This window comes from Diplocloster hominis, assembly GCF_032380655.1.
Lineage (GTDB): Bacteria > Bacillota > Clostridia > Lachnospirales > Lachnospiraceae > Diplocloster > Diplocloster hominis.
Genome location: NZ_JAWDIY010000030.1, coordinates 1 through 57,671, shown reverse-complemented (window position 1 = coordinate 57,671; position 57,671 = coordinate 1). Strand labels below are relative to the sequence as shown.

45 protein-coding genes (1 of these 45 running past the window's edge) are annotated in these 57,671 nt (G+C 48.0%); 9 read left to right on the top strand and 36 right to left on the bottom strand.

Features of this window, described 5'->3' with window-relative positions; genetic code table 11:
• The 5 genes from ABC831_RS20995 to ABC831_RS20975 form a co-directional block, all read right to left on the bottom strand.
• Positions 1–657, bottom strand: the 5' portion of a protein-coding gene (locus ABC831_RS20995; RefSeq protein WP_343250026.1) for an ABC transporter permease. Its footprint begins 300 nt before the window's first position; the window shows 657 of its 957 coding nt (coding positions 1–657); the start codon lies at positions 655–657; its stop codon lies beyond the left edge, outside the window.
• Positions 650–1,639 carry an ABC transporter permease gene (locus ABC831_RS20990; protein ID WP_343250025.1) on the bottom strand — a complete coding sequence of 330 codons (990 nt, stop codon included), beginning with the start codon at positions 1,637–1,639 and terminating at the stop codon, positions 650–652. Before ABC831_RS20990 ends, ABC831_RS20995 begins: the two co-directional genes overlap by 8 nt.
• Positions 1,626–3,212: a sugar ABC transporter ATP-binding protein gene (locus tag ABC831_RS20985; protein WP_343250024.1), complete on the bottom strand. Its 1,587-nt coding sequence runs from the start codon at positions 3,210–3,212 to the stop codon at positions 1,626–1,628. Before ABC831_RS20985 ends, ABC831_RS20990 begins: the two co-directional genes overlap by 14 nt.
• A gap of 164 nt (positions 3,213–3,376) precedes the next feature.
• Complete coding sequence (locus ABC831_RS20980) at positions 3,377–4,447, bottom strand: sugar ABC transporter substrate-binding protein (RefSeq protein ID WP_343250023.1); 1,071 nt, start codon at positions 4,445–4,447, stop codon at positions 3,377–3,379.
• Positions 4,448–4,485: 38 nt separating this feature from the next.
• Positions 4,486–5,541 carry a zinc-dependent alcohol dehydrogenase gene (locus ABC831_RS20975; RefSeq protein ID WP_343250022.1) on the bottom strand — a complete coding sequence of 352 codons (1,056 nt, stop codon included), beginning with the start codon at positions 5,539–5,541 and terminating at the stop codon, positions 4,486–4,488.
• A gap of 494 nt (positions 5,542–6,035) precedes the next feature.
• Here ABC831_RS20975 and ABC831_RS20970 point away from each other — a divergent pair, with 494 nt between their 5' ends.
• The 3 genes from ABC831_RS20970 (at position 6,036) to ABC831_RS20960 (ending at position 8,318) form a co-directional block, all read left to right on the top strand.
• Entirely contained in the window at positions 6,036–6,533 is a 498-nt protein-coding gene (locus ABC831_RS20970) for a cupin domain-containing protein (RefSeq protein ID WP_343250021.1), read from the top strand.
• A gap of 149 nt (positions 6,534–6,682) precedes the next feature.
• Positions 6,683–7,369, top strand: coding sequence for a GntR family transcriptional regulator (locus ABC831_RS20965; RefSeq protein WP_343250020.1), 687 nt, complete (start codon positions 6,683–6,685; stop codon positions 7,367–7,369).
• 10 nt (positions 7,370–7,379) lie between these two features.
• On the top strand, positions 7,380–8,318 hold the full coding sequence (locus tag ABC831_RS20960) for an AEC family transporter (protein WP_343250019.1): 939 nt from the start codon (positions 7,380–7,382) through the stop codon (positions 8,316–8,318).
• 297 nt (positions 8,319–8,615) lie between these two features.
• Here the strand turns inward: ABC831_RS20960 and ABC831_RS20955 are convergent, their stop codons facing one another.
• The 13 genes from ABC831_RS20955 to ABC831_RS20895 all read right to left on the bottom strand — a co-directional run bounded on the left by ABC831_RS20955 (position 8,616) and on the right by ABC831_RS20895 (position 26,520).
• A complete protein-coding gene (locus ABC831_RS20955; protein WP_343250018.1) occupies positions 8,616–9,860 on the bottom strand; it encodes a HipA domain-containing protein in 1,245 nt (414 codons plus the stop codon).
• 386 nt (positions 9,861–10,246) lie between these two features.
• On the bottom strand, positions 10,247–11,191 hold the full coding sequence (locus ABC831_RS20950) for a sugar-binding transcriptional regulator (protein WP_343250017.1): 945 nt from the start codon (positions 11,189–11,191) through the stop codon (positions 10,247–10,249).
• 52 nt (positions 11,192–11,243) lie between these two features.
• Positions 11,244–12,539 (bottom strand): PHP domain-containing protein, encoded by a 1,296-nt coding sequence (locus tag ABC831_RS20945; RefSeq protein ID WP_343250016.1) that lies wholly within the window; start codon positions 12,537–12,539, stop codon positions 11,244–11,246.
• Positions 12,540–12,645: 106 nt separating this feature from the next.
• Positions 12,646–14,139 (bottom strand): rhamnulokinase, encoded by a 1,494-nt coding sequence (locus ABC831_RS20940; RefSeq protein WP_343250015.1) that lies wholly within the window; start codon positions 14,137–14,139, stop codon positions 12,646–12,648.
• 52 nt (positions 14,140–14,191) lie between these two features.
• A complete protein-coding gene (locus ABC831_RS20935; RefSeq protein WP_343250014.1) occupies positions 14,192–15,235 on the bottom strand; it encodes an alcohol dehydrogenase catalytic domain-containing protein in 1,044 nt (347 codons plus the stop codon).
• Between the two features lie 161 nt (positions 15,236–15,396).
• Positions 15,397–16,047 carry a deoxyribose-phosphate aldolase gene (gene deoC, locus ABC831_RS20930; RefSeq protein ID WP_343250013.1) on the bottom strand — a complete coding sequence of 217 codons (651 nt, stop codon included), beginning with the start codon at positions 16,045–16,047 and terminating at the stop codon, positions 15,397–15,399.
• Positions 16,048–16,191: 144 nt separating this feature from the next.
• A complete protein-coding gene (locus ABC831_RS20925; protein WP_343250012.1) occupies positions 16,192–17,247 on the bottom strand; it encodes a galactitol-1-phosphate 5-dehydrogenase in 1,056 nt (351 codons plus the stop codon).
• A gap of 370 nt (positions 17,248–17,617) precedes the next feature.
• Complete coding sequence (locus ABC831_RS20920; RefSeq protein WP_343250011.1) at positions 17,618–18,430, bottom strand: SGNH/GDSL hydrolase family protein; 813 nt, start codon at positions 18,428–18,430, stop codon at positions 17,618–17,620.
• Positions 18,431–18,494: 64 nt separating this feature from the next.
• Positions 18,495–21,026 (bottom strand): hypothetical protein, encoded by a 2,532-nt coding sequence (locus tag ABC831_RS20915; protein ID WP_343250010.1) that lies wholly within the window; start codon positions 21,024–21,026, stop codon positions 18,495–18,497.
• A gap of 14 nt (positions 21,027–21,040) precedes the next feature.
• Positions 21,041–22,237, bottom strand: coding sequence for a serine hydrolase domain-containing protein (locus ABC831_RS20910; protein WP_343250009.1), 1,197 nt, complete (start codon positions 22,235–22,237; stop codon positions 21,041–21,043).
• A gap of 53 nt (positions 22,238–22,290) precedes the next feature.
• Positions 22,291–23,121 (bottom strand): carbohydrate ABC transporter permease, encoded by an 831-nt coding sequence (locus tag ABC831_RS20905; protein ID WP_343250008.1) that lies wholly within the window; start codon positions 23,119–23,121, stop codon positions 22,291–22,293.
• Complete coding sequence (locus ABC831_RS20900) at positions 23,121–24,002, bottom strand: carbohydrate ABC transporter permease (RefSeq protein ID WP_343250007.1); 882 nt, start codon at positions 24,000–24,002, stop codon at positions 23,121–23,123. Before ABC831_RS20900 ends, ABC831_RS20905 begins: the two co-directional genes overlap by 1 nt.
• 1,105 nt (positions 24,003–25,107) lie before the next feature.
• Positions 25,108–26,520, bottom strand: a complete 1,413-nt coding sequence (locus tag ABC831_RS20895; RefSeq protein WP_343250006.1) for an ABC transporter substrate-binding protein — start codon at positions 26,518–26,520, stop codon at positions 25,108–25,110.
• 343 nt (positions 26,521–26,863) lie between these two features.
• Here ABC831_RS20895 and ABC831_RS20890 point away from each other — a divergent pair, with 343 nt between their 5' ends.
• From ABC831_RS20890 to ABC831_RS20880, 3 genes are all read left to right on the top strand, one after another.
• Entirely contained in the window at positions 26,864–28,663 is a 1,800-nt protein-coding gene (locus tag ABC831_RS20890) for a sensor histidine kinase (protein ID WP_343250005.1), read from the top strand.
• Positions 28,641–30,152 (top strand): response regulator transcription factor, encoded by a 1,512-nt coding sequence (locus ABC831_RS20885; RefSeq protein ID WP_343250004.1) that lies wholly within the window; start codon positions 28,641–28,643, stop codon positions 30,150–30,152. The genes ABC831_RS20890 and ABC831_RS20885 overlap by 23 nt, the downstream gene beginning before the upstream one ends.
• Positions 30,153–30,392: 240 nt before the next feature.
• Complete coding sequence (locus ABC831_RS20880) at positions 30,393–31,565, top strand: ROK family protein (RefSeq protein ID WP_343250003.1); 1,173 nt, start codon at positions 30,393–30,395, stop codon at positions 31,563–31,565.
• 448 nt (positions 31,566–32,013) lie between these two features.
• Here the strand turns inward: ABC831_RS20880 and malQ are convergent, their stop codons facing one another.
• The 4 genes from malQ to ABC831_RS20860 all read right to left on the bottom strand — a co-directional run bounded on the left by malQ (position 32,014) and on the right by ABC831_RS20860 (position 36,719).
• Positions 32,014–33,498 (bottom strand): 4-alpha-glucanotransferase, encoded by a 1,485-nt coding sequence (gene malQ / locus ABC831_RS20875; RefSeq protein WP_343250002.1) that lies wholly within the window; start codon positions 33,496–33,498, stop codon positions 32,014–32,016.
• Between the two features lie 31 nt (positions 33,499–33,529).
• Complete coding sequence (locus tag ABC831_RS20870; RefSeq protein WP_343250001.1) at positions 33,530–34,363, bottom strand: carbohydrate ABC transporter permease; 834 nt, start codon at positions 34,361–34,363, stop codon at positions 33,530–33,532.
• Complete coding sequence (locus ABC831_RS20865; RefSeq protein ID WP_343250000.1) at positions 34,363–35,208, bottom strand: carbohydrate ABC transporter permease; 846 nt, start codon at positions 35,206–35,208, stop codon at positions 34,363–34,365. The genes ABC831_RS20870 and ABC831_RS20865 overlap by 1 nt, the downstream gene beginning before the upstream one ends.
• A 128-nt stretch (positions 35,209–35,336) precedes the next feature.
• The gene (locus ABC831_RS20860) at positions 35,337–36,719 is read right to left on the bottom strand and encodes an ABC transporter substrate-binding protein (protein ID WP_425524612.1); all 1,383 of its coding nucleotides are present in this window, start codon (positions 36,717–36,719) and stop codon (positions 35,337–35,339) included.
• A gap of 293 nt (positions 36,720–37,012) precedes the next feature.
• Here ABC831_RS20860 and ABC831_RS20855 point away from each other — a divergent pair, with 293 nt between their 5' ends.
• A complete protein-coding gene (locus ABC831_RS20855; RefSeq protein WP_343249998.1) occupies positions 37,013–37,396 on the top strand; it encodes a hypothetical protein in 384 nt (127 codons plus the stop codon).
• A 256-nt stretch (positions 37,397–37,652) separates the two neighbouring features.
• Here the strand turns inward: ABC831_RS20855 and ABC831_RS20850 are convergent, their stop codons facing one another.
• From ABC831_RS20850 to ABC831_RS20835, 4 genes are all read right to left on the bottom strand, one after another.
• Positions 37,653–38,798 (bottom strand): 1-propanol dehydrogenase PduQ, encoded by a 1,146-nt coding sequence (locus tag ABC831_RS20850; protein ID WP_343249997.1) that lies wholly within the window; start codon positions 38,796–38,798, stop codon positions 37,653–37,655.
• Between the two features lie 130 nt (positions 38,799–38,928).
• Positions 38,929–39,864 carry a 3-isopropylmalate dehydrogenase gene (locus tag ABC831_RS20845; RefSeq protein ID WP_343249996.1) on the bottom strand — a complete coding sequence of 312 codons (936 nt, stop codon included), beginning with the start codon at positions 39,862–39,864 and terminating at the stop codon, positions 38,929–38,931.
• Between the two features lie 458 nt (positions 39,865–40,322).
• A complete protein-coding gene (locus ABC831_RS20840; protein WP_343249995.1) occupies positions 40,323–40,769 on the bottom strand; it encodes a hypothetical protein in 447 nt (148 codons plus the stop codon).
• A complete protein-coding gene (locus tag ABC831_RS20835; RefSeq protein WP_343249994.1) occupies positions 40,756–41,547 on the bottom strand; it encodes a ParA family protein in 792 nt (263 codons plus the stop codon). The genes ABC831_RS20840 and ABC831_RS20835 overlap by 14 nt, the downstream gene beginning before the upstream one ends.
• 166 nt (positions 41,548–41,713) lie before the next feature.
• Between ABC831_RS20835 and ABC831_RS20830 the strand changes: the two genes are divergently transcribed.
• Positions 41,714–44,437 (top strand): cation-translocating P-type ATPase, encoded by a 2,724-nt coding sequence (locus ABC831_RS20830; RefSeq protein WP_343249993.1) that lies wholly within the window; start codon positions 41,714–41,716, stop codon positions 44,435–44,437.
• Here ABC831_RS20830 and ABC831_RS20825 read toward each other — a convergent pair.
• Together ABC831_RS20825 and ABC831_RS20820 are read right to left on the bottom strand one after the other, a co-directional pair.
• Positions 44,354–45,259, bottom strand: a complete 906-nt coding sequence (locus ABC831_RS20825) for a DMT family transporter (protein ID WP_343249992.1) — start codon at positions 45,257–45,259, stop codon at positions 44,354–44,356. The two genes, ABC831_RS20830 and ABC831_RS20825, sit on opposite strands and share 84 nt — an antisense overlap.
• Before the next feature lie 88 nt (positions 45,260–45,347).
• Positions 45,348–46,070: a hypothetical protein gene (locus tag ABC831_RS20820; protein ID WP_343249991.1), complete on the bottom strand. Its 723-nt coding sequence runs from the start codon at positions 46,068–46,070 to the stop codon at positions 45,348–45,350.
• A 295-nt stretch (positions 46,071–46,365) separates the two neighbouring features.
• On the opposite strand from ABC831_RS20820, the gene ABC831_RS20815 reads away from it, so the two are divergent.
• Positions 46,366–47,334, top strand: coding sequence for a hypothetical protein (locus ABC831_RS20815; RefSeq protein WP_343249990.1), 969 nt, complete (start codon positions 46,366–46,368; stop codon positions 47,332–47,334).
• A gap of 289 nt (positions 47,335–47,623) precedes the next feature.
• Here the strand turns inward: ABC831_RS20815 and prfA are convergent, their stop codons facing one another.
• The 8 genes from prfA to ABC831_RS20775 all read right to left on the bottom strand — a co-directional run bounded on the left by prfA (position 47,624) and on the right by ABC831_RS20775 (position 57,314).
• A complete protein-coding gene (gene prfA / locus ABC831_RS20810) occupies positions 47,624–48,700 on the bottom strand; it encodes a peptide chain release factor 1 (RefSeq protein ID WP_343249989.1) in 1,077 nt (358 codons plus the stop codon).
• Positions 48,701–49,540: a peptide chain release factor N(5)-glutamine methyltransferase gene (prmC, locus tag ABC831_RS20805; RefSeq protein WP_343249988.1), complete on the bottom strand. Its 840-nt coding sequence runs from the start codon at positions 49,538–49,540 to the stop codon at positions 48,701–48,703.
• The gene (locus ABC831_RS20800; protein WP_343249987.1) at positions 49,482–50,489 is read right to left on the bottom strand and encodes a DUF1385 domain-containing protein; all 1,008 of its coding nucleotides are present in this window, start codon (positions 50,487–50,489) and stop codon (positions 49,482–49,484) included. The genes prmC and ABC831_RS20800 overlap by 59 nt, the downstream gene beginning before the upstream one ends.
• A 129-nt stretch (positions 50,490–50,618) precedes the next feature.
• Complete coding sequence (rpmE, locus tag ABC831_RS20795) at positions 50,619–50,828, bottom strand: 50S ribosomal protein L31 (RefSeq protein WP_158345848.1); 210 nt, start codon at positions 50,826–50,828, stop codon at positions 50,619–50,621.
• 109 nt (positions 50,829–50,937) lie between these two features.
• Complete coding sequence (gene rho, locus ABC831_RS20790) at positions 50,938–52,803, bottom strand: transcription termination factor Rho (protein ID WP_343249986.1); 1,866 nt, start codon at positions 52,801–52,803, stop codon at positions 50,938–50,940.
• A 365-nt stretch (positions 52,804–53,168) separates the two neighbouring features.
• Entirely contained in the window at positions 53,169–54,641 is a 1,473-nt protein-coding gene (gene xylB, locus ABC831_RS20785) for a xylulokinase (protein ID WP_343249985.1), read from the bottom strand.
• 142 nt (positions 54,642–54,783) lie between these two features.
• Positions 54,784–55,824, bottom strand: coding sequence for a LacI family DNA-binding transcriptional regulator (locus ABC831_RS20780; protein ID WP_343249984.1), 1,041 nt, complete (start codon positions 55,822–55,824; stop codon positions 54,784–54,786).
• Positions 55,825–55,844: 20 nt separating this feature from the next.
• Positions 55,845–57,314, bottom strand: coding sequence for an L-fucose/L-arabinose isomerase family protein (locus tag ABC831_RS20775; protein ID WP_343249983.1), 1,470 nt, complete (start codon positions 57,312–57,314; stop codon positions 55,845–55,847).
• Positions 57,315–57,671: the final 357 nt, after the last annotated feature.

Genomic DNA, 57,671 nt, shown 5'->3' with positions numbered 1-57,671 from the left:
CAGCCCATTCATCAAAAATGATGTGATATAGACCCGTTTTACCCGGATTCCGCTCATTCTGGCGGCATCCTGATTCGTTCCGGTCGCATAGACTTCCCTGCCAAAAACCGTCTTAGAGAGAAGTAAAGCCATAAGAATGGCTATGACCGCCATGAGAATCAGGAATGTGTATCTGGAACTGGTAAAAATATTCCGGAACGTGGGGCCAAAGTCATAGATCTGCTTGCCGCCCAGTAATACCATCGCGACTCCCCTTAGGATCCATTGCATAGAAAACGTCACTATGAACGTGGGCACCTCCACATAGGCCACCAGGATACCATTGATGATCCCGATCACCGCCCCCAGAATCAGGGCCGTCAGAATCGCAAGCCAGGGATTATATGTTTTGCTGAGCACGATACCCGCGACACAGGAGATCAGGGCCACCGCAGAACCAATCGAAAGATCAAAGCCCTTTAATACAATTACCAGTGTCATGCAGATCGCCAGCAGGATCGTAAACGGCGCCTGCTGTAATACAATATTAGATACATTTCCCCAGTTACCGGGACCCCAGAACGTTTTCGTCGCTGCAGAGAAGAATATGACCAGAAGGATCAGAACAAGCAGCCGGGAATATTTCATGAAATAATTTCTGAATTTTGCATTAGTCATATTTATATACCCTCCGCAGCGCTGCTTTCTTTTTCTTTCTTCTGCTGATCACGTCCACCACGATAATCAGAAGGATGAAAGCCCCTTTGTATACCTGCTGCCAATAGTTGGAAAATCCCATCAGCTGCAGGCCGTTGATGATCATACTCATGACCAGAGCACCCACAATGGTCCCTGCCAGACCGCCTTTGCCGCCTTCAAAGGACGTTCCGCCGATGATCGTGGCAGCGATGGCGTTCCATTCATATCCATTGGCTGCCACAGGCCCTGCTGAGTTGGTCTTTGCCACCAGCAGCACGCCGCCGAAGCCGGAAAGCATACCGGCCAGCATGTAGATCAGTATCCTGGTTTTCTTCACATTGATTCCGGACTGGGATGCGCACTGTTCCGAATCGCCCACCGCGTAGATGTGCATTCCAAAACGGGTCTTGTATGTAATAAAAAGCATAATCAGTACAATCATAAGCGCTGTCCAGACAACGGTGGGTATCCCCAGGAACTTAGAATCCGCCACATTCCGGAAAGCTTTTGGGAAGCCGGACACCACGTTTCCGCCATTGATCACCTGAGCCGCTCCATAGCCGATACTCATGGTGGCAAAGGTAATCAGCCAGTAATTATATTTATATTTTCCGATCAGAATACCGTTAAACAATCCGAAGCACAGACCGATACCGGTTCCGATCAAAAAGGTCAGGATAATGGCGGGTATACCCGGGTTCTCAAAACGGGTGATAAAAAGCGCTCCCCCAAGCCCCGCAAAAGACATCACTCCGCCGATGGAGATATCGATCTCTTTTGACAGGATCGCCATCGTCATACCGCAGGAGATGATCAGCAGGATCGCGGTATTGCTCAGGATATTCAGGATATTCTGATATTTCGTAAAGCCCTTTGCAAAGAAGATAAAGACCAGGATAATCACCAGGACTCCCCACATCAGACCGGAGACATTTTTTAATTTCTGTTTAACCTGCTGCATGCTTTCCTCCTTTTTCGCAGTCCTGCGGACTGGCTTTTGGTGCAGGTGAAGATTGATGTTCCACCGCTCTCCCACCTTCGATTCCGAGGCTTAAGATATATTCCTGCGTAAATACGTTTTCCTCGTGGCTCACTTCACCTGAAATCTCCCCGTCTTTCATGACATAGACCCGGTCCGCAAGGCCCAGAAGCTCCAGCAGGTCTGAAGAGATCATAATCACGGCGGCTCCGTTCTTCGCCAGTTCATTCATAATACCGTAAATCTCCGACTTGGCCCCCACGTCAATCCCCCGGGTAGGCTCATCGAAAATAAACAGTTTACTGTTGGTCGCCAGCCATTTGGCAATGACAACCTTCTGCTGGTTTCCGCCGGACAGATTGAATACCTTCTTTTCTATGGAAGTGGTAGCTACTTTTAAATCCTTTACGCCCTTCCTGGCCGTCTCTTTGATCACATCCTTTTTCACGATTCCATTCCGGAACTTATCAAACATACAGGCCTGGACGATATTGTCTTTGATCGACATGTTGATGAACAGCCCTTCTGTTTTACGGTTCTCGGAAATCATCGCCATCCCTTTTTGGACGGCCCGGTTACAGTTGTGCTTCGGCAGATTGATTTCGTTCCCTTCCAGAAAGACCTTACCGCCCTCGGCTTGATCGAAACCGAAGATTGCCTTCACAAGTTCCGTCCGCCCGGCTCCCACCAGTCCCGCGAAACCGACGATTTCCCCCTGACAGACATGGATATCCACATTCCGGAACCGCAAACCGGTCAGCTTCTCTGTGCGCAGCATCTCTTTCCCGGGTTCATTGTAAGTACGGTTGTATACATTTTCAATAGTACGGCCCACCATCATGGTGATCAATTCACTCATCCCGATGTCATCGGCATCCCTGGTTCCCACATAACAGCCGTCCCGCATTACCGTAATCCGGTCTCCGATCTCCATCAGCTCCTGCATCCGGTGGGAAATATAGATGATACTGGTACCCTGTGATTTCAGCTGCCTTGTAATCCGGAACAGGTTGTCGATCTCTTTCTGGGTCAGGCTGGATGTGGGTTCATCCATGATCAGAAGTTTATTCTCGGTGGAAATGGCCTTCGCCACCTCCACCATCTGCTGCTGCGCGATACTTAAGTCCTTCACCATGGCAGTCGGTTTGATATCTATGCCAAGCCCTTCCAGCAGTTCCCTGCACTGCCGGTTCATTTCCTTATTGTCCACCATCCGAAGCGGCCCTTTGACCGGTTCTCTTCCCACGAACACATTCTGCGCCACCGTACGGTTTTGCATCATACTTAACTCCTGGTGGATGATATTGACCCCGTTTTGCTGTGCGTCCAGCACATTTGCCGGTTTATACTCCAGTCCATTAAGAAGCATGACACCGCCGTCAATCTTATAGAGACCGGCCATCATTTTAACCAGCGTGGATTTTCCTGCCCCGTTTTCTCCTATGATGATATGTACTTCTCCCTTTCGGATATCCATGGATACATCATTTACCGCTACAACACCCGGAAATTCTTTGCGAATGTTCTTCATTTCCAGTAATATCTCGTTTTCCATTCTTTCCTCCAGCGGCGCATCTGCTGCGCCATAAATTCTATGGAAACAGGCTCACGGAACCCATTTTCGCTGTACCAAAATATATATCGGGCAGATTCACTGGGCATCCCGTTATTTATGAAATTTCTATCATATGAATGATCTATATTTTGGCTAAGTATTTCTTACTGAATTCCGTATTTTGCTTTATATTCACTCAGGTTGTCTTCGTTTACGATAACCGCATCCTGCATTCTCTCTTTTTCCATGGTTACGCCTTTAAAATAATCCATGGCTGCCACAGATGCCTGTTCGCCCATCTTCCAGGATACATCGTCTGCGGTAAACGCGATTTTCCCATCTGCGATGGCCTGTACCAATTCTTCGGAACAGTTCAGCGCACAGATCTTGATTCCATCCCTGCCGGCCTGACGCACCGCTTCCGCAGCCCCCAGAGCCATCTCTCCGTTGGAAGCAAAGATCGCGTCCACTTCGGGATATTTCTGAAGCAGGTTCTGGGTTACCGTCAGAGCTTCCTGGCGCTGATAATTGGCAGGCTGGCTGTCCAGTACCGTGATACCGCTGTTTTTGGCAAATACATCATCGGCGCCGGCTTTGATATCCGTGCTGGTCTGGGAACCGGTCGTTCCTTCCAGAATTAACACGTTCCCTTTGCCATCCAGAAGTTCTATTAAAGCATTTGCAGCGCTGGTGGCAATATCATAATACTCCACCCCGACAAAAGTGACATATTCCAGGCCTTCTCCGGTAATCTTTGTGGCCAGGTTAATAATCGGGACTCCTGCCTCATTGATCTTCTCGATCGCCGGGGTAATTCCCTCAGAATCTGCAGGCGCCAGCAGATAAACATCCGGCGGGTCTAAAAGAGACTGTTCCAGCAGCTGAATCTGTTCTTCATTACTGTCCGCGGTTACCGGACAGAGAGTTTCCATGGTCCAGCCGTACTCTTCACATTTTTCTTTGGCTGCGGCCTCCAGTTCCGTCCAGTAGCTGCTGCTTAATTTCTTAACCAACAGCACGGCACGTTTTCCGCTCAGATCCTGGTTCGTCTCACCTCCTGCTTCAGCGGTCTGCGAAACAGTTTCTTCCGGAGCTGCTGCTTCGTTAGTGGTCTTTGGAGCCGCGCTGGCGGCTGCCGGTTCAGTACTTTCTTCCGACTTACCGCATCCGGCCAGAATCAAGGTCATCACCACAGCTACCGCTGCTGCCGCACTTCGAATGTTTTTTTTCATCATTTCAAATCCTCCTTAATTTTTACCTTATATAGTTACGCCTACGGATGTATCACTACCTTCATAGCTCCATCCATACGGTTTTCAAAGATCTCGATTGCATGCCGGATCTCTTCCAGATCAAAGGTATGCGTGATCAAGTGTTTTGTATCGATCTTCCCCTGCTCCAAAAGCTGCAAAACCTCCTTTGACACATTGGGGTTTGCCCTGGAACCATTTACCCGGATCTGGTCACAGACGATGTCATTCACCGGAACGTAGATGTCTTTTTCTTTTGTCAGAGCGATCAGAGAAACCCTTCCGTTTTTTCTGACGCTTTTTATGGCATTATGTACCGAGGCCTGTGTGCCGGCCGCCTCAATCGCCGCGTCCGCCCCCCGTCCGTTTGTGATGTTACGTACTTCTTCCACGGGATCACATTCTTCATAATTCACCACATAATCCGCGCCGCTTTTCTTAGCGATCTCCAGTCTGTGTCCTCTGCCGACCATGATCGCAGCCGCGCCTTTCGTCCTGGCAATCTGCATGGCCAGGTTTCCGATCGGCCCCGGTCCATAGATCACTACCGTCTCACAGGACGTCACATTAGCAATGCGCAGACTCTGGAGTGCCACGCCGCCGGTATCACACATGGTGGCTTCGTCAAAGCTGACCTTCTCAGGCATTACTTCACAGGACTTTTCCGTAAATACCCCATATTCGGCGTAAGCTCCATTCGAGGTGAAACCATAGTGCCGGTGTCCGCTTTCATTCTTTCCATAATTGAGACATAAAGTATAAAATCCCTGCCTGCAATTTTCGCAGATCCCGCACCCGCTGTGTGCTTCGCCTGCCACCCGGTCCCCAACCTTCAGATTCGCAACCCCCTCACCCAGCTCCACTACTTCTCCGGCCCATTCATGTCCGAAAATGAACGGATACGCCGGCGGCCAGCCTCTTTCCACATATTTTCCGTGGAATAATCCCGGATCAGAGCCGCAGATCGCTACCGAACGCACTCTGCACAGCACCTCTCCATATCCCGGCCGCGGAATATCCATCGTTTCGATTGAATATTCATTGGCGCCCCTGGCAACGACCGCCTTCATTTTACCCATTGTTCCTACCTCCTTCTAAGTCATCTCACTAGATAAGTCTCCTGCCTATCCGGCAGGTCATACTTCTGTGTCTACAATTAATATTTCATTGGTATTCCATTGGTATTCCATGTGTGTATCTTAGCATAATCACCCTTAACTATCAAGACTTTTTTTCTCTTCCACATCATTTTGTCTGTTTTATATTATTTTGCGGAGGCTTTTTTGTGTAGTTTTTATAAATTTGAGGAATGAGGGGGGCGTCTCTTTCCTACTTTACTATTCGCTGGAACGCTGTACTTTGATGTTAAGGTTTTAAGCATCGCTTAAGGCGGACTATGGTTAGATTCTCAGGATGAATTAGCAGGCACGGACCGGGAATCGAATTCCTCTTAGAAATTTTTACTTGCTTTTTAAATGGTGTTATGATATATTACGCTTGTGGTATACATCAGGTATTCACTATGTATACATTAGAAATACATATTAAAACACATTACAAGGAGGTTTTTACAATGTCAGAAGAAATGAATAAGGATGCATTAAATCTTACCCCGGAAGAAATGGAAGAACGAAGAAAGAAATCCCCTTATTTGATTACAAAGGAGGACGGACAGAACTTTCCGATTCCGGATTTGATCGGGGCTGAACGGTTGATTCTGGTGGATGGCCAGACCCCTGTGCCTTCTGAAGAGCTTACCTTCGGCATCTGTTCCTTTGCTCCGCGCACCTCTCTGCACAAGAAACATTCCCATGTGGGCTGCGAGGAGATTATGTATATTCTTTCAGGAAAAGGAATCGGAGGAGTCGGCGATATCGAAACCGAACAGCGCGCCGGAGATACCATTTTCGCCCCTAAAGGCGTCGAGCACTGGTTCTATAATCCCTTTGACGAACCCTTGGTTATGCTGTGGATCTATACGAAAGCTTCCCTTCGCGAAGCGGGTTACGCGCTGGAATCCAGAGGTTACGAGGAGATCGATCACGATAATGAGTATATAGAGATTAAATAAAAGAGTTTCGCTTGCGAAACTCTCCGCCAGCGGCGGGCCGCGTATGCGGCAGCTTCCCTTCCGCCGCTGTGCGATCCTCCCCGGAGGGATTTTTGACATTTGGATACGCAAATTTAAGTTACGTCTGTGGGGTACAGAAAGGAACTGTTATGGAATTTTTAATGAATGAAAATGTACAGCTGTCTAAAAGAGAGCAGGCATACCAATATCTGAAGGAGCAGATTATCTGCCGTCGGCTGCTGCCCGGTTCTGTAATCAGCGAGAAGCAATTGTCGGCGGAATTAAACAGCAGCCGCACGCCTATCCGTGAGGCGATTCAGGCGTTGATCAGCGAAGGGCTGGTGGTATCCATTCCTTCCAAAGGATATCTTGTTTCCGATATCTCTTATGAAAGCATTACACAGCTGTATGAAGTCCGGGAATATCTGGAACGCTTTGCGGCCCGTCAGGCGGCTCTCGCGATGCATCCGGGCCAGCTGGAAGCCATGGGGCAGCTCTGTGATGAGATGGAGCGGGATATTGAAAGACACGATTATAATTCACTGACCCGTTCCGACATTATCTTTCACCGCACATTGATTGAAGCCAGTCACAACCTGATATTACAGAAGCTGTATTCACAGATTTCCGGACAGATCGAACGGATTACGAATCTGATCCTGGTCAATTCGTCCAATGTGGCGCGTTCTCATTTACAACATGCCTCCTTGGTTCAGGCGCTGACAAATCAGGACGCGGACGCCGCTGAGGATATTATGAAACTGCACATAACCGAAAATAAATTAGTACATTTACAGTCGTTCGCGCCTAATATTTTCGGGATCTCCAGAGTCTGACGGTGTGCGTATGGGGATCGGGCGCATTGTTTTCAACCAGGTTCTGGTGATGTCCCTGCTCATCGGCGTTGGCTTTCTTCTGTACAAGATCCGGCTGATTTCCAGGGAAACGAATCTGCAGCTGACGAATCTGGTACAATATGTGGTAAACCCTCTGCTGGTACTCTCATCTTTTCGTATGGAGTACAGCCGGGAATATGTACGTAATTTTATAATCGGGCTTTTGGCAGCTTCCCTATTCCATCTGCTGGCTGTCTTTGTCTCCCATCTGGCCCGTTACCGGTGTGACGCCCAGCTGCTTCCAGTGGAACGCTTTGGTATTATATTTACAAATTCCGGCTTTATGGCTGCCCCAATTATGCTGAGCTTATACGGTAATCTGGGTCTTTTTTATAATAATACCTGTGTCATCGCATTTCAGCTGTTTGTCTGGACTTTTGGCATTTCGCTGATGTCAGACGGCAGAAAACGCAGCTTTCTAATGAAGCTGCGCCTTTTCGTCAATCCTATGATAATCTGTGTATTTTTGGGTTTGGGAATGTATCTGTTAAGGCTTTCTTTTCCTGATCCCATACAGAAATCAGTGGAATTTATCGCCGGAATGAACACTCCTCTGGCCATGCTGGTATCCGGCGCCTACCTGGCACAGGGAAATCTGTTCTCCCTGTTTCGAAAGCCCCGTGTATTGTGGATCAGCTGTATCAGGATGATCCTGTTTCCCCTGCTGGTAATCTTTATGCTGCTTCCCTTGCATCTGGACCAGACACTTTCCTTTTCCCTGGTTATCGCCATGTCCGTACCCATGGCCTCCAGCGTTATCTTTTTCTCCAAGAACAGCGAAATCAGGACGGAACACGCATCCGATCTCTTTACCTTATCGACCATATTGGGCCTGATCACCATCCCTTGTATGGTATCTCTGGCTGCCAGATTATTTTTTTATCCGTAGACACCGCAGGGCGGGTATTACAGGCAATGCTATTTATATAGCAAAACCATTCTTCCGGAACTTCCCCCTTTGTAAAAAACTTAGACTTCTTTCCTTTTCCCACCTCTACCTGTCCATTTTGAAGCAGGTGAATCCCAGTAGTCTAATAACTCATCCCTTTTAATATAGAAGTCCAAACCGGTCGAAGAAAAAGCGCAATTGCTTTCTTTTCCAACCCAGAGGCAAAAATATATCAAAAATCCTCCGGAAGGAATGACACCCGAACTGGTCAGGGACATGACCGCTGCTTTATTCTTCCTACCGATCCATATCCTCTCCGCTGTATGCCACGTCCTCCGTCACATCAGCGATGCGGTCGTCTACTGGGTAAAGGTTCCGGCGGCTGTTCACAACCTCCGCCAGCCGTTCCACACGCCCGCAGAGAGCCTTGCACAGCGCATTACAGCGGGCTTCATCTATAAAGAGGGAGCCTTTTGTCAGTACCCGCAGCTCCTCATCAATTCCGTTCAGCGCGTTCAGATTCAGCCAGTCAAAAGAGGATACCAGCTTGATTTGTTCATCATGACTGTTCTTGAACGGTTTGCTGGTCACTCTGCCTATGGAGCCGACCATCATCGTGGGCTTATCGAACCAGAGGGATGTGCCGCTGTCGTAAATCGGCGCGGCGCCAATCCACTCCAGCGTATTGGCATTGCGGACAGCGCCAAAATTATTCTGGTGCCTGTCCTCATTTATAATAAGGTAATCCACCACCAGCATTCGGTCAAGGCTGTCCCTGATACCCGGAATGCCCTGCTTATCACAGCAGTCCAGATAGTGCTGATAAACAGAAACATGGTTGGGCTTCGGCTGGGTCTGCATGATATACCACGCTGTCACAAGCTCGGTGTCCGGAGTAATGAAGTCCCCGCATACACTGTACGGATAGTCCTCCTGCATGGTCAGGGTATAGGCCACATGGGGAATCTCCAGCCGCTCCATGATGATACTCGCCAGCACCTCGTTATAAGGCTCCTGCTGGGTCGCGCCGCTCCCGGCTTTCAGCAGGCAGCGTTTTCCGTTCACAATCGTCCACTTCTTCTTCAGCCAGCCGTCCGAGGTGTTGTCCGGGGACATCATGCTGATTCCCTCGCCCGACACCGGGTGCCCGAACAGGGCATTGCCCACATCCTCCGAAAATGCGTTCTCAAAGAAATTGACCTCGCTCCACGCAGTTTTCCGGTCAGCCGGACAGATCCAATACTGATCTGACAAGGACAGGCCCAGGCATTTATCCAAAAGCACCTGTGGAGACGCAATCTTCAGTTCTTCCAAAGCACGCACAAGCCCCGCACGGCTGGCCGGGATTGCCCGCCCCGTCCACCACTCATTCAGCGCAGCGCGGTCAATCTTCCCTTTTTTCACTGGGATGCCCACCGGCACATGGGCGGGGGTATATAGTTCTCCAACAGCGGAAACAGACGCAGTCACGCTGTCCAGGCGCATTTCCGCCACCGGAATATCCTTGTGCATCAGGATATAGGTTTGAATCGTTTCCACCATTTTTCTCACTCTCCAATCTACTTCTTATTATTCTACCAAATTGCACCGGCTTAAACAAGCGGTTTTGCGTTTCTTTCCGTCAGCGTTCCATATCTTCCTCCCAAGTTTTCCAGCCCCCCGCATGGCTTGTGGGAGCCTGTTCTTGTCCACATGGATGTCATTTGGATTGATTGTGACTTTCAGTTTGTTCGTGTTCTTTACGCCATAGATAATGCTGGCGTGTCCCTGCGTCAAAGTCAATCAGGGCGGGGATCTGATAGGGAAATATAAAAAGGAAGGGAGCTTCCGGTCAGCGGGCTTTGATCGAGCCGGCTTCCGGGGACAGGCCCCTTCCTCTCTTGCTTTTTCTTTGGAATCAGATACTGGCCGGAATGTGCCAGTCCCCTCTACATTTCTTCCACTAATCTGCGGGCTGATTTTTCGTCCAGGAACAGGCAGTTGATGTATCCTCCGGCTAATGCTCCTTTGAGGCCCTTGATTTTATCTTCGTCCATGACCACGCAGATTCTCTTATCTTTTTGTTTTACTTCTTCCAGGCTGATTCCTATGACCCTGTTGTACAGTTCGTTATCCAGATGGGTACCATCCTGCCTGAAATAGCGGGAACAGATATCTCCCACATATCCTTCTTCTTTCAGGGTTTTGTAGTCCTGCTCTGTAAAATAGCCTGACTGGATCAGGACGGAATCCTCCCGGATCTTTCCTACGCTGAACAGCAGAATATTCGCCTTGTGAATCAGCTCAAATATTTCCCGGATCTTCGAATCACTTTTTAAGGCTTTCGCAATCTCGGAATTGTCTACAAAGGACGGCACGGGCAGGCTGTATCCGACTGCCCGGTAGTTTTTGGCAAATTTGGCCAGGATATTCTCCGCTCCCGTGCTGGTAGCGTTTCTGGACACACCGCCGTTCAAGCCTACTATGGTTACATCGGACACATTCTTGGGCCGGAGGTTTTCGGCTACCCGCGCCAGCGTGTTGCCCCAGGAAAGGCCGATGATATCCCCGTCTCTCACGATCTGGTTCAGATAATCCGCTGCCGCCAGCGAGACATCCCTGGCAATGATATTCGGTTCATCGATATCCACATGCGCTACTGAAACATAATCCAGGTGATATTTTTCCTTAATCTCCTGTTCCAGATCGAACTGGGTGATAACCGGCAGATTCAGGGTATAGCTGACATATCCCATATCGACCGCTTTATTGATCATGCGAGATATCGTGGCATTGGAGAGATTTTCGCTTTGGGCGATCTCTTTTTGATTCATCCGAAGTAGAAAATATTTTTTCAATACCCGGTAAAGCTGTACCGAATTATTTGTATCCATGTAATAACCCCCGTTGCACATCCCATTTTAAGACTCTGAATTTTAATTATGTTTAGCACTCACCATTTGTGACATATTCCCTGAATACCCGGATTCTCTCCTGGACGGATGAGTATTTGCGTTTGGTTTCTTCGGAAAGAATGCCCCTTTCCAGCGCACCGTCGGCCACCCTTTCATGTCCGATGATCGCCCAGGCCACATCGTCAAAATATTTCTTTTCTTCCGCGGTCAGCGTGGCGTTGATAAACGGCTGGCGCGGCTGATTGATATCCTCTCCGCAGATTTCCAGCATATTGTAGCGGGCGCACAGATCACGGACCCGCTTTACCTGATCCTCGCTGTTCCGGCTGGGCGCATAGCTGAATCCCTGCATTCCGTACTCGGATACGTATTTGAACAGATCATCCAGGATATCATCCTCGAATTTTTGAGTTTTTTTATCGCCAGTTACGGATTCTCCCCGGACATCGCCCAGATACGTATAGGTCGGTATGCATCCCAGGGAGTTCAGGAACGGAATCGTCTTTTCCACGTCCGGTGTCTCCTGTGCATTGGCCGGCACATACATGTTTTCAGAGAAAAATCCCTTTAACAGATTCGTCAGGTCATAGTCATAAATCGGACTGGCCGTATCCAACAGATACTCCTTCACCTTTCCGGACAGCGGAATCTCCAGTCTCTTCTCCAGGAAATCCACAAGCGCCTGCCCTCTGCCGTATTTCTCTATCATCCGCTGGCCAGTGGCAAACAAAAGATGCCGTTCGGTGATCGTACCCTTTTCCTTCCAGCGGGATACCGGAATGACATGGGCGTCAAAATCCAGATTCATACCGTAATTACTTAAGATTGCGTCGACTTTTTTCACCATCGCCCGGTTTCTGATCTCGCGTGCCTCCCGGATGGGAACCAGAAATTCCTCGATCTTCCCAAGCGAACTGATGGGAACTCCGTGAACCGGGAAATAGCCCACAGACAATTGATCCGGATTATTGAACTTCTTTCCCTTCAGCGGCGTATTATCCCAGTTTAACCGAACTTCAAAACCAACCGTAGGTATCACGCCTAAAATACCGCAGGCTTCTTTGAATTCCAGACAGCCGGCGACGGATTCATGGTCTACGATTCCGCAGGTAGTCAATCCTACCGTGTAAGCCTTCCATGCAATTTTGGAAGGGCTGTACGGTGAAAAAGAATATTGGGAATGCACATGGTTATTACATTCATCCTGTCTCGGTACACTCGGGATCTCCCCGTTGTCTACAGCCTGCTTTAAATCCCGGACCGCCTGGAGCCGTACTTCCCGTTGTGCGTGGTTCAGATTTACTATCAGGTTCTCTATCCTGTCCATAATTTCCTCCAGTGCCGCACTTGCTGCGGCTTCATTCAGGTATGGTGGTACCATTTCCTCCAGTGCCGCATTTACTGCGGCTTTATTCAGGTATGGTGGTATGGTATTACAATTTTCTTCTCTCCAATATTTTCAGATAACACTTATACTGGTTTTCCCAGTACTCCCTGTCTGCGGGGGCGCAGTGATACAGCTCACTGGATTTCGCGCACAGCGCGCGTCCTTCTTCCACGTTCCTGATCTTCTGATCTGCGATCAGCTGGAATATCAGGTTTCCGACAGCCGTAGTCTCGGTAGGTCCGCAAACAGCAGGGATACCCATAGCATCTGCGATCCATTGACACAGCATATGATTCTGGGTACCGCCGCCCACCAGCTGGAGAAGCTCCAGCTTATCGCCGGTCACGCTGGTCACAGCTTCAAAATTCTTACGGATGGTCAGCGCCAGGCTCTTATAGGCACAGCGCGCCACTTCACCCAGTGTCTGCGGAACATCCTGATAGGTTTCCCGGCAGTATTTCTGGATCATTCCAGGCATATCCGGCTGGAATTCGCCGAAGGGCCCTTCATCCACATCAAACACACAATTCAGATCATCGGCCGCCTGGGCTTCTTTTACGATATCATCCCAGGAAATCTCTCTTCCGGCATCGTGGTTCCATTTCTTCCTGCACTGCTGGATTACCCACAGGCCGTTGATATTCTTTAGCAGCATACTCTTGCCGGCCACACCGCCTTCATTTCCGAATTCCAGCGGAACCACCGCCGGGTCCGTCATAGGACCGTCCAGCTCAAGCCCGGCCAGGGCCCAGGTGCCCAGACTTACGAATCCCCAGGTCTTATCATTTTCCACTACCGGAATTCCGGATACGGCAGACGCGGTATCGTGGGTCGCCGGTATCACCACTTGGATCGGATGAATGCCCAGTTCTTCACAGACGGAAGGTTTGATCGGCCCGAGAATCGTTCCTGGTTCGGAAAGTTTGGTGAAGAGGTCGGACCGAAGTCCCAGTTTTTCACATATCTTTGTCTCCCAGCAGCGGTTCTTCTGATCTACCATCAGGGTCATGGTGGCATTGGTGAATTCATTGGTCACCTTTCCGGTCAGAAAATAGTTCAGAAGATCCGGTATCATCAGCAGATGCGCGCCGTATCTGTATTCGGAAGCATTTTTTTCTTTTAAGGAGTACAGCTTATAGATTCCCATAATCCGGTTACAGGGGCCCTGGGACAGTTCAAACAACTCCTCCTCGGACAGAATCGAATGCATCTGTGCGGACAGCCGGTGCTGGCTTTCATCCCGATAGTGCAGGGGATTTCCCATAAGACGGCCTTCCTCATCGATAAAACCAAAATCACAGCCAAAGGAATCGATGGCTACGGAATGCGCATCCGGATACTTTTTCAGTGCTTTCTGAATTCCCGTTTTGACATCGGAGAGGATTCTTAAAATATCCCAGAAATATTCTCCCTCATTGGCAAACACCGGCACATTGTCAAACCGATAGACAATGTCAAAATCAAACTTCTCATCCCCATAATTTGCTACGATAACTCTGCCATTGCTGGCTCCAAGATCCACAATAATGTAATTATCCATAAAAATCCCTTCCCTTATCTATGTATTTTCTTACGGATTCTGTGTGTTGCTGTTACGGATGGATCACTACTTTCATAATATTCTCATCCCGGATGGATGTAAAGCCCTGTTCGATATCATCCAGACTGACAATTTTCTCGATATATTTTTTGGCATCCAGTTCATGAGCCTCCATCATATCCATGATCTGTTTCATAAACTCCGGCGTCGTGGCGTGAACTCCGCATATCTGAAGTTCCTTATAATGAATCAGGTTGGAATCGATAAATCCCTTGCTCTCACCCGGAAGTCCGCCGAACAGGGAGATTCTCCCCATCTTAGCTGCGATCTCCTGGGCTTCCGTCTGAACGGAAGGCACTGAGGTGGCGGTGATCACCACGTCCGCTCCTTTGTTGTCCGTAAGCTTCATAACCTCTTCTTTGGTGTTCTGGGTAAACGGATTCACCCATTTCACGCCCGGTACTTTTTCCATGGCGATCTTGCCGCGTTTTTCCACCGGTTCCACTACGATAACATTGCGTGCGCCCTTTCGCAGAGCCAGCTCTGCGTGCAGGCAGCCGATCATCCCGCTTCCGTACACTACCACATCATCCCCCGGCTTTACATGCATATAGCTCTGGCCGTTTAACGCGCAAGCCGCCGGTTCGATCAGGGTAGCGTCGTCATATTCGATAGTATCGGGAAGTTTTAATACATTTCCCATCCGGATCGCTTTGGCCGGGACTTCCAGGTAAGGAGCGAAAACTCCTTCATACTGGAAGCCGATGGTTTCCAGATGATCACACATATTGGTGTGTCCGGATTTACACGGATAACACTCGCCGCAGCCGATCGCCGGCGCCACGGTGACACGGTCCCCTTCCTTCCAGCCGAATTCTTTCGCGTAGGGGCTGGCGTAGATAATGTCTCCGGCACACTCATGGCCCAGAATACGCGGAACTGCAATCTTACTGCTGCCCTTTAGAAACGTTCTCATATCCGTACCGCAGATGGACGCCGCTTTGATCTGAATGATCAGATTATCGTCTTTTTGCACCGGGTCCGGCATATCGCTGATCTTGAGCTTACGTTCTTCATCCATAATAAATGCTTTCATAATCTTCCTCCAATCGCGGGATATCCTCCCGCATCCTATCCCTTATCGTGAAGCTTTGCTGCTTCAAGAGGGATATCTTACAGTGGTAAGCCGCCTGAGGATCGGCAAAATGTGTTCCATTTAGCACTACCCTCAGGCGTATGTTATTTCCTATTATAAAATTAACCTTCTACGATCTTGATTCCTGCGCTGGTTCCAAGTCTGGAAGCACCTGCTTTGATCATGGCGTCCGCGTCCTCTTTATTCCGGATTCCGCCGGACGCTTTTACTTTCACTTCCGGTGCTACGGTTTTGTACATCAGGGCCACGTCTTCCACAGTCGCGCCGCCAGTGGAGAATCCGGTGGAGGTCTTCACGAAATCGGCTCCCGCTTCCTTACAAACCTTGCATACTTCCACCTTTTCCTCATCCGTCAGCAGGCAGGTCTCGATGATCACTTTCAGGATGGTGGGAGATTTTGCCGCTGCTCTTACCGCAGCCACATCTTCTTTTACCCTCGCATAGTCATGTTCTTTGGCTGCGCCGATATCGATGACCATATCCACTTCGCCTGCTCCGTCATCCACTGCCTTCTTAGCCTCCAGAGCTTTGATCTCGGATGTGTTGGCTCCCAGAGGGAAACCGATCACGGTACAAACCTGGACAGTGGTATCTTTTAAGATGTCATATGCGAAACTTACATGTTTCGGGTTGATGCATACGGAGGCAAAGCTGTATTTTTTAGCTTCCTCGCATAATTTTTTAACGTCCTCGGTGGTAGCCTGGGGTTTCAGAATGGTGTGGTCTACATATCCTGCAATATTTGTATTCATGATGTTATCTCCTTTTTATTGTTTATTGTTATGAGTTTATGTATCTGATCCTATCATGGTTTAAATAAGATTTATATATCTCGCTATACGATTATTTATTTATCACTTTACATATCAGCCATTTATTTTGTATCTGTTTCGCCTTTATTTTAAGAAACCGTTGGGATAAAACATAATCTTATTAAATATAATAGATTTCTCATCGATCTTTTTGAACGTATCCGGTACATCCTCTAACAACAGTTTGTGGGAAATCAGCAGATCCGGATTCAATTTCTTTTCGCCCATCAGTCTGGCCGCTTCGGTCCACTCTTTTCCGGGGAAAGGATTGGAGAAGGAGTTCCAGCTTCCCTTTATAGCCAGCTGATATCTTAAAATATTGTCCACGGCCTGTTCGGATAATTCCAATCCCTTATGGGAAATGCCAAGGAATACTACCCTGCCCATCTTACCGGTAACCAGAATCGCGTTGTGCTGCGCGATTGGAGCGCCGGACATATCAAAGGATACCGTAACGCCTTTTCCATTCGTATGGTCCAGTACCGCTTTCACCGCATCACTCTTTAAAGAGTTCACAGTAAAGGTAGCGCCGCACTCCACCGCGTTTTCCAGTTTGGAATCATCGATATCCACTGCAACGATCGTTTTGATTCCCAATGCTTTCGCATACTGAATCGCGAATAAGCCGATGGCTCCCAGACCAAATACACAAACGGAATCTTCCGATGTCACATCTCCTCTTAGGAACGCGTGGATCGCGTTGGCCGCGGGATCTACGGTTGCGCCCCAGTCAAAAGGCGTATCCTGTGACAATTTCACCAGGTTCTCCGCTTTTACCGCCAAATATTCCGCGAACGCACCGTCGTTTCTGGAACCATAATATTTATATTTTTCACAGAGGGAATACTCACCCTTTTTGCACCACTCGCATTCGTGGCAGGGAAGTAACGGAGCTGCGCAAGCTCTGTCGCCGATCTCCCATCCGTTGACTTCAGATCCGATCTCAACGATTTCTCCGGCGAATTCGTGACCAGGGATAATCGGAAGTACATGGGAACCGAACTGCAGGATTCTGGGAATATCGGAACCGCAGATACCGACTGCCATAATTTTCAGCAGGACTTCATCGCTGCCCGGTGCAGGCTTCGCTGTTTCAATCAGCTGTAAATGTTTTACTTCTGTCATCTGAATCGCTCTCATTTTAATTCCTCCATTTTGGTTTGCAATGTGTTTTGTGAAATTATTTTCATCACATGAAAATAATATCACTCGCATCCCAAAATGTCAATAGGGCTTTTTCCATAATTTCTCCCCTGATTTGGGGATGTTTTTAGGCATATTATAACTTGGTTTTTTCTTGGGGGCCGGGTGCCGGGCTGCGGACTGGTGTTTCCGGATGAGCCGTATGCCCGCATGAATCAGGGCCGGGAATGCGGGGAACGGCGGAGAAGCCGGGCGCCCGGAGGACACAAAAAGGTTCCGTGAATCCGGCAGGGGAACGAAAAGTCCGATGCTTCGGAATGCATCGGACTTTTTCGCTCCCCTGCCGGGTTCACGGAACCTTTCCAAACTAGTCCGCCTCCACGACAAGTTTCATCAGTTCCAGGGCGCAGACTTCATGGCCGGTCTTTGTTGGATGACTGGTTTTATTGGACAGCATTTTATGGAGCGGATAGCCGTATTTCAGGAATTCTTCCCAGATGTCGCAGATATCGGCCAGGCAGATGTTCTGTTTCGCCGACAGATCACGTACGCAGTCTATCCGCTCCCGGAACAGGCGGTGCATGTCTGGGTCACTTAAGATGACTGGATTGGGCGTCATCAGGATGAGATCGGCCTGGGTTTTAGAGCGGATCTGATCGGTCATGCGGATCAGGGCCTGGCTAAAGTCGGCGGTGGTTTTGCCTGGCTGCCAGTTAATGGTTCCGTTTAGGAGGACCAGATCCGGATTGTGAGACAGTACATCCCGCTTCAGCCTTTGTTCCATACCGAATATCGTATCTCCGGCAATTCCGGCGTTGAGAACGCTTACCGAGGTCTGCTCGTATGCGTCGATCAATTTTTGACGGAATTTTTCGTGGTATACTTCCCTGGGATCGGCGATCTCGATTGGCCTCGTCTTGTCAAATGGGCGGTCCAGAGGCTGCAGATTTTCAAAATGTCCGGCTGTGACGCTGTCTCCTATTGCCACGATCAGTGGATTGTGCCGCTCCAGGCCGTCTTTTTCATGTCCCCAGGGAAGTAATTCGCCTGTCATACCGGTGTTCTGCCGCATGATTCTGGTAAAATGTACCGCCCTGGCCGCACAGGTTAGTTTGTGGTTTCGGGCTGTTTCCAGAAAGAGTTCGGCAGCACTTTGTTCCATCTCGTAGGCCGTATGCATGTAATCTCTCCTTTTGGTCCGGTGGACCGGACGGTAATGAAAGGATTGTCTGGTTCTTCTTATATTAGTTATATTTTCGGATCAGGTCCGCGCAGTTCAGGACTTTTTCCATCAGCATGGAACGGTTGAAGTAGTAATGGTTCGCCGCCTCGTAACCGATACTGGGATTGCGCAGCATCAGGCGGTATGTGGTTATGGCCAGCTCCAGCTCTTGTTCCGCCAGTTGGGAGAGCGCAAGACACCGGTCCTGTGCGGATAATTTTATATGGCCGTCCCGGATTCGGATGAACCGGATCTGGTTATAGGAGGAGCGGAATAGAATACCGCACATATGAGCTATATCCTTAAATTCGCATTCTTCCAGGGATAAAAGTTCCTGCATGCCATCCTGCCAGCCTTCGGCCACCCGCCGGAAACAGTCCTCGTAGAGATCTTCCTCAAAAATGGTTCTCCAGCTGTCCAGATCATCAAACGCATAGCAGGTCATGGTCGCTTTTAGTCCTGTCGGTTCGCCGTACAGCAGGTTGGAAGGGCCCGCATTGTGTGGGCCGTTGTATACACTTTCCACATAGAACGGGTAGTTGGAAAATGCCTCGCAGAATTTGTGTACTGCCCGGCCTACGGCCGGTGCATTTTCGTGATACAGGAATTTTAAGGCCTCCTCATAGGAAAAGGAGTTATTTTTCTCTTCCTCGAAGTAAAAGCTGGAGGCGAATTTTAAATTTTCTGAAGGATATCCACCTAATGTCCAGCTCACCATCAGGTTTTCCACACCCAGCTCCTTCAGGTTTTGCATAATTTTTAAAATATTTTCGTAGACCGGAATATAGGGAGCAGTGGATGCCTCCCAGGTATTATTCAGCTGTACTTTGGCCGCCGTTTCATGGCCGTGAGCTTTGGCATAGTCCCAGAATGTACGGCTCTGGACACTGGGACCGATTCTGCTTAAGGTATAGTCCCGCAGGTGTTCTTTCACCGGCCCTACCGTGTATTCCAGGTGTTCTTCATTGGTACACATCAGGGTGATTCCCGGGTCCAGAGCTTGGATACATTGGCGGACTCCATCATTTCCCATGGGTGACCAGGACCAGGTCCACGCGAATACCTGTATGGACGGATCCACAGACCGGGCCGTGCTGGCTATGAGAGAATTCAGTTCAGCAACCACTTCCCAGGGGTCTTTGTTCCGGCAGCGGGGACATTCCTGCGCTTCCCTTGTATCGACGTGGGAATAGCAGTTCGTATGATTTTCCGAGCGGGTAATGGTAAAAAATCCGCCTAATCCAGGGGCTTTTTCACAGAGCAAGCGCACCGCATCCTGGATATACCGCTGCACTCCTTCCGACTGCGTGCAAAGGGAGGCATTATCTCCAAAGGTATGTCCCTTTAGTTCCGGATATTTTTCAAAGAAGGACAACGGCATGGAACGCGGTTCGTTTAAATACAGGTATATCCGGATACCATAGCGCTGTCCGAGGGTAATCAGCTCGTTCAGACGCCCCATCCTTTCCTGCCATCCATCCGACAGGGAGGGTTCAAACGGAAAAGGTACCATCTTGTACAGGACGGCGGGAAGCCACACACCGTTGATCCCCAGCCGGGCATAGGATTTCATCAGCTGCTCCGGATAAGAGGTTTCGACCGGCACATCAAAGGCATTCCCATAGATCCCACAGTAAGAATAGATAAATCGGGTAGTAAAGGAGGGGTTTCTTCTATAAGACGCTATGGGTAATGCCAAATGTCCGGGGCTCGGGGATAGAGCTTCCATATAAAGCAGCCCCCTGAAGATTCCGTCCGGCGCTTTCGCCTCTATCAGAATCTGCTGCTTTTCGATGGTAAGTTCATGATATTCCCGTTGTTTCTGCCATTCCGGGTGAATGCGCAGTGTGAGCCGCCCCTCAGGGACAGGGTTTTTCTCATTCCGCGCGGAAAATGTGAATCCATGATCTATTTTAAAATCGTAAAAAAACTGATTGACGGCTTCTGACTGCAGGCATTCCGGGTCTGCTTCTAACACCCATTTTTCATTGGGATAGACTGTGTTCTCTGCCGGAGTCTCTGTGCCTCCGGATCTCTGCCCTGCATGCAAGTCCTTTTCTTCAAAGAACGCAAAAGGCTGCACACGATCTTCCCCGTCAAAGCTGCGGATATACCGCTCCATCACTTCCCGCAGCTGCTTCGTCTCCCGCCGCTCTTCCTGATTCAGCTCCCGGTAGATAACCGGCTTACAGGCTGGTTTCAGACTTCCCAGCTTAATATCCAGGAAATCATCCTCCTTCAGGATATAAGCCAGCTGTTCGGCATCCCAGCCCAATAGCTTCAGCAGCTGTTCATAAGGCAGCAGATACCAGGCGCTGCGGATTATGGTAATATATCCCTTTTCCATCCACTCACCAGTGTTTTTCTGCGGGGGAAGCGCCATATCCTGTGCCAGCTGCCGGATATGGGCCTCGTCGGTCTCCAGAACCTCTGCCAGTCTTAAGGCCGGCACCATCTCCCAGAGTCTGAATACGACGGCCTGCATTGTTGTGGGGAAATGGGGAAGCAGAAGTTCTATGTCTTCCCTGATTTTTGGTAATGTATCTGTCAGCATCTTTTTCCTCCCTGTCATTCCAGTATGGCATAGGCAATATTCCGAAGTTTCCGTATAAAGTCAGGATTACAGTAACCGCAGCGCTGTGTCATGAAGAGCAGGATGAAATCATCCTCCCGGTTCACCGCCATATAAGGACCGGTCCAGCCGTCCCAGCCGAACTCTCCGGGTGAGCCGCTGCTGGCCGCCTCGTTGGCCTCCTTGTAAAATCTCATAAAGTTCCCGTAACTGTATCCCTTCAGATGTTCAAAATAGATGGTTTTCTCCTGCTTTGGTGTCAGCTGCGGCCTTAACATAAGCTCCAGCGTTTTACGTCCCAGTATCCCGGGGCCTTTTCTCTGTGTATTTCCCAACAGCATTACGGCAAATTTGGCATAATCACTCATTGTGGATAACAGGCCCGCTCCGGCTGATTCATAAGCCGGCGCAGACAGACATTCCGTCAGTCCCATGGTTCTCTCTTTTTCGATCACCAGCTTCTGGCTTCCCTCTTCGTGCTCTTCCAGGGAGTACAGTTGTGCCAGCCTGTCTGTTTTTTCCTTTGGGACATAGAATCCGGTGTCCTTCATTCCCAGCGGCTCAAATATCTCATTCCGATAGAATTCACCCAGACTCATTCCCGCAGTCACCTCGATAATCCTGCCCATCACATCGGTACTGGTACCGTACCGCCACTGTTCTCCCGGCTGGAACGCCAGCGGCTTTTCGGCTATCGCGTCAACGATCTCTGCCGTATTCATGGGATTCCCATCCCGGTTCCTGGTCCCCGCCCTGGTGAATACCTCCTGCATATACGTCCCCACCGGGTCGGGATCCGGATAAACTAATCCGGATGTCATGCTTAATAATTCCCGGATCAGGATAGGCCGTTCGGCCGGTACCAGTCCTTCCTCCGTGTGAACCTGCATCTTCGAAAATGCCGGAAGATACCTGGCGACCGGTGCTTCCAGATCCAGAAGTCCACGCTCTAATTGTATATAAGCTGCTGCCGCAGCTATGGGTTTACTCAAAGAATAGAGTCTGAATATCGTGTCGTCCCGGACTACTTTTCCCGCTTCCCGATCCGCATATCCGTAGTTTCCGCAAAAAACCGGCACGCCTTTGTGCAGGATCTGGACAGACGCGCCGGCAAACTGCTGCTGTCTCATCTCTTCCTGCACAATTCTATGAATACTTGCTTCCGCAGTGACTAAAAAATTTCGGCCAGCCATTTTTATACTCCTTTGGCAACGATTTTCTTTTATTCGGGTTCGCTATGTGCAGCTTAACCTTTCACCGCACCTGCCGTCTGCCCGGAAATTACATATTTCTGGCAGCACAGATACAGGATCGCGATAGGCAGAGCGGTCAGTACCAGATCCGCGAACACATAATTCCAATTACTGGCGTACTGCCCGAAGAAATTATAAACGGTCAGCGGCATGGTCCATTTTGATGAGGAGTTAAAGAAATACATGGGAATCATGAATTCATTCCACGCATACATAGCCGTCGTAACCAGCGCGGTAGCCAGGATCGGCTTCATCAGCGGCATAATGATTGTAAAAAACATCCGGGCCGGAGAGGCCCCGTCGATGAAAGCCGCCTCATCCAGATCCCTGGGCACATTTTTGATAAATCCCGACAGTGTAAATATCGTCCACGGCAGCTGCAAGGCAGATTCCACCGCCATAACTCCCAGGAAAGTCCCCACCAGATTCAGGCTTTTTAACACGCCGAAGGTGGTAACGATCTGGATGGGACAGATCATACCCAGCAAAAACAGATTGTAAACAAAGTTCGTATATCTGGTATTTTTCCTGGAAACCACAAATGCGCAGAGGCTCCCGCTGATCAGGACGAATACCGTCACCACCACGGTAATAATCAAACTGTTGACAAATGCCAGTCCGATCCCGCCCTTCTGAATCACATAGCTGTAATTGTCAAAATGCCATTCCGTCGGCAGATGCAGATTAAACAGCTGCGCTTCCGTCGGATTCTTAAAAGATCCCAGGATCATTACCAATAACGGAATAATAATCACAAGGCTGATCACCGCCATAAGCAGTGTCAGGACACCGGAGCTCATTATTTTTCTGGTCTTTGCATTCATTACAGATCCACCTCCCTCTTACGCAGCATCCGGTTAATGATCTCCGAGATCACCGCGATCATCAGGAACAGAACCAGACCCATTGCCGTAGATCTTCCCAGAGTCCCCTTAGAGAACGCTTTATAAATATAGGTGCTCAATACCTGTGTCGCATTCCCTGGGCCGCCGCCCGTCATAACATACACCTGCTCAAATACCTTGAAGCCTCCGATCGTATTCATCGTAACAACAACCGTGAAGGCCGGTGCCAGCAGAGGAAATGTGATCGACTTGAACTGCTGCCATTTGTTAGCACCGTCAATCAGAGCCGCTTCATAATAGTCTTTGGATATCCCCTGCAGTCCTGCCAGGAAAATCGCCATAGCAAACCCGCTCCATTTCCAGACCTGAACAAAAATAATGCATCCCATGGCAGTGGTCTTATTCCCCAGCCAATCATTCACCAGCCCTTCCAGGCCCAGCATGGTAAGGAATTGGTTAAACACCCCGTTATTCATCTTAAATACCGAAGTAAACATAATGCCAATAACAATAAAACTCAGGACTGCCGGCAGATAAAACAGCGTTCTAAAAAAGCTCTTTCCTTTCACTGCGTTATTCAAAACCAACGCCAGCAGCAGACCCAGCACCACAATCAGAACCGTGGTAATGATCGCAAAGATAAATGTATTCTTTAAAGCCAGCAAAAAATACTCATCCTGAAACAGATAAATAAAATTCTTCAGCCCATTAAAATGGGGTTCATACAGCCGTTTCATATTCCAGTCCGTAAAACTCAAGACAAACCCGGCAATTATCGGCAGCGCAAAAAATATACTAAAAATAATAATAGCCGGAAATGTAAAATAATTCGGATAAAACTTATTCTTTCTTTTTTCCATCAATATTTCTCCTTATTGCAGTTCCCCTTTGGGATTCCCTTTGCTTAGTTAGTCAAGGGGGGTGGCTAACGGGCCGGGAGCCCGGAGTCCAACGGGCGGGACAGAAGCATCGGGGGCCAAATCGCATCGGCCGGGCCCAAGAACAGGCAACTCCGATGGCGGGAGAACCTCTTATTAGCAGGGCCTGGAACAAACTCGCCAAAATACGGCTCGGACAGTGTTCCAGGCCCTGCGAGGTTCTCCCACCATCTCCGTAACCTGTTCTAGGGTCCGGCCTCAAGCGATTTGGCCCCCGATGCTTCTGTCCCGCCCGTTGGACTCCGCGCTCCCTTTCCTGGTGATAGCGAAGCGCCATGTTCTAATTGGTTTTGTATGGCTTTCCAGTTATTGATAAAGCTATTTATATGGTTCCCTGAAAATTTTGGATGCTGTGGTATGTATTCAGCATACGTAATTTTCAGTACCGTGTTATCATAGTAATATTTTGATGATTATTGGTATATTTATAATCTGTTCAAAAGAGCTTATATTTTGTAGAACATAATACCCAATACAATTATGGGCTTCCTGTTTTATGTTGGAACTCGAACTATAGTACAGTATTTCTATCAGACAAATTATGTAAAATATGTAATAGATAAAATAGAATTTGAACATGTAACTAAACCATTAGTAAAGCAGGAGCGGTCCGGCGCAAGGGGTGGCTGTGCGGGGAGGAACCAGAAAGTAACGGGGGCCGGATCGCTTGAGGCCAGGTCTTAGAACGGGTTACGCAGATGATGGGAGAACCTCGCAGGGCCTGGAACGGTTCTTTCTGAGAGTTGGGTATAGCCTGGTAACCGGAATGCCCGCATACTTATACAATAAGCCGGTTGCGGGCATTCCGGCTACCAGGCTATACCCAACTCTCAGAAAGAACCCCTGGAACACTGTCCGAGCCGTTTTTTGGCGAGTTTGTTCCAGGCCCTGCTAATAAGAGGTTCTCCCATTATCGGAGTTACCCGTTCTTAGGCCTGGCTGATGCGATCCGGCCCCCGTTACTTTCTGGTTCCTCCCCGCACAGCCACCCCTTGCGCCGGACCGCTCCGTCCCTTAAAACATCAACTTAAAATCCTTCCGCCCCCTGCTGTTCCATGTAATCCACATAGTCAGCCTGGACTGCCTCAAACACCTCATCCGGTGTCTTATCGCCCTGAAGCGCCTCGATGTAATAGTTCCAGACATCTACATTGATTCCACTGGATGCAGCCATCAGACTGTTCATTTCAAATACATAGTTTCCTGTGGTGATATACTGGTCTACAAGGCTTTGTACCACAGGTACTACGTCACCGCCGTCCACGTCGCTGTAGGCGGGGAATCCGGGATTTTCTTCATAGTACAGATTCTGGTATTTGGGCATGGACCATACCTGAAGGAAGGCTTTTACCGCGTCTACCTGCTTGCCGGCTTTCGGTACGAACAGGCCCTGTACATAGTTTCCTGTGGGAAGCAGCGCATGGTCTGCATGAGGGATCACGAAGGAGCCCATTTCACAGTCAGGATATTTTTTCATGGCGTCTGCCGCCCACTGCTCGATGGTTAAATACATCGCTGCCTTGCCGGTGCAGATCGCCTCTGCTGCTGTGTCATAGCCGACAGACATCATATCGTTGTTCATGTATCCATCTTTGTACAGATCTACGTAATTCTGAAGTACCTGTGAGGTCTCGGGAATATCCGTCCATTTAATCTCATTTTTCAATAATTTATCTGTGGTCTCGACTGCTTTATCCCCTAATGCGCATGCGATTCCTCCCGTCATGAAGATCTGGGTGGTCCAGGTGTCCGCGTTGGTCTGATAAAATGGAACCACACCGTTTCCTTTTTCCTTGACAGTCTTTAAGATGTCCAGGAATTCCTGGTAGGTTTTCGGCTGGGGATCAGTGATTCCACAGTCTGCCATTACTTTTTTATTGTAATATACCGCCTGATAACCGGAGGAGGATTCCTTAGGCATTCCATAGATCTTACCGTCAACCGTATCTTTGATCAGATCCGGATTCACAAGCCTTGTTACCCAAGGTTCATTGCTCAGATCCTCGCAGTACTGAGGAGCTCCGTACGCTTCGTTCAAACTGGGCAGGTTCGCTTCGTACACATCGGGTACTTCTGAAGTGGACAATTTTACTTTAATTAGCGAGTCATATTCTTCATCCGGGATTACCTGGAATTCTACTTCACAGCCATAATCTGCTTTGATTGCTTCCGCCATGGTATTATAAGCGTCAAAGAACTTCGCCTGGCTGGTCATAAAGGAAATAGTCTTTCCATCCAGAATGGAGAAATCTGTGTCCCCAGCCTGTTCACTGTCCGTTCCGCTGTCAGCCGCGGCGGGTGCTTTAGACTCTGCCGGTTCTGCCGCGGGTGTGGCCGCAGGTGCAGGTTCTTCACTTTTGCTTCCGCAGGCGGTCATACCAGCGGTCATGGCCAGTACCATAGAGACTGCTAAAATTTTGCTTAAAACTTTTCTTTTCATACTGAATCCTCCTTTAGATTCTTCCCTCTTTCCAGTTACTGAAAGTTTCCGGGGCTATAGATAGCTGCATATCCCCTGCACTGCATTTTTAAGAGCTACTATTTTTTGCAGTGCCGTTGAAATCGTGTAAATTTACATTTCTTTCATGTCCTTTATTATAGGAGCTATTTATCGAAATCAAAATGGAAAATGTCAGCCTAAAATATGGAAATATTTAGCATCGAGTATCTTTTTTCATCTCCTTATTCTATAATAATGCTATAAAAAAGCAGCGATAAAAGTAAGAATGGCATCCATTTTTTTCAAAATACAAAAAAAGATCCATGTACTTGCGGAGGTTATTATGAAGAGTAGTTTTCAAAAAAAATTATTTCTGAAAAGTTCTATCATCATCATTTCCATGGTTTTAATTTTCCTGATCTTCTTCTCCAATTACGTATACCGCGAGATATCCAAAACATCCCGGAACAACCTGAATGAGCTGGCTGCCAAAACGGGCAATGAACTGACCCTTCTGTTTGATGACATGGACAAAATCTCCCTGTATGTATCCACGAACCCGGACATTATCAGTGCCTTTCACGATACAAGGATGCGTGAGGTAACCAATCAGGAACTTTCTGTGTCTATTTATAATATTATTACTTCCATCACCGTTCCTAATTCTTCCTCGCGTTTCCGCATTAATCTGTTTAACGACAAACGCAACTTTATATCCACCGGCATCCCTTACAGTAAAGCTATGGTGAAAGATAAGCTCAGCTCTGAAGATTATCTTCCATGGTATCATTCGCTCCCGATTGTACACAGCAATTCCAATATCACCCCCTTATCATCGGACACCTGGAACTCCAAACCAACCCAATACATATCTTTGTACCGGGAAATCTTTGATTCCCTGATCATCGATCTGCCCACCGGAATCGTGGAAATCCAGTGTCCCTCCAAATTTATCGACCAGATCATGACTCTGGATGTCCCTAATGTGGACAGTTACCTGTATACAGCCGACGCCAAGGCGATCTACGGAACATCGGATCAGGTTCCCTCTCTGGCCGGCCTTCCCTTTGACCAGGAGGAAGCCACCCCGGATCTCACCCCGGTCTATACCATAGCGGATGACCATGTGTACAGTGCCGTGCGATTGGAAAACGGATGGATCCTGATGCTGGCCCAGCACCAGAATCAGGTCTTCCAGATCGTATTCCGGCTGTGCATATCCGTACTTCTCATCAGTGTCTGTATCCTTTTGATCTGTCTTGCCGTCCTGTTTAAAATCATGAAGAATACAACGGAGCCCCTTCGCCAGCTGACCGCTTCCGTTAACATGATCACCTTAAACTCTCCGTACCTGAATGTGGATACCAGCCAGTATTCCAACGAGCTGGTCGGCCTCACCATGGCCTTTGACGAAATGATGAAACGGCTTAAAAATTCCATGGAGGAGAATGTTAAGACGAAAGCTTATGAGGCCAGGGCTAATATGATCGCCCTGCAGTCCCAGGTAAATCCACATTTCATCTGCAATATCCTGACCATCATCAAGGCGATGAGCAAGGAACAGGATACGGAAAAAATAGGACAGATCTGCGACTATCTGGCCCGTATGCTTCGGTATATTTCGGCCTATGACGAGGAAGGCGTTCCGATGCGCGAGGAGATCACCGACGCGGAAACTTATCTGAATCTGATGAAAATCCGTTATGAGGGGCTGTTTGACTATGAGCTGTACATAAATTCCAAGCTGGACATCGATGCTTTCCGGGTTCCCAAGCTATTCCTGCAGCCGCTTTTAGAGAACAGCTTCCAGCACGGCTTTAAGAAAGTGGTGCCTCCCTGGCATCTCAAGATCAGCTGTACGATTAAAAACGATTATTACTGGTCCATTACAGTTCAGGACAACGGAGTCGGAATTACAGATGAGGAAGCGGACAAGATCCAGAAGAAGTTATCGGAATTCATGGATAATTCATCCAATACCATAGCCACCCTGAAGATCGGCGGTATGGGCTTAATCAACACCATCGCCCGGTTAAAAATGCGCTATCCGGACAGTCTGACCTTCCAAATACAGTCTCTCACAGAAGGCGGCACCATGATCAAGATAGGAGGGAAATTAGATGATGAATATTTTACTTGTTGAGGACGAGCCTTTAATCCTCCGAAGTCTGTCATGTACCATAGAATCTTTTCAGCAAAATTATCAGATCGCGGGCAGTGCTTACAACGGACAGGAAGCAATTGACCTACTGTCTGAAAAAGGGAACCAGATCGACGTGGTCATCACCGATATCCACATTCCGGTCATAGACGGTCTGGAACTGATCGAACATATTAATCAGCATTTTCCCCATATCCTCTGTATGATCCTGACCGGATTCAGTGAATTTTCCTACGCAAAGCGCGCGATCCAGCTGCGGGTATTTGCCTACCTCCTAAAGCCCATTGATGAAAATGAGATCCAGGAACATCTGAAAAAGGCTTATGAACAAAAATGTCTGGAGGGGATGCAGGACAGCAATCCCGCATCGTCCCTCCCCCCTATCAGAGATGATGGAATGAATCCGGAATACTGTCTGGCCATTCTATGTATGGGTAATTTTCCGTTTCTCCCCACCGCCTTTGACGCAGTTCCAAAGAATTACTGCGACTCCTTTGATGTCAACGCACTGTTTGAACAGAATACGGACATGGTCCAAGACTATTGGATTATTCCCGGGAAGTCCATCTTTGAAAAAAACCTGATGTTTTCTTTAAAAACCTGCCAGACCCTCAACCGGGAAGAGCAGATCCGCAGTATTTTCAAACCGGTTCTAAAGCATCCCATTCCGCTGACCGTCATCGTCAGCGCCGACGCGCCCAGCATCCATTCGGTAGGCAAGTCCATCCAGAACCTGCGTTTCCAGTTAAGCCGCGGAATCATCATCGGTCAATCCCAGCTGCTATTCTACCAGAAAAAGCAGCCGGATTACCGGCTTCCCTACGACGAACTGCTCAGCAACTATTTAAATCAGCTGACCGAATTATTTACCCAGCGCAACATCTCGCTGTTTAAAACTGTGCTGCGTCACTTTCTGCAGGCTCTGCACCAGCGGAAAATGACTCAGTTTGGTGTGACCGAATACTTAAATGTCCTGATGAGCAACTGCCTGAACAGCCAGCAGCTGGCGACCAATGGCGCTTCCTCCATGGAGCTGGTCAATGACGCCGTTATCTTTTCCGAATCCTACGAGGCGCTCTATGATAATATCATCTCCGTCTTTTACGATTTTTTCTGTGAGATGAGCAATTCCCAGGGAAACAGCCATGACAAAAACGAAATCCTGCTGCGCATTGACAGTTATATCCATCAGCACTACACCGAACCCATCAGCATCAAACAGATCTCCGATCACTTTGGCTTCACCCCGGCCTATCTCAGTAAGCTTTACCGAGAAAATAAAAACACCAACCTGCTGGACGATATTGTAAAGCTTCGTATCACAAAGGCAAAAAAACTATTTGCCTCTGATCCGAAGCTGATGATCAAAGATGTGGCTGCCTTCGTGGGCTATGACGACCCGCTGTATTTCAGTAAGGTTTTCAAAAAAGAAACGGGGTTGTCTCCTAAGCAGTTTTTGCGGGATGTTTGAGGGGGAGGGGTGTGGGCTCTCCGGGTAGGGGAGGTTCTCCGAGGGCCGGAGCGGGATGGCGGAAGGGCTGGTTCCGGGGCGGCGGGGCAAACGTCACGGAACCAGCCCTTCCGCCATCCCGCTCCTACTCTGGTGATGTCAGTTTTTTTAAGCTTCCTTTTTTTAAGGTTTACATCGTCTTTATTTTGAGTTACAATAAAATAATAATAAAAATATTTTACTAATCAGGAGTATTTGTTTATGAAAAAGTCAGGATTAAATCTTATCGGTGTTAAGGAATTTAACCGTGCTTTGATCTTGCAACTGATTTCGACCAGCAGCAAGACTACCAGAAATAATCTGGCCAAAGCATCGAAACTGACCTCTATGACCCTGACCAACATAACATCGGAGTTACTGCAGCAGAATATAATCGTTGAGTCTGATATGGAAAATGACGTTAAGAATGTGGGACGGAATCCTAAGTATCTGACCATATCCCCCCACTCCCCGTTAGTTGCCGGAATATGGGTTTCCAAGGATTTTTTATTTGGAATTTTAAGTGATTTCAGCCTTAAACTGATTGCGGCTAAACGAGAGGAATTTCAGCCGGATGAAACTCCGGATACGATTCTGCAAAGGATCTGGCATCTGGCGGATCATCTGCTTCACTTGAGTGAAAGGCCAATCCTGGGTATCGGGATCTCAACGATCGGTGTCGTGGACACGATTCACGGTATCATTAAAAATGTAACAAATTTTTTCAATATCAAAGAGCTGGACATCATGGGTTATTTGCAGCCCCGGCTTCCGGTTCCTGTCTTCGTAAAAAATGACATGCAGGCCGCCGCTCTGTGTGAAATGTACTACGGCATCGGTCAGGAAAAAGAGAATTTTCTCTATATCGGGCTGGCAAACGGCATCGCTTCCGCTATCGTGTCCAATCGGCAGCTGGTCAACAATCTCACCGGTTCCTGCGGAGAGCTGGGCCATACCACGATCAACTTCGACGGTCCCAAGTGTAACTGCGGTAACCGGGGCTGTCTGGAGCTTTATGCCAGTGTACCTGTGATCCTTTCTAAAATTAACGAGGCCTGCGGAACAGAATTTACAGTTTTCCGGGAAGCCATGGAGTATTGCAAGACTTCTCCCAAGGCCTACAGTATCCTTGAGAACGTCTCCGAGCAGTTCGCCTATGCGCTGAACAACCTGATCAATATCATAGATATCAGTACCCTGGTTTTTGGCCACTCCGCTTTCTATCTTCCCGACGAAATCCTGGCCTCCATCGCCTACACGGTTAACCAGATCAGCATCTTCAAAAATAACCGCACGATCCGGATCTTTAAGACCCGCTTCGAGGATAACAGTGCCCTTTATGGGTCTGTCTGTATCGTCCTGGATCAGCTTTTTACAGGGAAGATTACTGTTTAAAATTTAATATCCGAAATAAAATTTCGTAACCTATCAATAACAGAATCACCACATCCACTGACTATACTGCAAAAGGGGCCGTGGGAAATAAATTTGCATACCAGATATTGATGTGAAACCTGTAATCTTGTTCCATATCTGGTATGACTTATTTATTTTCCCACAACCCCTTTATAGTCTTTTTGATTTGTACAACCTGAATTTTTGTATCCTTATTTATTTGAATTTTTTACATCTCAATAAATCTTATTCTTTATTAAATGAATTTTACTAATAAGCATATACGAATCGCTACTATTTCAGGTTATATGTGTCGCATACTTTCTTTAATTATATATTTAAAATCCTAAATGTAAAAACCGGCAAAGATTTTATAAAATATTGGACTCCTTTCTCAAGAGGAAAATCACCTCCATGTCCGAGCCGTCCTTTGGCAAGTTTGAGACAGTTATTGCCCCCTCCCGTACAGCCGGGTCAATTCACGAATCTCACGGGCCAAATCCACAGTCAGCTGTCCATCGGTCAGTCTCCACTTCCAATTATCCCCCAACGTAGACGGCGTATTAATCCGAGCTTCGCTGCCAAGTCCCAGAAAATCCTGAACCGGAATCATACACAGCTTAGCTACACTTCCCATGGCCAAACGGATGAAATCCCAATGGATCCGCCCCCGGGTATGGTCTTTGTTATCGATATATCTGGCTGAGAAACTCCGGTCGTGGTCTGACAGCTCATCGTACCATCCCTGGACCGTGTTGTTATCGTGGGTTCCGGTGTATACGACGCAGTTTTTGGTGTAGTTATGGGGCAGATAGTCACTCTCTTCCCGGGAGTCGAAGGCGAATTCCAGGACTTTCATGCCTGGATAGCCGGTGTCTTTTAAAAGCTTCCGTACAGAGTCGGTCAGATAGCCCAGATCTTCGGCAATGATGTTCAGATCTCCCATCTCTCTTTGCAGAGTCTCAAATAATGTCAGACCCGGGCCTGGTTTCCAGGTTCCGTTTACTGCGGTTTTTTCACCATAGGGAATGGAGTAATATTCATCAAAGCCTCGGAAATGGTCGATCCGGACCATGTCGTATAACTGGAAGCAGTGGGCAATTCGTTTCATCCACCAGGCAAAGCCGGTCTGCTTGTGGTATTCCCAGTCATAGAGCGGATTCCCCCAGAGCTGTCCGGTTGCAGAGAATCCATCTGGCGGACAGCCGGCTACCGCTATAGGTCTTAACTCCTGGTCGAACTGGAACAAGTCGGTGTTGGCCCAGCTGTCCGCACTGTCGAAGGCCACATAGATCGGAAGATCACCCACGATTTGGATGCCGTTTGCATTGGCATAATTTTTCAGTTTTTTCCATTGGGTCCAGAACAGATACTGCTGGTATTTCTGGAATTCGATTTCCTGGGCATAATTTTTTTCGTATTCGGCCAAAGCCTCCTGTTTTCTCAGACGGATGTCCTCCGGCCATTCGATCCAGCTCACACCACCGCAGGAATCCTTTACCGCCCGGTACAGACTGTAATCTTCCAGCCACAGAGCCTGATCCTGGCAGAATGTCTGAAAATCAGGATTTTGCTGGATATGGCTTCTTTCAAAAGCCCGCCGCAGAATCCGGAATCTGGACAAATAGATCTTTTCATAATCGATATAGACCGGGTTGTCTCCGAAATCACAGGCCTCACACTCTTCCCTGGTGAGAAGCCCCTGCGCGATCAGCTCATCCAGGTCAATAAAATACGGGTTTCCTGCAAACGTGGAAAAAGACTGGTACGGGGAGTCCCCATACCCCGTAGGACCCAGGGGCAGGATCTGCCAGTATTTCTGACCCGCGTCTCTCAGAAAATCTATAAATTCATAGGCACTTTTGGAAAACGAGCCGATTCCGTATCTGGAGGGCAGGCTGGAAACCGGCAGTAATATTCCATTCGCTCTCATTGTATATCCTCCTTCTGATTATGGCTTTCCTTCAGCCTTTGACCGCTCCTGCGACCACTCCCTCAATTATATACTTTTGACAGAAAATATAAAAGATAATTATAGGAATTATTGCAAGAACCAGCACGGCCATCATATGTCCCATATCGACGGAGCCATAGCCTCCCCTCAGGTACTGGACCGCTACCGGTATCGTCTTATAGTCCGACCCGATGACCAGATAAGGCAGCAGATAATCGTTCCAGATCCACATCGTATTTAAAATCGCCACAGTGATAGCCGTGGGTTTCATGATGGGGAGCACCACCTGGAAAAAAGTCTGGATCGGATTACAGCCGTCGATCATCGCCGCTTCTTCGATGTCGATCGGAATGGATTTTACAAACCCGCAGAACATAAACACAGACAATCCCGCCCCGAATCCCACATACAGCACAATCATACCGACAGGATTATCCAGATACAGCATGTTAGCCAGCTTGCTCATGGTAAACATGACCATCTGGAACGGTACCACCATGGAAAATACAAACAGGTAATACAAGCCTCCGGTAAATCTGCCCTTGACCCGTGTCAGCCACCAGCCGGTCATGGATGTCAGCAATACGATCGCCGCTACTGAGAATACGGTGATAAACAGGGAGTATCCAAAAGCTGAAAAAAATCCGCTTTTCTCCACACCCTGAAAATAATTCGACAATCCGGAGAAGGACGCTGCCGAAGGCAGCTGGAACGGAGCGTCGCTGATAGACAGTTTTCCTTTAAAGGAATTCATGAGCACCATCAGGATCGGCGCCAAAAAAACCGCCGACAGAAGCAAAAGGAACAGAAATAGCAGGGTATTTCCAGACTTCTTGTTTTCCATTATCCCTCAACCTCCTTTCGTCTGGTCAGCCACAGCTGCGTGAACGTGATAACTCCTACAATAATAAAGAATATCACAGCCTTCGCCTGTCCGACTCCTTCCCATCCATTTCTGCCATAGAACGTGTTAAAGATGTCTAACGCCATCATCTGGGTCTGCTTACCCGGCAGCCCTGCAGTCAGCGACAGATTCTGGTCAAAAAGCTTAAAAGAATTAGATATGGTCAAAAACAGGCAGATCGTAACGGACGGCATGACCATGGGGATCGTGACCTTGGTGAGGACCTGCCACTTGGTAGCGCCATCGATCTGGGCGGCTTCGATCAGCTCCGGCGCCACGTTCTGAATTCCCGCGATATAGATAATCATCATATAACCGATCATCTGCCAGCACATCAGAACCACCAGCCCCCAGAATCCATAGCTTGCCCTGGCCGTGATATCTGCGCCGACTGTCGACAAGAGTACGGAATTAATGATCAGCTGCCAGATATAACCCAGTACGATGCCGCCGATCAGGTTCGGCATAAAGAAGATCGTCCGGAACACATTGGTCCCCTTTACCTTCCTGGTCAGCAGCATAGCCAGCAGAAAGGCCAGAATATTGATAAGGATTACGGAAATCACAGTAAATTTGACCGTAAACCACAGAGCGCTTGGGAAATCCCGGTTGGAGAACGCGCGGGTATAATTGGCGATTCCCACCCATTTTGCGTTAGTCACGGTCGTGAATTTACAGAATGATAAGTATATGCCCATGAGGAACGGAACCAGAAATGCAATGGCAAAAGCGATCAGTGTCGGCAGGGCAAATACCGGAAAGTATTTTTTATACGTTTTCTGCATAAATTACCTTCTCCTTTTCTTTATAGGTCTGTTTGTATGGATGCTCGGAAAAAGGGTGAGCATTCTTTCCTCGGTACTCACCCTTCTCGACATTTTCTCTTTTGAATACCCCGCCTGACAGACGGCTTTTATTGAGCTGACATTTCTTTTTCATCCGCCCAGTTTTGGGTTGTATTGGTAACCAGTTCTTCCCATTTCAGATTGCCCTGCGCATAGGAAAGCAGATCCGCGCCCAGCATGTTTTTGAATTCCTGGCTGGGGAATGCGGTAAAGTCCCAGGTTACCGTATACAGATCCCCGTTCTTCATATAGCGGTCCACTTCCTTGGCCAGAGGATCCACCGGTTTTTCCGCATCCTCAAAGGTGCTGAATGGTGTTATGAAGCCCAGGTCTTTCGTCACAAATTCTTTCCCCTTATCAGAGCTGAACACCCATTCCATAAAATCAATGGAAGCCTTTTGATCATCTGCGGACACCTGGCTGTTTACACTTAAGAAATTTTCCGTTCCGATACAAAGTCCCTGTTTTTCTTCCCCATCCACACCGATATAGATAGGCAGGAACTTGATGTTTTCTTCTTTCACTGTATTGCCTTCCGCTTTCTGCACTTCGCTAAAGCCCCAGTTTCCATTTTGTACCATAGCGGCTTCTCCCCGGGCGAATTCGCCCATGGAGTCGTCCACAGATTTGCTTCCCAGTGCTTCCGGAGCAGTCGGAGAATTGTTCAAATACAGGTCAAATATATTTTTAAAATTCTCATTATAAGAAAACTCGATGGTATCCGGATTTTTGTTTCCGCTGTCTCTGAATTCATAGTACATCGGGAGGTTCATCAGATGGGTCTGCCATCTCCAGTCATTCCCTGCTGAAAATGAAGTGGAGGCAAATACGCCTTTAATTCCCAGCTGATCTTTTTTCGCCGTCATGTCCTCTGCTACTGCTTTCAGCGTTGTGAAATTATTGATCTGATCCACTCCGGTTATATCTACCGCCTTGTCATTCAGTGCAAAATATTTTTGCATGATATCATCGTTATAGATAATACCATAGCCCTCTACAACAAATGGTACTCCGTATACTCCTTCGCCTTCTGATATGGCCAGATCCGGAGTATTCAGCCAGCTGTACAGATTGGTATCTTTCAAGTCCATCGTGTAATCTTTCCAGGTCTGATATCCGACCGGTCCATTGATATGGAACAGGGTAGGCGCTTCTTTCTTTGCCATTTCAGACTTTAAGGTCTTTTCATATTCTCCGCTGGCTGCAGTAACCACCTTGACCTGTACACCGGTCTCTTTGGTATATTCCGCAGCTATTTTTTCCCAGACATCCGCAACCTCGGGTTTAAAATTCAGATAATATACACGTCCTTTCCCATTTGCTGTCTGGTTATTGTCCGTATTGGTATTATTCTGCGTTGTATCATTTTGATTTGTATCCTGCTGCCCGCTATCCGGTTCCTTTTCCTTACTGCAGGCAGTCAGGGTGCCTGCCAGTACCGCGATCAGCATTGTGACAACCGTCAATTTTTTTAACCTTTTCACAAAGATGCCCTCTCTTTCTTACATAAGCTTGTATTCGCTTATAGTATGAGAAAAATTTTTCCATCTTATCCACATTTTCTTTTTTTATTTTGTTTCACATCCACCGACAGCATAATCATACAGTCAAAAAAATAACAAGCTGGTTTAAAAAATAACATTCCAGTTTAAAAAATAACAATTGTTGTGTATCCAACTTTTTTATATTATACTGAATTTAGAAAGATAATTTTTATTTTTATATAATAAAAGGGGGAATTCTTATGACTAGCACATTAAAACATCCTCTGTTTCTATTGGATGACAAATCGCTGCCTGCTGCGATCTCTCAGGGTTCATACCGGGTGGTCAATCTGACTTTTGGAGAGGTCAAAGCGATCATGGATCTGCACCGGGAAGAGGATATGATCTGCTGCTTCGAAAACACAAATATTGAAAACATTATTTACAACTACCTGCATGTGGAAAAGAAACAATTCGAATATACGAATGCACAGCAGATGGAGGTAGGTCAGGATGGCCTGATTTTCAGACTCTATATTATGCCTTCGGAGAGCCAGCCGGTCATCAATCCTTATTTTGGCAGCGAGGCGAAAAAGATAGAAAATGTATTTGTATACTGTCAGCTCATATCCAGAACTGAGTAATCCAGCATTAGAATGGGTGGGTATTTTTGAAGGAATTAGAATACATTAAGAACTATTGTCTCTCTATATAAAGGAGTCAGCATCCATAGCGTGTCCGCTATGTCTGTTGACTCCTGTTTCATTTACCTTATGCTTTGTGATGGCCATTGCGATACGCTTCAACGCCTATGTAATCTAAGGAACCGCTCCGGATTTAAGATTTAATTGACACTTGTCTTATTCAATATTTGACACCGACCCTAATCAGTTTGTATACTTACCAGAGATTGCGATAAATATCCATTACATCCGCTTTATTAGGAACCCGGGGATTCGTAGCGGTACAGCTGTCTGCCAGCGCCGCCTCTGCCATGGTGCTGATCTTTGACATATATTCCTCTTCCGTGCATTTTCCATACTGGGACATGGACAATGGAATATCCATTTCCTTCAGCATGAACTGCACCCAGTTGACCAGCGCGCGGACGGTGGTAATGGTGTTAAAGTTCTGAAGTCCCAGAATTTTCGCAATATTCACATATTTTTTTACCTGAGGCAGATACTCTTTTCTGCTGCGGCTGTGAATATTGATATCACTGTTAAATTCGATAATGTGAGGCAGCAGCATCGCATTGGCCCGGCCATGCGGTACGTGGAAATTCGCTCCCAGCTGATGTGCCATACCGTGATTCAGACCAAGAGACGCGGAATTAAACGCCAGTCCGGCAAGACAGGAAGCCACATGCATCTTCTGCCTTGCATGGGTATCGTTGCCGTCCAGAAAAGCTCTTAACAGGAATACCCCGCATATTTCAATGGCTTTCTCGGCCAAAGCTGCGGAAAACTCATTATTATTGATACTGACATAAGCCTCTATCGCATGAGTAAATACGTCCATGCCGGTATCTGCCGTAACCGCGGGCGGAACACTGCGTACCAGTTCCGCATCCAGAATTGCTTCTGTGGGGATCAGCGTTTCAGAGACCAGCGGGTATTTTACATGGCTTTGTGTATCGGTAATAACAGAAAAAGAAGTAACTTCTGAGCCCGTTCCACTGGTGGTAGGAACCGCGATCAGCGCCAGTTCATCCAGTTCTCCTGTCTTTAAGGCAAAGTCCTTAATCGCCTTGGCGGAATCGATGGCAGAACCGCCGCCCACTGCGATCAGTGCCTGAGGCTTGTACCCAACGACAGCCTGAACGCCCGTCACGATTTTCTCTATCGGTGGATCCGGTACCACGTCTTTAAAAATATCAAATTCTATATCGCCACTGTCCAGACGATATGTAATCAACTTGATCATACCGCTCTGCACTACAAACGGATCGGTAATAATCATAACTTTTTTATAAGGAATATCAACCAGTCTGTCCAGGGAGTTTTCACCAAAATAAATTTTTGTCTTGATATCAAAACTCTTCATGTTTTCTCTTCCTTCCCAGAAATAAGCATTTTCGTTGCATTGTGAATATTATAACATTCCTTGTCCGATTTATCAAGATTAATTCCACAAAAAACAACAGAAATCCACAAATATTAAAATGTGCCACTCATTACTTGACTTGTGTAATATGTGCGGAAAATTCCTCTATACTTGTCGCTCTTGCAGCAAGTTTCAGCCATTGGGTTAAGATACTGCAATTGGTTTGACCAGTAATTATTTTGCGCAGCCGTTCTGGAACTGTCCCCAATTCAGTCAATAATTCCAGAATATCGTCTGCCTTGCCTTGTCCTATTCCCTGTTCTATTCCTTGTTCTATTCCTTGTTCTATTCCTTTTCCAATTCCCCGATTTTCTCTCTCGGCTAATTCATCCGCAAATAATTCGCGCAGTGCTTCACACATTTCTTTTCCCTCCTGATATTTCTTCCAGTTCGCCCGCACGATCAGATCCATAGCGGCTGCGTACAGCGGGTTCTTTTCCATCCCTTTATAGGCTCTTGCCAGCGGCTCAATATCTTCATGTAACTGCAGTTCACTATGCAGTCGGCTAAGCCAGACGTTTTCTTTCTTAGACAGTTTATGTATCACCAAAACCTGAAGCGGGAATAAAAGGCCGGTAATATAATAAATACCTGGATATGTCTCAATAATTTCGGCACGATATTGTTCTTTTAGAAACAGAAACAGATTTTTGGGATAATGGTATCCTACAATGGTTACTGTTATCTCTTGCGGCGGAATTTCTAATTCTCTCTGGGTATTTGCCTGATAAATGCAGGTGTAACCTTGAACCTTGAAAAAATCATTGATACTGATATAATCTTCCGGGCTCTTATATTCTACAATGTTGTATTGACGGAAAATCCGGCCGATACTTTTTTTGATCCTGCGCCCCGGTTCCTTTTTGATAATCAAGGTGTCTATTTGGAGGTGTTTTTCTGTAAGATTGTATTCCCGTTGGAATTGCAGACAGTCCCCTGCTTCCATCAGCTCGATCTGCAGGGCTGCCTGAAATGCCGGATGCCACTGCAACAGCTTCCTTTTCATATGTTTTTCTCCTATCTATTATAATAGAAATGATCTGTTTCTTCAATGGTCATTCATAGGCATCTCTCCAATCCTTCCTTGCTTTTCATTGACAGTAACTACTGAGTTTGTAGCCGAGGCGGCCAAAATGGTGCGCTAAGCACCTCAGAATGTCACCGAAGTGACTGGTAGAAAAAAACTTGCGGTATAGATCCGCAGCAATCTATGATTAAGATCTCATTATATCATGATTGCACACAATCATGCCCCCTCCGGGGGGTGCACACTCCGCGCTAAGGAAAGCGCTCCGGCGCAGATATAATGTCTGTCGACATTATATCATATCAGTTCTCATTTCTGCAATGCAATAAACATTCCCTGGTTAACATATCGTAAGTGACTATAATAAATAAAATATTCTACAAAAAAACTGTATCACGTCTCCGCAACACAGTTTTTTATGCTCTATCCTATGATTATTAAAGAAGATAGGTCGGCAAATCACATCTGAGATTTGAGATAACTTCAAATTTTTTCTCATGAATATTATCGGACTTCTTCTCTACCGGCTCAGTGGCTGCGGTTTCAACTTTTTCCTTTGCTGCGGCCGGTTTTTTTGCCGTCGTTTTTTTCGCAGCAGGCTTTTTCGCCACAGGCTTCTTCGCTGCCGGTTTAGCTGCAGTTTTCGCAGCTGTTTCCGCCGTTTTGGCCGCCGCTTTCGCAGCTGTTTCCGCTGTCTTTGCCACGGTTTTTGCTGCTGTTCCTTCTTTTTTATCCGCAGCGGCAGTTTCTGTTTTGATCCCCTCCGAATTGGTTACTTCCGTGTCAGCGCCTTCTGCCTTTTCGACCACCTTTTCTTCCGTGGTCAGATCCTGTTCTTTTGCGATCTGATTCGCCCTTTGAATACTTCCTTTACCTACTGGCAATTTTTACTACCTCCTTTGTTAGTTCCATATACTCCTGCGCACTTCTGCTGCTCTGCTTAAAAGAGATCACGGGCTGGCTGTTGTCCTGCGCCCATTCGATCGAGCTGTCCACCCGGATATATGTATCAAATAAGTGGACATCATCCATTTCCTGCAGTGTTTCCAACGTCTGCTTAAAATAGTTCTTTCTGGTATCCACCTTTGTTACCGCAATTCCCATCAGTTTCAGATCCGGAGTGATCTCCTTCACCTCACTTAAAAACTCAAACATGTTAGCCAGTCCGAATAACCCCCAGGGGCTGGCCTCCACCGGTATGATCAAAAAATGCGAAGCAGCCAGGATATTCATAACCCATCCGCCCAGAGTCGGCGGCGCATCTATGAGAATATAATCATATTTACCCGATTCCAGTATTGACCGCAGACACTTTTTCAATATATATTCTCTCTGCCACTTTGTAAACAACTCGTACTCGATCCCGCTCATCAATGTGGAAGAAGGGATCAGATCCAGTCCTTCATAGCGGGTATGCTGCACATAGTTCTCCAGATCATTCTGGTTCCGAATCGCGTGATACAGATTCTGGTTCCCACTGGCGAACCCCAAAGCCTCCTCCTCCGTAAAAAAGGAAAGCGTCAGGTTCATCTGCATATCCCCATCCACCAGCAGCACCTTAAATCCCAGTTTCGTAAGTCCGAACCCTACATTCGAACAGGTGGTGGACTTCCCGCTTCCGCCTTTATTATTGGCAAAGCACAACACTTTCGTATCTCCCATAGCCGGTCTCCTTCACATGGTATGTAAAAATTATACTTCCTTGAGGGAACATTTTCAATAGGGATTCTTGGATATATTCCGCAACCAGGTTCCTGGTAACTATTCACGGACATATTCCACAACCTGTCCGCATACATTAGTGCATAAGGAAAAGGAGTGTGGACTGATGTTCGAAAGGAAACCAATACAGGAACTTACAAAAGATCTCAGAGCCAATACCTCCGCCGGGCTGACAGAAGTGGAGGCGGCGGCCAGACTACAGGAATATGGGAAAAATGCATTAGCGGAGGAAAAGCCGAAATCCTCTGTCCAGATGTTTCTGGAGCAGCTGAACGAACCTTTGATTTTCGTTCTCTTTGTTGCGGCGGCAGTCTCCATGCTGCTCCGGGAATTCGGAGACACTACGATTATTATGGCTGTTATCCTGCTGAACTCCATTGTCGGGGTCATCCAGGAGGGAAAAGCGCAAAAGGCGCTGGATGCGCTGAAAAAGCTGACAAGCCCGACCGCTCTGGTAAAAAGAGAAGGACAGACCTATGAGATCCCATCCGAGGAACTGGTACCAGGTGACCTGGTAATACTGGAAGCCGGACGGCAGATTCCCGCGGATCTGCGTCTCATTTCCTCCGCCAGCCTGAAGATCGAGGAATCCGCTCTCACTGGTGAATCCCATCCCATAGAGAAAGATTCCGGCTTTCTGGCTGCCAAAGAACTTCCTCTGGGCGACCGCAGGAATATGGCCTATATGTCTACCAATATTGTATATGGAAGAGGCAGCGGCTTAGTCACCGCAACCGGAATGCATACAGAGATCGGCCGGATCGCAGGTATGATCTCCCGGACCCATAATGAACCAACCCCGCTGCAAAAACGGCTGGCTGATCTGGGTAAGCTGCTCAGTATCGTCGCGGTGTTTTTGTGTGTGGCATTATTCGGTATCGCTGTACTGCAGCACCGGAACATCTTCGATATGCTGCTTACGGCGATCTCTCTTGCGGTAGCGGCAGTTCCGGAGGGACTCCCGGCCATTGTCACCATCGTACTGGCTCTGAGTGTGTCACGTATGGTAAAGGTACATACGATCGTCCGGCGGCTCCCTTCGGTGGAAACCCTTGGGGCAGTGAGTATCGTCTGCTCGGACAAGACCGGTACTCTGACTCAGAATAAAATGACAGTGGTCCGAAGCTTTGTAAATCTGGAATTTCATACTGTTGAAGAATTAGATGACGAGAAATACCGTTATCTGGTGGAAGGTCTGGTTCTCTGCAGCGATGCCACACTGGAAGATTCCCATCGGATCGGAGATCCTACCGAGCTGGCCCTGGTCGAGCTGGGAATCAAATGTCATAAAGCGAAACCCGTGTTGGAGCATCGGATGCCGCGGATGAATGAACTTCCCTTTGATTCCGCCCGAAAAATGATGACAACCATGCACCGCAGCTCCGGCACCACCATCTCCTTTACCAAAGGGGCCGGGGATGTAATTCTGGAGCGCTGTACTCATATTCTTCTGCACGGAAAATCAGTGCCCATGACGGCCGGGCACCGGAAAGAAATTCTTTCCGCCATGAATCACATGTCCGCGGATGCCCTGCGTGTCCTGGCTCTGGCCATGCGCCGGGACAGCACGTCTCTTGTGGAAAAGGGCATGACCTTTGTCGGTCTGGTCGGTATGATTGACCCGGTGCGGCCTGAAGTCTACGCTGCGGTACAGCAGTTCCGAAACGCCTCGGTGCGCACGGTAATGATCACCGGTGACCATGTCAACACCGCCTATGCCATCGCCAGGGATATCGGAATCGCCGATCACCCCAAACAGTGCATGGAAGGCGCCGAGCTGGATAAGATTCCGGAAGCGGAGCTGCCTTCTAAGATTAAGAATATTACCGTCTTTGCCAGAGTCTCCTCGGAACATAAAGTGCGGATTGTCAAAGCTTTTAAGTCACTTGGCAATATCGTGGCAATGACGGGAGACGGCGTAAACGACGCCCCCTCTCTGAAGACAGCGGATATCGGAATCGCCATGGGAATGAACGGCACAGACGTGGCCAAGAACGCCTCCGACCTGATCCTGACGGACGATAATTTCGCCACGATTGAAAAGGCTATCTCCGAAGGCCGGGGGATTTATGAAAATATAAAAAAATCCATACTATTTTTGCTCTCCTCTAATTTCGGAGAGATCATTACGATGTTTTTATCCATTCTGATCGGTCTGCCCAGTCCGCTGAAAGCCAGCCATATCCTGTGGATCAATCTGATTACAGATTCTCTGCCCGCTCTGGCTCTCGGTGTGGACGAAAACGATAAAAAACTGCTGATGTCACGGCCGCCCCGGAATCCGAAGGAAAACCTCTTCGCCCACGGCGGACTGTTCTGCACCCTGTTTTACGGCACACTGATAGCCCTGATCAGCCTGGTTGCCTTTATGACGATTCCCTATGCTTATCTCCAGGCCAACCATGCGGAATTTACCATGACGAATATCATGACAGTTCTGGCTGTCCCGGAACTGCTGGCCAGAGCACAGACCTATGCATTTACCGTGCTGGGCCTTTCCCAGCTCTTCCATGCGATCGGAATGCGCAATGTGGAGGAATCCGTATTCAAAATCGGACTGTTCAACAACAAACTGATGATCCTTTCCTTTGTCCTCGGTTTCCTGCTGCAGTTCTCCGTCACTGAGATTCCCTCCCTGGTGACCATGTTCGGCACTGCGAAACTCTCCCATGGGGAATGGGGCCGCCTTCTGTGCCTGGCATCCCTGCCGCTGTGGGCTCATGAAATCATGCTGATACCTACCTACCTAACGGTCCGCAAGAAACACTCCGCCGATGATCAGAACGGCTCCGGCGAATCCCATGTAGGAAACCTTTTCTCCCAGAATTAACCAGGCCGCCACCATCGTTACAAATGGATTCAGATAGATATAATTATTCGTCTTAATGATTCCAATCGACTTCACCGCCACATTCCATGTCACATAACCTGCCGCGCTGCCCAGCAAACCCAGGAACAGAAGGCTCACCAGCACATCCGGGCGGGCCAGCGCAGGCAGGTTGAATTCACCGCCCTGGCCGATTACCACCGGCAGTGTGGTCAGGAACCCATACAGCATGATTTTTCTGGTCAGCACCAGATTATCATAACGGTTCACATATGATTTCAGATTCACGGAATAGACTGCCCAGCACAGAGCTGCCAGTACAGTCAGCAGATCGCCCAGTGGATTCAATTTTAACACAAAGGTTCCGTTAAACACCACCAGCATTACTCCGGCTAATGCGATTAACGCCCCGCCCCAGGTGGACTTCTTAAGCTTTTCGTCTTTGGTCATAATGTGGGCCAGTACAGCTGTGAAAATAGGAGCCGCAGCCAGAATGATACTGACATTGGATGTGAGCGTGTAAGTCAGGGCCACATTTTCGCACAAAAAATAAAGCGTGCTTCCCATCACTGCCAGACCGGCAATTCCCAGTTCGTCTTTCAGACTTTTTGGTTTCTCAAATTTTCTGCTTAACAGCGCCAGAACGACATAAGCCATCCCGAAACGCATAATCATAATCTGGGCCGGCGTAAAGTAGTCCAGCATAATTTTGGAAGCAATAAAGGTACTTCCCCATACAATAATCGTGAGACAGGCCAGTGTATGGCCCAGTATCTGTGTTTTCTTCTCATTCTCCATCTTATGTTCTTCCATCTTCTCCCTCATAGACACAGCAAAAGGGCCGCTATAAAAGGCTGCCTCCGGCAAATTTCCTTTTACAACAGTCCCTGCAGCGGATCAAAATATTCTGGCATTACTGGAAGAGATACTGTATCATCTTTACGGCATCTTCCATATTCTTCGTGCTGGTCGTGATTCCAATATACATCGGTTCCGCCTGTTTAGTCAAAGAGCCATAGAGCTGGCTGTTCTCCAGCGAAATACCGACGCTGTACTCTCCTGTTGGTTCCTGGCCCTCTTCCTCTATCACACCGCTGGTCAGTATCTGTCCATTCAGTTTCTGATACAGTTCCGCAGGCAGCTTCTCCGTCAGATCCACGAACAGTCCCTGCTGCGCATAGCTTAAAAACTGCTCCCGGTCCGCGATCATCACATCAACCATTCCGGCGGAGATATTGACCATCAGCTTCGTCCGGGTCGCCATATCGGATCCGTCATCGTTAAGCCACAGCGCATCCATGACCTCTATAGTATTCTTACTGGCATCCAGCCCCAGATAGTCCTGCAGGTTAGTCTTAAAATCTTCCCTGGCCTGTTCCTCCCACTGATCATTGACCACTGCGACATTAAGGGCCGCTTCCGGTTTCGGCTTCACCATCGTATAAATCACCGAGCCGAGAAGAGCTGCCACGATCACCACAATAACCACTTTGACCAGATAGTAATCCCTGAAAAACTGTAATTTACCCTTCCCGTCCAGCTCCTTGAATTTTTCCCTGTCTTTCTTTTCATCCCGCTTCTGATATAACAAAGCATCATCGTCCAGCTTTGTTTTCTCTATCGTTTCCTTCGGCATACATATCCATTCCTTTCCTCAGCATAACCCGCGTGCACGGTCCTGAACATCCTTTTTGCTGTCTGCTGCATAACAGCCTTAACAACTATTATAATCATGTTCTTCTATAAAAGTAAATGCTCTCTTTTCATTTCACAGATTTTTCAACCTTTTTCTACATTTTTGTTTTTTAGTTCACCCATCCTGTTCTTTTTTTTATTTAGTTCCATTAGGTCTTGTGGCGGTATTTTCCTGAAAGTGGTATTCTCTAAATGATGCAATTGCTGAAATGTCAGAGAGATATGAGGAAAATAGTATGATAAATGGAAATAATAAGGTGCTGACACTCGGAGTGCAGCCAGATGAAATGGAATTTGTAAAAAAAAAGTTTGCTATCAGCGGTATGGTCTATGATGTGACATATCAGTATGAAGCTGTCTTAGCAGCCTGTGGTGATATTGTTATCATTGTAAAAGATAGAATTCCTGCTAAAGCGTGGAAGGATATAGAATCATTTTGGTTAGAAACAGATTCGGTTGATGATACGGTCTATTATATTTTTTCATTGGAGCAATGGAAGGAAGCCTTCACTGTGTATCGGGACGAAAAGGCTTTGATGGAGGAATGGCGGCAATGGTGGCAGAATATACACCCTGAGTATGATAAATTTAATCCGGATGGTGTAGTTGATTATGGTCGATATTTCACCATGCCTGACGGAAAACGTATCCTTGTTATTTTAAAAGAGACAAATGGGTTGGCTACAAGTCTTTCGGACTTTTTATTCTGTGGGGGAAGCCGGACTTATTATAAAACTTGGAATAATGTTGCTAGATGGATGAATGTTATATTTCAGGATGAGTTCATAGAATATGTTCCAAGAGCAGTTCTGGATGATGCCGTACATAATTTTGCTGTTATGAATATTAAGAAATACGCAGGCGGGAATAATGCTGACAAAAGTGAGGTAAAGAGAATTGCAAAAGTTGATCGTATTTTTCTGGCAAGGCAGATTAGATTATATAAGCCGGATCTCATAATAACAGGTGGATGGAATCTGGTATCTGACTTCGTGCATGATATTCTGCTAAAAGAACCAAAAAGCAATTGGTACAGTCCGGAAAAGAGAGCGGATGAGGCAGAGCCAAACTTATGGTATTATTGGACAGAAAATGCGGGGGCAGGGAAGAAAACACTTGTGGTCAGTATGCCACACCCGAACAGAACAGCCATCAAGTGGGTTTTGGAGCTGCAGAAAGTTTTGCGCAAAGAGTTGGGAAAGTAGAGAGTATACATAATATATTGGCAGTGTATGTTTTTTTAAACCAGGTAAGTTAATAAGCAGGATAATAAGTAAGATAAAGATATATCAAGAAATACTGCCACTGCTTTTAAGCAATCAAAAGGTGCTGTGGAAAACAGTCTAAATAAGAAGAGGGCTTACCGCCTTATCACCCTTGAGGCGAAAGTCCTCTTCGTATTTAGACTGTTTTTCACAGCTCATCTTGATAATTATAGGGTTCAGTTATAAAAACCAAAAAACAACAGAACACTTTTCTTCAATACGTCTACGTTCAGGAGGCCTCCTGCAGATTACTCAGCTTCGCCGCCTGGTCTGCTGCGATCAGGCTGTCGATGACCTCGTATAGATCCCCGTCCAGCACAGAATCCAGCTTGTGTAAGGTCAGCTTGATCCGATGGTCCGTCACACGGCCCTGGGGAAAATTATAGGTTCTGATCTTCTCGGAACGGTCCCCGGTTCCCACCTGGCTTCTTCTGGCCTCCGCCTCGGCGTCATGTTTTTTCGCCAGCTCCAGTTCGTATAGTCTGGACCGGAGCACCTTCAGGGCTTTGTCTTTATTTTTCAGCTGGGACTTTTCATCCTGACAGGATATCACGATCCCTGTGGGGATATGGGTCAGACGCACGGCAGAGTCCGTGGTGTTGACGCACTGGCCGCCGTTTCCGGATGCCCGGAACACATCGAATTTACAGTCATTCATGTCCAGATCCACGTCCACTTCCTCCGCTTCCGGCATGATCGCAACGGTAATGGTCGAAGTATGGATGCGGCCGCCGGATTCGGTCTCCGGTACCCGCTGTACCCGGTGCACACCGCTCTCGTATTTTAATTTGGAATACGCTCCCTGTCCGGTAATCATAAAAATGACTTCCTTGAAGCCGCCGATTCCATTCTCGTTCACACTGATCATTTCTGTCTTCCAGCGGTTCCGCTCTGCGAACCGGACATACATCCGGTATATCTCCGCCGCAAATAAAGCCGCTTCGTCTCCACCGGCACCGGCTCTGATCTCCACGATTACATTCTTTTCATCATTGGGGTCTTTGGGCAGCAGCAGAATCTTTAACTGGTGCTCTAACTGCGCCATCCGGTCCTTGGATTCATTTAACTCTTCCTTCGCCAGCTCCCGCATCTCCTCGTCGGATTCCTCCTCCAGCATGGCGAGGCTGTCCTCGATATTCTGCTTACAGTTCTTATATTCCTTATAGGCATCTACAATCGGCGCCAAATCGTTCTGCTCTTTCATCAGCGTCCTGAAACGATTCTGATCATTGACTACCGAAGGCTCATTCAGTTCGCTCATGATTTCTTCAAACCGTATCAATAAGTCTTCCAGTTTGTCAAACATCTACAATTCCTCCTTTAATCTCCCGCACACTACGCGGTCCATACCTGCCAGGTCCTTGATCACCCGGACTTCTTCATAATTATGCTCTTTCAGCAGCGAAGACACCGCCCCGCCCTGATCATATCCGATTTCCAGATACAGCCATCCACCCGGAGTGAGATAACTCCCCGCTTCAGCCCCGATCCTCCGGTAGAAATCCAATCCATCCGTTCCGCCATCCAGAGCAGATAAGGGCTCATAATCCCTGACCTCCGGCATCAGACCGTCAATTACCTCCGTAGGGATGTAAGGAGGATTCGAGACAATCAGATCGAATTGCCCCTCAACCTGTTCAAAGAGATCTCCCTGCTGCCAACATACATCCACACCAAGCCGTTCGGAATTCGTTTTGGCGACTTCCAGCGCTTCCGCGGATATATCCGTACCGATGCCGGGTATATCATTTCTTCCATATAATAAACTTAATAAAATACATCCGGAACCCGTACACAGATCCAGTACCCTCATGCCAGGTACCAGCCTTCGCTTCGCTTCCTCCACCAGAACTTCCGTATCCTGTCTGGGAATCAGCACCCGGCGGTCCACCTGAAACGGCAGGCCGTAGAATTCCTGCTCCCCGGTCAGATGCTGAAGCGGGATGTGCGAACAGCGCGCATCCAGAAGCCGGTCATAATTCTCCCACATACCTACGTCCATGGGTTCCCGCTGGTGCAGCAGATACTGCGCATTCGTGAGTCCGGAAGCATAATTCAGCAAATACCATGCGTCAAACCGGTATTCCTCAATCTGTGACTGTGCCAGCTTCTTTTCTCCGTATATTTTTGCTTCCTGAAACGTCATGCTTATCTCCCAACTGTTCTGCACCGAATTCTTCGGTCAGATATGCTTTCCAGTCAAAAACAGCCTCCACAGCGGTAATCGCCACCTCGATCATGCTGTCATCCGGTTCCTTAGTCGTCAGCCCCTGCATCCAAAGCCCTGGCTTACTTAAGATCCCGACCAGTTTATTGTCCGTATTGCCGGCCAGACGGATGAATTCGTATGCCACTCCGGCGATCAGCGGCACCAGCAGGACTCTGCTGAGCAAGCGCAGTACCGGCGATTCCACCCGGATAAACATGAAGAAAAACACACTGATAATAACAACCATCAAAAGAAAACTGGTGCCGCAGCGCTTATGCTGTTTCGAACTGCTGCGCACGTTCTCCACGGTCAGTTCTTTTCCATGCTCCACACAGTTGATGCATTTATGTTCGGCCCCGTGATACATATAGACCCGCTTAATATCCTTCATGCAGGAAATCAGCGCGACATAGGATATGAACAGGATAATACGGATAGCCCCTTCTATAATCGCAAGCACTGTATAGGAAATGATGTACTTCTTAAAATAGTTGGCAATCAAAAGCGGCAGTACCATAAAAATCCCGATCGCCAGTACCACCGACAGGACGATAGCCAATCCCATGACTACCTTCTCCGCTTTATCTTTGAACAGCTTCTCCATGACCTGGTCTGCCTTGGATGCCTGGGTTTCTTCCTCTTCTTCATAGAAACTGGCCGAAAAGGTCAGCGTCTTCATTCCCAGCACCAGAGAATCGATAAATGCAAATATCCCTCTGACAAACGGCCATTTCTTAATCCCTGAGTTCTTTAATACCCCTTCATAATTACTAATCTGTAATTCTATCTCCCCATCGGGCTTTCTCACGGCAACAGAGTATTCATCCCCATGCTTCATCATGATACCCTCGATCACTGCCTGCCCGCCGATTCCTGAAGATTTCATATGTTTACCTCCAATGGCTCATGACTGCGCCATACTTAATTACGGAAAAAAGAGTTCCCTGAGAAACTCCCTTTCATTTTCTTAAAAAATGAGGTTGAGATTATATAACCTCAACCTTCTCTATCTGCCTTATTTGTTTTCGTTCATGCCATACTTACGGTTGAACTTATCGATACGTCCGCGAGCGGATGCTGCTTTCTGCTGTCCGGTGTAGAACGGATGACATTTGGAACAAACTTCCACGTGGATTTCGTTCTTAGTGGATCCGGTTACAAAAGTATTTCCGCAGTTGCAGGTTACCGTAGCCTGATGGTATGTCGGATGAATTCCTTCTCTCATTGTTTTCACCTCTCTATATCTACTTTCTGTCCCCTTGGGGATCTTACATACGTTACTAATAAACAGCTTTCATATTGTATCATACCCACGAGCTGATTGCAAGTTTTTCTTAAATAAATTTTGTTTTTTTGACCATCTGTACAAACTCCATATTGTTCTTGGTCCGCACAAACATATTCAGGATATTTTCCACCGCCTCGTCGGTACGCAGGCCGTTTAACGCCTTTCGCATCAGATAGACCGCCTCCTGCTCTTCCCTGGTCAAAAGCAGATCCTCTCTTCTGGTGCTGGACTTCTGAATATCGATGGCCGGGAAAATCCGTTTTTCCTGAAGCTTTCTGTCCAGAACCAGCTCCATATTACCGGTTCCTTTGAACTCCTCATATACCACATCATCCATCTTACTTCCCGTATCCACAAGAGCGGTAGCCAGAATCGTGAGGCTTCCCCCCTCCCGCATGTTTCTCGCAGCTCCAAAAAAACGTTTTGGCATGTGTAAGGCCGCCGGGTCCAGACCTCCGGAAAGCGTTCTTCCACTGGGCGGCACCGTCAGGTTATAGGCTCTGGCCAGTCTCGTTATGCTGTCCAGCAGGATCACCACGTCCTTCCTGTGTTCCACCAGACGCTTCGCCCGCTCGATCACCATCTCCGACACCCGTTTGTGATGTTCCGGGAGCTCATCAAATGTGGAGTAGATCACTTCCACGTTCTGTCCCTCGATCGCCTCCTTGATATCTGTGACCTCCTCCGGCCGTTCATCGATCAGCAGAATAATCAGATGCATTTCCGGGTTATTGGTGATAATCGACTTGGCCACATCCTTTAACAGGGTCGTCTTACCTGCTTTCGGAGGAGAGACGATCATACCGCGCTGCCCTTTTCCGATGGGGGAAATGACATCCACGATACGCATGGCAATGCTGGACTGTGATCGTTCGAGACGCAGTCTTTTATTGGGGAAGATAGGCGTCATGTCTTCAAAATTAAATCTGCGGTTCGCCTCTGAGGGATGAAAGCCATTGATACTCTTTAAATAAAGTAACGCACTGAACTTTTCCTGCTGAGTTTTAATTCTGGTATTTCCGCACAAGATATCACCGGTTTTCAGATTAAATCTGCGGATCTGAGATGGAGATACATAGACATCATTTTCGCCTGGAAGATAATTGGCACACCGGATAAATCCATAACCATCCGGCAGTACCTCCAGTATTCCATTGGCTGTCACACCACTGTCCAGCTGTTCCATATCCGGGACATTTGCTCTGCCCTCGCCATCCTGCCTTTCATCCCGGTTTTCCTGCCTCTTATCTTCCCTGGAATCAGACTGCGGCTGGATTCTGATATCATCCCTTGCCTGTGCCTGGTTTCTTGAATCTTCTCTGTACTGCGCCTGACTCCTTGATTCTTCCCGGCTCTGCGCCTGATTCCTTGTCTCCTCCCGGGACGGAGTCTGATTTCGTTCTTCTGCTTTGGTCGAGGCCTGATTTCTCGTCTCTTCCCTGGTCGAGGCCTGATTTCTCGTCTCTTCCCTGGTCGAAGCCTGATTTCTCGTCTCTTCCCTGGTCGAAGCCTGATTTCTCGTCTCTTCCCTGGTCGAGGCCTGATTTCCTGTCTTTTCCCTGGTCGAGGCCTGATTTCCTGTCTCTTCTCTGGACGAAGTTTGGGATCTCACCTCTTCCCTGGTCTGGTTTTTATATCTCGGTCGCTGCTGGCTGGCGGCTCTCTTCCTCGTCCCGTTCAGCGGCTTTTCCACCCGTTTTTCTTCTTTATCCTGTTTCAGTTCTTCCTTTTCCGGCCTGGCCTCATCCTGTTCGGCCGCCTTGGCCGACTCCCCCTCTGCCTTCTGATCCTCTGCAAGCATCAGTTGGATCAGGTCGCCTTTACGCATCCCGGAGGTCCCCTTCATGCCGCGGGCCTTCGCGATGTCTTTCAGCGCTGCCAGTGATAACGATTCGTATTTTTCCCGATTCATGCTATTCTCCTTTATTTATTCTGTTCTGTATTACCGTTTTGGTTTACATGCTGGGATTCATGTCAGAAACGACTATGACTTTAATTTCCAATTATTTTTATTATACACACAGGAAGTAAAATTGACAAGCGGTTTTTCCTTTGCAGAAAAGGCAAGGTTATCCATTTGTAGAAAAGATAAGGTAAAAAGGGAGAATAAATTAGCGAAAAACAATTACCGGGGGCTGTGTCTCCTCTGTCTAGTGAAATCAGAAATTGAGCGCAGGATACCCGGTGGATTTCACGTCCGCCGGCAAAAGCCTTCGAAACAGGAACACATGAAGGTTCCCGTTTCAAAGGCTCGGTTCCTGTCCCCCCGGAGACGGGCTAAATCACTATCTCTTTAAAAATCTCCTTAAGTCCAGGGTATATCCTGCGGAATTTTTGGTAGCGCTCTTCATAGAGCTCTACCGTTTCAGGGTCCGGTTCTATCGTAGCAGTGACGCGGATCAGTTTTTGGGCAGCCTCCTCCACGGATTTGAATTCTTTGTTGGCTACTGCCGCTAATATGGCTCCGCCATAAGCAGGCCCCTCTTCCACCTCGATCAAGTCTACTTTCAGGTTGAGGATATCCGCGATCATCTGCCGCCATAGCGGGCTCCTGGCACCGCCGCCGCAGATCTTGGTGCGTTCTATGCGGATACCCAGGTCTTTGGCGATTTCCAGGGAATCGCGCAGAGCGAAGGCTACCCCCTCCAGGACTGCCTGCGTCATATCGGACCGGGTGGTGTCCATCGTCATTCCAATGAAGGTTCCTCTGGCATTGGGATCGTTATGCGGGGAACGCTCCCCCATCAGGTATGGCAGGAAAAACACGTGATTATGGCCAAGCGCAGGTATTTTATCCTGTTCCGCCTGGTAATCTCCCGCCTGCAGTATGTCATCCATCCACCATTTATTGCAGGATGCGGCGCTGAGCATACAGCCCATGAGGTGGTAATGCCCATCGGCATGTGCGAAGGAATGAAGGCCGTTGTGGGCATCCACCCCGAAGTTTTTACTGGAAATAAAAATGGTTCCGGAAGTTCCCAGAGATATATTGCACATGCCGTCGCCTACGGTTCCTGTCCCCACTGCTGCGGCAGCATTGTCTCCTGCTCCCGCGGCTACGATAACCGACCGGGGCAGGCCCAGCGTATCAGCGACTTCGTTTGTTACCGTACCGACACTTTCATAACTCTCGTATACACGGGCCAGCTGCTCTTCCCGTATTCCGCATATTTCTTCCATTTCTCCGGACCAGCAGCGGTTTTTGACATCAAAGAGCAGCATGCCGGAGGCATCGGATACGTCCGTGCAGAATACACCGGTCAGGCGGTAAGCCAGATAGTCTTTTGGAAGCATAATTTTACTGATTTTCCTGAAATTGTCCGGTTCATTTTCTTTTACCCACAGAAGTTTGGGGGCGGTAAAACCGGCAAACGCGATGTTGGCGGTATAGTCCGTCAGTTTGTTCATGCCGATTACACCGTTCAGATATTCGCATTCCTTGATAGACCGGCCGTCGTTCCACAGAATAGCCGGGCGGATCACCCGGTCTTTTTCATCCAGAATAACCAAACCATGCATCTGGCCGCCAAAGCTTATGCCGGCCACCTGATCTTTGTCCGTGCCCGCAAGCAATTCCTGTATCCCTTCTATGGTCTGCTCGTACCAGTCTTCCGGGTTCTGTTCCGACCACCCCGGGTGCGGGAAGTATAAGGGATATTCACGGGACACGATCTTTTGGATGCTTCCCTGGGCATCCATGAGCAGTAATTTAACCGCCGAGGTTCCCAGATCAATACCTATATAGAGCATAATATCCTCCTTTCGTTTATCCTGCAGTTGGCAGGCGTACAAATACTAATATGATTTCCTTTTACGGCGCGGTACTGCGCCATAGAATCCGGGGTGAAAAATCCACAAAGCCCTTTTTGGCAAACAATTTTATTTGCTCCCGTTAGAGATTCTCCGGTATTTTTATTTCATTTTTCATATAGAAATATTCTCTGTCCGGTTTCTGGCCATTGACCAGATAATGAACGGCCAGGGTAACGGACTGATACCCCTGAGTCCATGGCTGCTGGCAGATGGTACCCAGAATTCTTTCTTCCTTCAGCAGTTTCGATATGGCCGGTGTCAGGTCACTGCCGACTATTTTTACCGGGTGGGACACTTCCTGATTCCAGCTCTGCCAATCGGCTACCGCGCGGCACACGCCATCAGCCGCTGCCGCTGCTATATATACCGCATTCATAGAGGGATGCCGTTCCAGCATGGCAAGCGTTTGGGCATAGCCGGTCTCTTTGTCATCCTCCGTCTCAATGATATCCAGAATCCGCAGTTCAGGAAATCTCTTCTTTTGAGTCTCGTAAAAGCCCCTGACCCGTTGGTTATGACCCAGGATTTTCACGGAGCCGGTCGCGATCCCCACCTGGCCTTTGCCGTCTGTCGCGATCCCCAGGATACCACATGCCGTTCGTCCACTTTTCAGATAGTCGCAGCCCACGTAACAGAGTCTTTGGCTGCCCTCGATATCCGTGTTCACGGTGATCACCGGTATGTTTTTATCAGAAAGATCGTTGATTTTCCCTGCTATCCTCTCGTCATTGATCGGATTCAGGATGAGAAAATGAATCTGCGCTTCCAGCTTATCCATGAGCCGAAGCTGTTCTTCCACCTGATATCCCTTCATGGTCATCACCACTACCTGAATGCCGAATTCGGAAGCCTCCTGCTTTGCCCCTTTGATCCCTTTTAAGATATCGTCGAAAAACTCATTCCCTCTGGCACACAGAATCACACCGATGATAAAATTCTTTTTTCGTGCCGCCAGGGCTTTACCAGCCGCATTCGGCCGGTACCCCATTTCTTCTGCTATCTTTTGTATGCGTTCTGCTATCTCAGGTTTGACATGGCCCCGGTTGTTAATGACCCGGTCCACAGTTCCTCTGGACACACCCGCTTTTTCCGCGATCTGTTTGATTGTCACCGACATCATCCCGTCTCCGTTAAATTCTGCTATGCAAATGGATTTTCCGAAGGATATCTCATCTCCTTCGGCTGATTAAACCCGATATCATCCACTCCCAGATATTTGAATACCTCAAACAGGGTTTTACCGAAATGTCCAAAAGCTACCGCTCCATGATGCGGATAGTGTTTCTCCACCAGCACATGACGGTAAAATCTTCCCATATCCGGAATAGCGAACACCCCGATGCCGCCGAAAGATCTGGTCGCTACCGGCAGAATCTCGCCCTCAGCCACATATGCCTTCAATTTTGCATCCGCGGTACTCTGCAGGCGGTAGAAGGTGATTTCCCCCGGAACCAGATCCCCCTCCAGAGTTCCCTGGGTCACTTCCTCAGGCAGAGTGCGGGCCATGATCATCTGATATTTCATTTCGCAGAAGCTCAGTTTTCCCACAGCCGTGTTTCCGCAGTGGAATCCCATAAAAGTGTCGCTGAGGCCATAAGAATACTTGCCGGCGATTTCTTCCTCATACATATCTTTTGGAACCGTATTATTGATATCCAGCAGTGTCACAGTATCTTCACTGATACACATTCCGATGAATTCGCTCAAAGCTCCGTAGATATCCACTTCGCAGGACACCGGAATTCCCTTGGCAGTCAGGCGTCCATTTACATAACAGGGAACGAATCCGAACTGTGTCTGAAAAGCCGGCCAGCATTTTCCGGCGATCACCACATAATCCCTGGACCCTTTGTGCTCCTCCACCCAGTCCAGCAAAGTAACCTCATACTGGGCCAGCCTGGCCAAAATCTCCGGCTTTTTATTTCCCGCTCCCAGCTCTGCCTCCATTTCCTCCACCACAGACGGTATTCTGGGATCGCCGGCGTGATTATGATAAGCCTCAAAAAGATCCAGCTCCGAATTCTCCTCAATCTCAACGCCCAGGTTATAAAGCTGTTTGATCGGAGCGTTACAAGCAAGAAAATCCTGTGGCCTGGGTCCAAAACCAATCACTTTGAGATTCCGCAGCCCGATTATCGTTCTGGCAATCGGCAGGAATTCGGCGATCCGGTCCGCACATTCCTGCGCATCCCCAACCGGATTTTCCGGAATATAAGCTCTTATATTCCGCAGATCCAGATTATAACTGGCATTCAGCATCCCACAGTAGGCGTCTCCGCGGCCCCCCACCAGGTTATCGCCGGTCTCTTCCGCCGCCGCTATGTACATAACCGGCCCGCCGAACTCCTTCCCCAGCAAGGTTTCCGCCGACTCAGGCCCAAAATTGCCAAGATAGACAATCAATGCGTTACACCCTGCCTCCTTAACCTGGGCCAGCGCCTTTCTCATATGGACTTCGGTCTCGATGCAGGTCGGGCATTCATAGATCTCACCATATTTTTCCTGGTAGGCCTTCACAACCGCTTTCCGTCTGTTCTCAGACAGTGACATGGGAAAACAGTTTCTGGATACTGCTACGATTCCTGCTTTTACAACTGGTAAATGATTCATGTTATACTCTCCTTTGCTCCTGTTATTTTTTTGAATAGCCATTTGTGCTCGAGCACATTATTAATATAATAGTATTCCTCTTTAAGAATCTTGTCAATCTTTATTCCAAAAATTTTTAAATGGGAGTGTTACTATTCACGGCCTATCTTTGGTAAATGGGGATTTTGTGGACAAAGGTCCGGGAAGGGAGGGAGGCGGTCCGGCCTTTGGAACCGGGCGGCGAATCCCGTGGGGCCATATCACTTCGGCCGGACCTAAGAATGGCTAACTCCGAAGGCGGGAGAACCTCTTATTGGCAGGGCCCGGAACAAACTCGCCAAAGGACGGCTCGGACAGTGTTCCAGGCCCTGCGAGGTT

Bases quoted from the DNA above. Each gene is read 5' to 3' on its own strand.
- deoC (WP_343250013.1), bottom strand. From the start codon at position 16,047: ATGAATACAAATATTGCAGGATATGTAGACCACACCATTCTGAAACCC.
- ABC831_RS20830 (WP_343249993.1), top strand. From the start codon at position 41,714: ATGTTCGAAAGGAAACCAATACAGGAACTTACAAAAGATCTCAGAGCC.
- ABC831_RS20975 (WP_343250022.1), bottom strand. From the start codon at position 5,541: ATGGGTAAAATGAAGGCGGTCGTTGCCAGGGGCGCCAATGAATATTCA.
- ABC831_RS20820 (WP_343249991.1), bottom strand. From the start codon at position 46,070: ATGCCGAAGGAAACGATAGAGAAAACAAAGCTGGACGATGATGCTTTG.
- ABC831_RS20945 (WP_343250016.1), bottom strand. From the start codon at position 12,539: ATGGACAGGATAGAGAACCTGATAGTAAATCTGAACCACGCACAACGG.
- ABC831_RS20860 (WP_425524612.1), bottom strand. From the start codon at position 36,719: ATGCTGATCGCGGTACTGGCAGGCACCCTGACTGCCTGCAGTAAGGAA.
- ABC831_RS20825 (WP_343249992.1), bottom strand. From the start codon at position 45,259: ATGAGGGAGAAGATGGAAGAACATAAGATGGAGAATGAGAAGAAAACA.
- malQ (WP_343250002.1), bottom strand. From the start codon at position 33,498: ATGAGAGCGAATGGAATATTACTGCCGGTTTCCAGCCTGCCCTCCAGA.
- ABC831_RS20905 (WP_343250008.1), bottom strand. From the start codon at position 23,121: ATGAATGCAAAGACCAGAAAAATAATGAGCTCCGGTGTCCTGACACTG.
- ABC831_RS20855 (WP_343249998.1), top strand. From the start codon at position 37,013: ATGACTAGCACATTAAAACATCCTCTGTTTCTATTGGATGACAAATCG.
- ABC831_RS20900 (WP_343250007.1), bottom strand. From the start codon at position 24,002: ATGGAAAAAAGAAAGAATAAGTTTTATCCGAATTATTTTACATTTCCG.
- ABC831_RS20870 (WP_343250001.1), bottom strand. From the start codon at position 34,363: ATGGAAAACAAGAAGTCTGGAAATACCCTGCTATTTCTGTTCCTTTTG.
- ABC831_RS20815 (WP_343249990.1), top strand. From the start codon at position 46,366: ATGATAAATGGAAATAATAAGGTGCTGACACTCGGAGTGCAGCCAGAT.
- ABC831_RS20800 (WP_343249987.1), bottom strand. From the start codon at position 50,489: ATGAAATCTTCAGGAATCGGCGGGCAGGCAGTGATCGAGGGTATCATG.
- ABC831_RS20890 (WP_343250005.1), top strand. From the start codon at position 26,864: ATGAAGAGTAGTTTTCAAAAAAAATTATTTCTGAAAAGTTCTATCATC.
- ABC831_RS20935 (WP_343250014.1), bottom strand. From the start codon at position 15,235: ATGAAAGCATTTATTATGGATGAAGAACGTAAGCTCAAGATCAGCGAT.
- ABC831_RS20895 (WP_343250006.1), bottom strand. From the start codon at position 26,520: ATGAAAAGAAAAGTTTTAAGCAAAATTTTAGCAGTCTCTATGGTACTG.
- ABC831_RS20780 (WP_343249984.1), bottom strand. From the start codon at position 55,824: ATGATGTCGGTGACAATCAAACAGATCGCGGAAAAAGCGGGTGTGTCC.
- ABC831_RS20880 (WP_343250003.1), top strand. From the start codon at position 30,393: ATGAAAAAGTCAGGATTAAATCTTATCGGTGTTAAGGAATTTAACCGT.
- prmC (WP_343249988.1), bottom strand. From the start codon at position 49,540: ATGACGTTTCAGGAAGCAAAAATATACGGAGAAAAGAAGCTGGCACAG.
- prfA (WP_343249989.1), bottom strand. From the start codon at position 48,700: ATGTTTGACAAACTGGAAGACTTATTGATACGGTTTGAAGAAATCATG.
- ABC831_RS20960 (WP_343250019.1), top strand. From the start codon at position 7,380: ATGGGGATCGGGCGCATTGTTTTCAACCAGGTTCTGGTGATGTCCCTG.
- ABC831_RS20850 (WP_343249997.1), bottom strand. From the start codon at position 38,798: ATGAAGAGTTTTGATATCAAGACAAAAATTTATTTTGGTGAAAACTCC.
- ABC831_RS20845 (WP_343249996.1), bottom strand. From the start codon at position 39,864: ATGAAAAGGAAGCTGTTGCAGTGGCATCCGGCATTTCAGGCAGCCCTG.
- ABC831_RS20990 (WP_343250025.1), bottom strand. From the start codon at position 1,639: ATGCAGCAGGTTAAACAGAAATTAAAAAATGTCTCCGGTCTGATGTGG.
- ABC831_RS20940 (WP_343250015.1), bottom strand. From the start codon at position 14,139: ATGGATAATTACATTATTGTGGATCTTGGAGCCAGCAATGGCAGAGTT.
- rpmE (WP_158345848.1), bottom strand. From the start codon at position 50,828: ATGAGAGAAGGAATTCATCCGACATACCATCAGGCTACGGTAACCTGC.
- ABC831_RS20925 (WP_343250012.1), bottom strand. From the start codon at position 17,247: ATGAGAGCGATTCAGATGACAGAAGTAAAACATTTACAGCTGATTGAA.
- ABC831_RS20885 (WP_343250004.1), top strand. From the start codon at position 28,641: ATGATGAATATTTTACTTGTTGAGGACGAGCCTTTAATCCTCCGAAGT.
- ABC831_RS20920 (WP_343250011.1), bottom strand. From the start codon at position 18,430: ATGCATACGGCCTACGAGATGGAACAAAGTGCTGCCGAACTCTTTCTG.
- ABC831_RS20980 (WP_343250023.1), bottom strand. From the start codon at position 4,447: ATGATGAAAAAAAACATTCGAAGTGCGGCAGCAGCGGTAGCTGTGGTG.
- ABC831_RS20985 (WP_343250024.1), bottom strand. From the start codon at position 3,212: ATGGAAAACGAGATATTACTGGAAATGAAGAACATTCGCAAAGAATTT.
- ABC831_RS20835 (WP_343249994.1), bottom strand. From the start codon at position 41,547: ATGGGAGATACGAAAGTGTTGTGCTTTGCCAATAATAAAGGCGGAAGC.
- ABC831_RS20965 (WP_343250020.1), top strand. From the start codon at position 6,683: ATGGAATTTTTAATGAATGAAAATGTACAGCTGTCTAAAAGAGAGCAG.
- xylB (WP_343249985.1), bottom strand. From the start codon at position 54,641: ATGCTCTATATAGGTATTGATCTGGGAACCTCGGCGGTTAAATTACTG.
- ABC831_RS20865 (WP_343250000.1), bottom strand. From the start codon at position 35,208: ATGCAGAAAACGTATAAAAAATACTTTCCGGTATTTGCCCTGCCGACA.
- ABC831_RS20955 (WP_343250018.1), bottom strand. From the start codon at position 9,860: ATGGTGGAAACGATTCAAACCTATATCCTGATGCACAAGGATATTCCG.
- ABC831_RS20910 (WP_343250009.1), bottom strand. From the start codon at position 22,237: ATGGCTGGCCGAAATTTTTTAGTCACTGCGGAAGCAAGTATTCATAGA.
- ABC831_RS20950 (WP_343250017.1), bottom strand. From the start codon at position 11,191: ATGGATACAAATAATTCGGTACAGCTTTACCGGGTATTGAAAAAATAT.
- ABC831_RS20915 (WP_343250010.1), bottom strand. From the start codon at position 21,026: ATGCTGACAGATACATTACCAAAAATCAGGGAAGACATAGAACTTCTG.
- ABC831_RS20775 (WP_343249983.1), bottom strand. From the start codon at position 57,314: ATGAATCATTTACCAGTTGTAAAAGCAGGAATCGTAGCAGTATCCAGA.
- rho (WP_343249986.1), bottom strand. From the start codon at position 52,803: ATGAATCGGGAAAAATACGAATCGTTATCACTGGCAGCGCTGAAAGAC.
- ABC831_RS20970 (WP_343250021.1), top strand. From the start codon at position 6,036: ATGTCAGAAGAAATGAATAAGGATGCATTAAATCTTACCCCGGAAGAA.